Consider the following 57,671-nt stretch of genomic DNA (forward strand, 5'->3'; position numbering starts at 1 on the left):
CGTCTTTCTTCGTATGGCTGGTCATAAACCTTGCATCGCTTACCACATATAGGGCATTTCCATTGCTGCCCTTTGCGAGGATGAATCCTGGCTATAAGAACCTTTTCATCATAGTGGTTCTTTGAGACTTTGATATCATCAATAATCGTATCATTGACATTTAAGAGTTCCTTGAATAAAGTAGTAGCTGAAGTCATCTGGATCCTTTCCTTTTGTGTTTCTTAGTCAGCTACACTTTAAGGAAAGCCAGATGGCTTTTCAAGTATATATTGTTATGTTGTTAAGGTGCGTAGGCTTCCACACATATGCCAGAGGCCTCTAATTTCTATTTATACAAAAATACAAAAAATGATTTAGGAGATGAGAAGATGAACTATTCAGAAGAGTCACTGCGTCTGCACGGAGAGTGGAAGGGTAAGATTGAAGTTGTTTCCAGGGTAAAAGTTGAGAATAAAGAAGATCTTTCACTTGCTTATACTCCCGGAGTTGCCCAGCCCTGTCTTGAAATTCAGAAGGATTACGAAAAATCTTACACTCTTACAAGACGTCATAATCTTGTAGCTGTAATTACAGATGGTACAGCTGTTCTTGGTCTAGGCGATATCGGTCCTGAAGCAGGAATGCCTGTTATGGAGGGTAAATGTGCTCTTTTTAAGGAGTTTGCGGATGTTGATGCTTTTCCTATCTGTATCAGAAGCAAGGATGTCGATGAAATAGTTCGTACTGTTTATCTTATTTCAGGTTCTTTTGGCGGTATTAATCTCGAGGATATCGCAGCACCAAGATGTTTCGAAATTGAGAAGAAATTAAAGGAGCTCTGTGACATTCCCGTATTCCATGATGACCAGCATGGAACAGCAGTGGTTGTTGGTGCAGCGCTTATCAATGCACTGCGAGTCGTAGGTAAAGAAATCTCTGATGCAAAAGTGGTAATCAACGGCGCGGGTTCCGCAGGTATTGCTATTGGTAAGCACCTTCTTAATCTTGGCATAAAACACCTGAAAATGGTTGACAGAAACGGAATTCTCTGTGCAGGTGTCGAGATGAATTCAGCCCAGGCAGAGATGGCAGATATTACAAATCCCGAGAAATTCAGTGGAAAGCTTGCAGACGCAATGGAAGGTGCTGATGTATTTATCGGCGTCAGTGCTCCTCATATAGTCTCAAAGGATATGATTATGTCCATGAATGAAAAAGCTATTGTTTTTCCTATGGCAAATCCTGTTCCTGAGATTGAGCCTGTGGAAGCGCTTGAAGCCGGTGCAGCAGTTGTCGGCACAGGCAGAAGTGATCATCCCAATCAGATTAACAACGTTCTTTGTTTCCCCGGTCTTTTCCGCGGAGCACTGGATGTACGGGCAAAGGACATAACCGAAGAGATGAAACAGGCTGCATCCTATGCACTTGCTAATCTTGTATCATCTGATGAATTAAACGAAAAATACATTCTTCCGCTTGCTTTTGATAAGAGAGTGGGACCTGCTGTTGCTGAGGCTGTAGCAAAAGCTGCAAGAGAATGCGGAGTAGCAAGAATATAAAACCAAAAAATACAAAACGGCCCGAAGTATAATAAAACTTCGGGCCGTTTTTTTCTTAAAGTAAAAAATTATAAGTTATATAATTCTGTGTATTTTTCTTCCAGGTAATCCAGGAAATCATCAGCTGTAAGAGTTCTTCCTGTGATTTCTTTTATCCACTCAGAAGGTGAAAGACGATCTGCTTTCTTAAAGACATTTTCAGCCATCCAATTATTCAGTGTCCTAAAATCGCCTTTAGCAACAAGATTGCTTATGTCAATTTCATTTTTCATACGGTTGAAATACATAGCATTATACATATTACCGATTGCATAAGCAGGGAAATAACCAAAGCCAAAGGTCCAGTGAACATCCTGAAGTACGCCTTCCCTGTCGTTTTCAGGCTCAATTCCAAGATACCCTTTATATTTTTCATTCCATACCTTTGGAACATCATCTATAACAAGAGTACCTTCAAAGAGCGCCTTTTCAATTTCATAGCGAATTATTACATGAAATGTATAGGTGAGTTCATCTGCTTCGGTTCTGATAAGGGATGGCTCAACAATATTTAATGCTTCATATAATTCGTTTTCGGAAACATCCTTCATAACCTGAGGAAATACTTCACACACTTTAGGATAAATGAGACTTACAAATTCCTTTGAGCGACCGATTCTGTTCTCATATAGCCTGGATACAGACTCATGCATCCCCATTGTCTTACCATCATTTATAAAGTGTTCGTGATTTTCTTCCGGAACCAGCATCTCAAAAAGAGCATGACCACCCTCATGTATTATTGAATACATGCTTCCTATAAAGTAATTGGGGTAGTAGTGAGTAGTAACACGCACATCATCTTTGCCAAGGCCATTTGTGAAGGGATGCTCAGAAGTCGTAAATGCACCCCTTTCAAGATCAAAATCAATTGTTTCAAGGAGCCATTTAGCAATTTTCGCCTGTTGTTCGTCAGTAACCTCTATTTCAAGAAAATCTCTTCTGATATTCTTTTTGCTGTTCTTGATTTTATCAAGAAGAGGAAGCAGCCTTTCCTTGCACTTTCCAAAGCACTCATCCAAAACATCTGTTGTAATATCACGCTCATAATCATCAAGAAGCTGGTTATATACTGATCCGCCGGCATTGATATCCCTTAATTTGATTATTTCCTTATTCATCTCAAAGACATTTTTAAATGATTCTCTGAACATGGAAAAATCGGATGCTTCCCTTGCTTTTGACCAGTCGACAAAAGCTTTATTGTAAACCAATGAAATCTCCATATTCTTTTCGGGTGTTATGTTTTTTTCTTTAATATATGCTCTGTGAAGCTGATCAGCCAAAACAGTATCCCATTCATTAAGTTCATCCTTGTGCTCATAGAGATATTCCGCAGCTTCCGTGAATTTTGCATCTTTAGCTATTTTGAAAGCCTGGTTGCTGAGAAAAGCTGATACCTCCCCCTGAGTCTCCATCCCCTTAACAGGACAAATTGTCTCCTGATCATAGGACAAAATTCTGCATGCATGATTATACGTCTCAATTTCTTTAGACGCCTTAAGAATATAATTTAATTTTTCCTGTGTTTCCTTTGTCATATTCATTCTCTCTTTCTGAAAATAATATAATTATTGTATATCACCTTATGTTAACCTTCAATATAGATCACTTTTTCAAAAAGAATGAAAAATATTAGTCAAATCATGAAGGAATTAATCTCCGAATTGATATTTTTTATTGTTTTTTTTGAGTTTTCTCTATATAATTGCATTTATAAAGTTAACGCTTTAAAACTTCAAAGGAGGAAAGTGTATGAGAAAGTTAATTGGCGTTATGACCGCCACCGTTATGCTCTCCACAATGCTTATGGCTTGTGGTAATAGCGGCGCTGCTACTATCGAGACTGTAGAAGAGGATACTGCACAGACAGAGACCGCTGCAGATACTAATGAAGATGCGGCAACTGATGAGACAGCTGATGCTGAAACATCAGAGGAAGCTACAGAGGTGGCTTCAGGAGATTACCATATTGGTATTGTAACAGGATCTGTATCCCAGTCTGAGGATGACAGAAGAGGTGCTGAGGCATTTCAGGCAAAGTACGGAGAGGACAGAGTTATTCTTGCAACCTATCCCGACAACTTTACCGAAGAGCTTGAGACAACTATCCAGACAATCGTTAATCTTTCAGATGATGCCGATATGAAGGCTATCATCGTAAACCAGGCTATTCCCGGAACAACAGAAGCATTCCGTCAGATCAAGGAGAGAAGACCTGACATCATCTGTATTGCAGGTGAGTCACATGAGGATCTTCCTGAAATTGGAAGCGCAGCTGATCTTGTATGTAACAACGACTTTGTTGCTCGCGGATATCTTATCATCCGTACAGCGCACGAGCTTGGATGTGACACATTCGTTCACATTTCATTCCCTCGTCATCTGTCCTATGAGACAATGAGCCGTCGTGTTGCAATTATGAAGGCTGCTTGTGAAGAGTTCGGTATGGAATTCGTTATGGAGTCAGCTCCCGATCCGACAACAGACGTAGGTGTTCCCGGAGCACAGGCTTACATCGCTGAGCATGTTCCGGAGTGGGTTGAAAAGTATGGTCAGAACTCTGCTTACTTCTGTACAAATGATGCTCACACAGAGCCCCTTCTCAGAGGACTTCTTGAGAACGGTGGTTACTTCATCGAAGCAGACCTTCCTTCACCTCTTATGGGATATCCCGGAGCACTTGGTCTTGACCTCACAGAAGAGGCAGGTGACTTTGAGAAGATCCTTGCTAAGGTTGAGAGCGCAGTTGTAGAAAAAGGCGGCGCAGGAAGATTCGGAACATGGGCATACTCTTATGGCTACACTGTTTCAGCAGGTCTTGCACAGCATGCTATGAATGTAATCGATGGCAAGAGCGAACTCACAAATATCGATGATATTTCAAAGGCATACGAAGTATTTTCACCCGGTGCAGCATGGAACGGTTCCAACTACACCAACGCAGATACAGGAGTTAAGGCAGACAACACCTTCCTGATCTACCAGGATACATACATCATGGGTGATCCCGGAAAATACATGGGTTCAACCGAGGTTGAGGTTCCTGAAAAGTACTTCACAACAAAATAAGATTTACCTTATGTGGGGAGATGCTTTTTATCTCCCCATATTTTGAGGTATGGAAAGGTTTTAAATAATGGGTAAAGCACCACTACTTGAAATGAAAAGCATAAAAAAGGACTTCTTTGGTAATCAGGTCCTTACCGACATCAACCTTACCTTGAATGAGGGCGAGGTAATAGGTCTTTGCGGAGAAAACGGTGCCGGAAAATCCACGCTAATGAAAATTCTGTTTGGAGCAGATTCCATACGTGAAACAGGCGGATTTGGCGGAGATATTATTCTGAACGGTGAAAAGGTTTCATTTCAGTCCCCGTTTGATGCCATTGCCGCAGGTATCGGGATGGTACATCAGGAATTTTCACTTATTCCCGGATTTACGGCTACAGAAAACATTTTATTAAACAGAGAATCAAAGAAAAAAAGTGTTCTTTCACAGCTTTTCAGTGACCGTATGGATACACTGGATCGTAAGGATATGGATACACGCGCCGATGAAGCTATTCAGAAAATGGGCGTTAATATAGATAAAAACATGCTTACTTCAAACATGCCTGTAGGCCATAAGCAGTTTACAGAGATTGCAAGAGAGCTTTCAAAGGAGCAGTTAAAGCTTCTTATTCTTGACGAACCCACTGCGGTTTTGACAGAAAAAGAGGCAGAGGCTCTTCTTGATTCTATCCGAGGCATGTCTAAAAGAGGTATAGCTGTTATTTTCATAACACACAGACTTGGAGAAATTCTCTCGGTATGTGACAGAGTCATTACCATGCGTGATGGCTATGTAGTTAACGAATCCGCAACAAAGGATACAAGTGTTGCTGATATCACTAAATGGATGGTCGGCCGTGACGTAGCGGGTTCCGATGCCAATCATGTTACCGAAGATCTCGGAGCTGACAAAAAGATCGTTATGTCTATCAGAAAGCTTTGGGTTGATATGCCTGGTGAAACCGTGCGAAATGTCAATCTTGACGTCAGAGAGGGCGAAATTTTAGGTATCGGCGGTCTTGCAGGTCAGGGTAAGCTTGGTATTCCGAACGGAGTTATGGGACTATATCAGGCCGGAGGAACCGTTACTTTCGAAGGCAATGATATTCCCTTAAATAATCCGAGAAAATGTCTTGATTCATCATTTGCTTTTGTATCAGAGGATAGAAGAGGAGTCGGTCTTCTTTTAGACGAATCCCTAGAGTGGAATATTTCTTTCCCTGCAATGCAGATTCAGGACAAGTTTTTGAAAAAATATCTCGGAGGCATGATTAAATGGAGAGATGACTCCGCAATTAAAGCAGTCACCGACAAATATATTGATGAACTTAAAATTAAGTGCACAAGCTCAACTCAGAAAGCAAAAGAGCTTTCAGGTGGTAATCAACAGAAGGTATGTCTTGCAAAAGCCTTTGCTCTTGAACCTAAGCTGCTTTTTGTAAGCGAACCTACAAGAGGTATCGATGTAGGTGCTAAATCACTGGTGCTTGATGCTTTGAAAAAGTTCAATAAAGAAAAAGGCGTAACAATTGTCATGGTATCCTCCGAGTTGGAAGAGCTTAGAAGAACCTGTGACAGGATAGCGATCGTTTCAGGCGGAAAGGTTGCAGGTATACTCCCTGCAGGTGAACAGCTTGAAAAATTCGGCGAACTTATGCTGCAAAACTGTTAAGGAGTAATACGTGATGAGTGAACAGACAACTACGATCACATTTAAAGATAGGGCAAGAAGCATAGCCAAGGATTTCGGCCTTCCGAGACTTATTATTACCGGTTTCCTTGTACTTTTACTTGTTGTTTCGCCCTTTGTGGGAGCTGATCTACCCACACAGATTTCAAATATTATTAACCGCTTTAGCTGGAACGGAATTCTTGTACTGGCAATGGTACCTATGGTTCATTCCGGTTGCGGACTGAATTTCGGCCTTCCTCTTGGAATTATTTCCGGTCTTTTAGGTGCAACTCTTTCAATAGAGCTTGGTTTTACAGGAACTATGTCATTCTTCATGGCAATTCTTCTTGCAACACCCTTTGCTCTGGTATTCGGAAGTGTTTACGGTTGGCTACTTAACAAAATTAAGGGTGGAGAGATGATGATTGCAACATATGTTGGATTTTCATCAGTTTCTCTTATGTGTATGATGTGGCTTCTTCTTCCTTACCACAGTCCCAACATGGTATGGGGTATGGCAGGCAAAGGTCTCAGAACTACAATTTCCCTTGAAGGTTACTATACTCAGGCTCTTGCAAAGATTCTTCAGATCAATATAGGTAATCTTTCAATACCTACAGGAGCCCTTATTTTCTTTGCGCTTCTTGCTTTCCTTATGTGGGCTTTCCTTCATACAAAGACAGGAACCGCTATGACTGCAGTTGGTTCAAATCCTGAATTTGCCAGATCTGCAGGAATTAATGTAAACAAAATAAGACTTATTTCCGTTGTAATGTCCACATGGCTTGCAGCTATAGGCATTCTTGTTTATGAGCAGGGATTTGGCTTTATTCAGCTCTATATGGCACCTTTTTACATGGCGCTTCCTGCTGTATCCGCAATCCTTATAGGTGGAGCATCCGTTAATAAAGCTTCAATCATGAATGTTATTATAGGAACAATCCTTTTCCAGGGTATTGTAACAATGACACCTACAGTAATGAACAATATGATTCATCTTGATATGAGTGAGGTTATCAGAATAATTGTTTCCAACGGTATGATTCTGTATGCACTTACAAGAAAAACGGAGGGAGCAAAATGAGTAAAAATAGTTTAGGCGATTACCTCAGAAGGTTTTCAGTACCTCTTATGTTTCTTCTTATATGTGCGGTATGTGCGCCGATTTCAGGACTTTCTCCGAGCTATCTGGCAAATGAGATTGTTACAAGAATGGGAAGAAATGCATTTTTGATCCTTAGCCTTCTTATTCCGATTATGGCCGGAATGGGTCTTAACTTTTCAATGACTCTTGGAGCTATGGCAGGAGAGATTGGTCTTATACTTGTATGTGATTGGCAGATTGTCGGAATCCCCGGTATGGTACTTGCCATGATCATTTCAATACCGATTTCTGCACTGCTTGGTCTTTTCTGCGGAAAAGTGCTCAATATGGCTAAAGGGCGTGAGATGATCACGAGTTATATTATAAGTTTCTTTATCAACGGTATTTACCAGCTTGTTGTACTTTACCTTATGGGACCTGTTATTCCAATTAAGCACGGTACAATCAAGCTTCCCAGAGGCTATGGTGTCAGAAACACAGTATCACTTTTATCCATGAGACAAAAGCTTGATAACCTTATTCCTCTTACCATTGCAGGAGTAAAGATACCTGTCGCAACTTTCATTATCGTGTTCTTATTATGCCTTGTTATCATCTGGTTCAGAAAGACTAAGCTTGGTCAGGATATGAGAGCAGTCGGACAGGATATGGAAGTAGCTAGAGATGCCGGAATAGATGTTGAGCGTACCAGAATTATATCAATGGTTCTTTCTACAGTATTTGCAGGCATTGGTATGATCATCTATCTCCAGAATATGGGTAATATTGCAACCTACAGCTCACATTCACAGATTGGTATGTTCTGTATTGCAGCACTCCTTGTCGGAGGTGCTTCTGTAGATAAAGCATCTATCGGAAATGTGTTCCTTGGAATAATACTTTTCCACACAATGTTTATCGTTGCTCCTAAGGCTGGAACTGTTATTACCGGCGATTCCATGATAGGAGAGTATTTCCGCGTATTTGTTTCCTATGCGGTTATTACAGTTGCACTTATAATGTATGAGACAAATAAGAGAAAGAATAAATCAAAAGAGAGCCAGCAGCTTGCTTTGTCTCAGGAGGAGGAAGTAAATGGATAAATCAAAGAAAAAAGTCCTGATATATCGCATTATAGCTCTTGTAGTCCTCGTCCTGATTGCAACAGCCATGTTTATAATCGGCAGAGGACATACAGTATATTTTGATAATAAACCACTTGAATACGGTGGAAAAACAATAGACGAAGTTCCTTATAAGATAGATGTCCTCGTAAACGGCGAAAAGGTAGCATCTATTAAAGAGGGCGAACGTGGTATGGTTGATACCATGGGTCAGAACTTCAATATGCAGCTTCTTGTAACCAAAGAAAAAGATGGTAAAACCTCTAAAATTCAGGTAGGACTTCCGTTGCCATATAATATGGACGGAATTATATTAAACCTTCCGGCAATGCTTGCAGGATTACCGCAGGATGCATATATTTCAGAATTTATTCCGACACCATCAGCTGCAGAACTTGAAGATGAAGAAGTTGTAACTGATGAAACCGAAGGACTTATGGATTTCGGTGAATAAATCCCAATAACATAATTAAATCAAAAGAGACAAGATCAAAATGATTTTGTCTCTTTTATAATGCATGTGTTTTTCACGATAGTAGTTGTAATATGTGCATTTTTTAGTGTGTAGATATAAAATAATATCATTGCAGAAAATTCCGGTTTAATGTAATCCCTTATCCCCAAATTCGCTTTGGAGCTGCATTAGTTCGTTTATTATAGGATTCTCATTATCAAAGTATTTTACATATCCATGCAAGGATTTTGCCTTTTGCTTTAATGTTTTGGAATGGCTCCAAATAAATATTACGGATTTACCTTTCCCGTTTTTAGCTTCCTGAATCAAATTGGCGGCAGCGCTGTTTCCGTCAAAGGCAACTACCATGGAGGGTCTTCGTTCAAATATCTCGTAATTGAAGCTTTTATATATCCCCATTCCTTCAGCTTCAGGGGAAACACGTACATACACACCAGCATCCTTTAATTTATCACGTTCACTCTTTGTGATTAGCATAGGAACTACGGCATAAATTCTAAATCCTTTTGAATTGTGATCAATTAAATATTTTTCATATCCTGAAAGCTTATGGCCTATTATAAAACAAACTTCATCGGGATTCATGAATCTTAGTAAAGCATCAAGTTGTTTTTTTCCGTCCGGGGTGATATTTGTCGCACGTTTTTCGGTATTAAAACTGCCACCCAAAAGAACAACAGGAAAACGATCCCAGGTAATTTCACTAATTTCATCCATAAGCTCTTTATTTGCATCAAATCTTTTTACTTTTCTTGAAGAAGACTTTGTTATTCTTACAGTCTTCATCTTTTCAAGCAAAAATTCCTCCATATCACGATTTTTCAGCATTGAAATAAAAGCAGCCTTTTTATCGGAATAAGCTATCTGCCCCTCTTCTATTATGCCTGTTTCCGCGTCTTTCATGAGTTTTAGCTCATCATCCGTGAGTTCAAGCATTTTCTTTAAAGAAAGCTGTTCATCAATCGAACTGGTACCGTACAGAGCCGCCCCGTCTGTACCCTGTACGCATCTGATTCCCTGTTTTAAATAATACTTAAGCGGATGATCTTTGAGCGAGTTCAGATTATTTAGACGAACATTACTTGTAAGCTGGAATTCCAGAACTATATTATTCTCTTTTAGCTGTTTTATTACTTCACGTCCTTTTTTAGACCGTGGTGAGTAGGTATAAAGGCCGTGTCCAAGCCTCATTCTGGGCATAGACTGCCCCGGAAGAAGGCAATCCTTAACACAATTAATGCTATGTGAAATATTATCCTTCAAGCTGTCATTTTCTCCTGCATGAACCCTTATAACAAAAGACGGATCGATAGCGGCAAATTTTACAAGCTCTCTAAATACAGGCTTAAGGGTGATAATATCGTTTATTTCTTCCCCGACAAAGTCGCAGCCTGCAACATAGGGATCAAGGAATGTGCCTCTGAGGACCTCCAGATTTTGTTCAAGATAATCGGCAGGAGTTATCGCGTCTTTTACAATTGTAAGCGGAATTCTTCTCATAGCAGCAAGAAATCTTATCATTACGCCTGTTTCCTGATAAATCTTAGGCATCACATCATGGACTTCCTTGAGCATTTCCACGGATTCATATTTCTTAACAAGTGTCGTATCGCTTATTTCAGCATAACAAACACCTTGTTTTTTATAGTTTCTTGCAATCCAAAGCAGCTTATCCTGAAAAATAGTATTTGATGCATAATCAGGATTTTCCTTGTCCTTTAGCATCTGCTTCACATGAACCTTTACATCCTCATCAGGAATCTGGTCTATATTGCCCAATCTGATCTTATCTTCACTTTCTTTTGCTTTACAAAAAACATATCTGTAAAGATAAACCTTCTCAAGATTAGTAAAAACGGCCTGTCCATCCTTTATAACCGCAAGAGAACCGCGTATCTTTACTATATTCATTTCTGCATTATCAAGGTTATTTAAAATAAGATCAGCAAAATTAATAAAAGTATTATCATTAATTCTTCTGTCCAAGTACTTTCCTTCAAGTCCCGAAGATATAAACTGCCTTGCAACCTTACTTCTTTGTGCATTTAACTTATCCCATTGTTCATTGGTAAGTTTTAAATCAAGCTTTTTTACATAATACAAAGGGTATCTTATCTGATGGTAAATTCCCAGTGCAATTAAGATATCCCCGGGCAGATTGCCATTCATATGTGTGTGAAGATCAGCCCTGAATTTAAGTTCTTTATTTACATAGGTTTTGAAAATTGTTTTAGAAAGATCAATCTGGTAGTTTTTTGTCTGACTCATGAGAGTCTTGGCTATAGCCGGAATTGTAGCCTTTAGATCAACACGGCCATCAGGGAAAATATCGGCAATTTCAATGTCTCCAAGGCTGAAAATATAAGACTCACAGTTATCTGCATCTACAAAGCACGGAACTTCACCCTCAATGACAAATAAACCTTCCTCATTTTGAGTAAGAGGCAATTTGCATATTGATGCAAGATTCCTGATCAGGTTCCCTGTATGATGATTCGGAGTGGACAATACATAATAAAGTCTGTCCAAGTCCTTATAGAGACTTACAATTATATCCTTTTCCGCATCAAGAAAAAAACAGGTGAAATAAGTCATTAAACATCCCTCATATTAAGATAAGACAAGTATATTGATGAATATTATACAATTATGAAAGCTCATCAAGCGTTTTACCATAAGGCTCGAGGAAATCATCCATGAAGTCCAAGACCTCCGGTAATTCTCTTTTTAATTTATTCAGAGATTTCAGTGTGCTCTTTTCAGCCGTCCTAAATTCACTGTTACCCGCATTCTTTTCCTCAATACATTTAATAAATGCAGATAGTTTATCTGCGGCTTTTACAAGCTTTCTCATATAAAGCTCATCTTCGCCTTCCTGAGTTTTAAATATCTTCTCAAATGATGGCTGGAGGTCTTCAGGAAGCTTATGTAAGAGCTGCACATCAGCAATTGCTTCTACCTGTTTATATGCGGTCTTAAGCTCTTCATTGTAATATTTTACCGGAGTCGGCATATCACCGGTAATAATCTCCGAAGCATCATGATAAAGCCCTATCAGAGCCGCCTTCTCCGCATTTAGATTTCTTCCATATCTTACATTTCCAATAACGCAAAGAGCATGCGCAATCATAGCAACTTCAAGGGAGTGTTCGCATAGATTCTCCTGCCTTGAGTTACGCATAAGCGCCCATCTTTCGATATATTTCATCCTAGAGATAATAGCGAAAAAATTGTAAGCCATATTTTGATATCAAAAAGGAGCAAACAGCAAAAAGTCTGCTCCTTTAATCCTTTCTTAAGTCTGTAAAATAAGATTAAACCGGTTAGTCTCTGTTTTCAAAATCCTCAACAAACTGACAAATGAGATCAACTGTGCCATCTATACCCAGAACGCTGCTGTTTATTGTAAGATCATAAGTATCGGATCTTCCCCATTTCTTTGAGGAATAATAATTATAGTAACTCTGTCTCTGTTTATCTTTTTTAAGCATCATCTCGAGTGCTTTATCTTTATTGGTAACATCCGGATATCGCTCCATCAGACGGGCAATCTTATCATCCTCATCACCGTGTATAAAGATATTTAAAACGTTTTTATACTCCGAAAGCGCATAATCGGCACATCTTCCAACAATTACGCAAGGACCTTCGTCAGCAATTTTCTTGATGGTATCAAATTGTGCAAGAAAAATCTTATGGCTGATAGGCATGTCAACAAAACTGGAAGAATTATATCCAAATGAATACGTATCCATGACAAGATTATATAGGAATGATGTGGTCGGCCTCTCATCGTGATCCTGAATCATTTCCTGCGCAAAGCCACTCTCAGATGCCGCTCTGGTCAAAAGTTCTTTATCATAACACTTAATACCGAAGCGTTCAGCTACCTTTATACCAATTTCACGTCCGCCTGAACCAAATTGTCTGCCTATTGTTATGATTGTATTCATAATAAAACCTCCATTTAAAAGATTTCATATATTTGAATACATTATACCATAATTGTATGCCGGTAATTAAGAAAAAAGTGGGAAATTCAGCTTAATATTTCAAGCAGATGCTGAAAATAATCCGGCAATGGCGCATCGGTTTCAATATAATCTCCGGACACAGGATGCTTGAATCCAAGTGTTTTAGCATGAAGACATTGTCCCTGAAGCTTGAATTTGCTTTTAAAGGATGGCCCATATACAGTATCTCCCAATAAAGGGTGTCCTATATGCGCCATATGAACCCTTATCTGATGAGTTCTTCCTGTTTCAAGATGACATTCAACATATGTCATTTTGTCCTTTTCAAAACGCTTTAAAACTTTATAATGAGTAACTGCTGTTTTTCCCTGTCCCTCATGTACTATACTCATCTTTTTTCGGTCAGATACAGATCTTCCTATATTACCTGTGATTGTCCCCTCATCATCTTTAATAATCCCGTGACACAAAGCATGATATACACGATTGATACTGTGTTCTTTTAATTGATCAGCAATAGCCCTGTGCGCAATATCATTTTTGCATATTATTACAGATCCCGTAGTATCCTTATCTATTCTGTGAACAATACCGGGTCTCATCACGCCGTTAATTCCGGAAAGATCATCTCCAAGGTAATACATAAGTGCATTAACAAGAGTCCCTGTATAGTGTCCGGCCGCAGGATGAACAACCATATCTTTCGGTTTATTTACAACAAGAACATCCTTGTCCTCATATATTATTTCAAGCGGTATATTTTCCGGCTCAATATCGGGAATAATAGACTTTGGAATCTCCATTTCAAGTATATCGCCCTCAGATACAGAAAAACTTGCTTTCACAGGTTTTCCGTTGACAAAAACTTTCTGATCCTTTATGAGTTTTTGGATATAACTTCTGGACATAGAATCAGAGAGAGAGCTCATAACCTTATCAACTCTCTCTCCGTCATTATCATCTCCGGCCATGTATTTTACTCTGTTTTCTTTATCAAAAGTATCCGTCATTTTAACTCCCTGTACTTTTTCTGCTGTTTAAAGCTAAGAAAATCAAAGTCCTTCTCCTTATAATAAAACAGGAAAAGAATAATAAATAAAATAGTGGAAACAGTGACATATATATCAGCCACATTAAAAATAGGGAAATTAATGATCACAAACGAAATAAAATCAACAACATACTCATTTCTAATTCTGTCAATCATATTCCCGGCAGCGCCACTTGCAATCATTACCAGTATTATCTGTAGTATAGTATATTTCTTTTCAAGGGGAAGCTGAAAAAGAACATATCCTATAACCAAAATTATCATTACCGCAATCATAACAAAAAATATTTTTTGGTTCTGAAGAATTCCGAAAGCGGCACCATGATTCTTCAAAAATGTAAGTTCAAGTATCCCCTTTATAATTACAAAAGATTCCTTCCCTTGCAACTTTTCGACCGCAAGAAATTTCGTAAACTGGTCAAGTGCAACAAGAAGAATCATTGATATCAAATCAACAATAAGGTATATTTTTTTTCTTGTAGTAATCTTATTCATAAAATGCTCCAAATATTATTCAAAGTCGTCCGTCCAGGTAATTTCCTTTAATGCTTCTCTAACCTCATCATCTGTAACAGATGAATCAATGACAGCTTTTCCAACTTTTTTCAAAAGGATAAATTTAATTGTATTTCCATCTGCTTTTTTGTCAGAATGCATGAGTTCAATAACTTTTTCAGCATCAATATCCGTTACTGAAATGGGGAGACCAAACGGAACAAACATGTCTCTTATCTCATAATACTCTTCCATCGAAAGCATCTGCCTCTTCCAGGAAATAAAAGCTGCAGCCACACAGCCTAGTGCTACGCATTCTCCATGAAAAAATGTAAAGTTCTTATATTTTTCTATAGCATGGCCAATTGTATGTCCAAAATTAAGAAGTGCTCTATCACCTTTTTCAGTAGGGTCTTTTTCAACCACAGCTCTCTTAATTGAACAGCTCTTTTTGATCATAGACATGAGCGTTTCAGGATCTTTTTCCTCTATCTCATACATGTTATCTATTAACCACATGTAGAAATCGGCGTCTTTTATCAGACCATGCTTCATGACCTCTGCAAATCCCGAAGCAAACTGCTCACCGGGTAAAGAATTAAGAACACTGACGTTCATATATACAAGTTTTGGCATATAGAAAGCGCCCACCATATTTTTATAGCCTTTAAAATCAACTCCTGTCTTACCGCCTATGCTACTGTCCGTCTGAGCAAGAAGTGTTGTAGGAATCTGGATAAACGCAATACCCCTGAGATACGTTGCAGCAGTGTATCCGGCCATATCGCCTACAACACCGCCTCCAAGGGCAACTATAAGATCATGCCTGTCAAAATGGTTATCAATAAGTACCTGATATATTTTTTCAATCTCTGAAAGATTTTTGTTCTCTTCACCTGCCGGAATGGCATATACAATTGTTGCCAAAGAAACTGTCTCCAGGCACTCCTTTATCTGTTCTGCATATAGCTTCTCAACATTTGTATCCGTTAATATAGCAATCTTTCTTCCGGAAAAACCAAGCCCTGATATACGTTCAGCCAATCCTTCAAAGCTGTCATCCAAAACTATGTCATAACATGGTTCATTATTATATTGTACATTCAAAACTTCTGACATACTTAAGTCCTCACAAAAAGGCAGAAGCAAAAAGCTTCTGCCTCAAAAAACATTTATAAAATTACATCTGCTGAGGTCCGATGCTACCAAGTGAGCCCTCATAAGCTCCACCTAATATATCCTGAAAATCACCTGATATATCTACACTTGCAGGTGTAACAATAAATATATATCTGGAAATCTTCTGAAGATTACCGTTTATTGCAAAACAGGAACCTGAAGTAAAATCAATAATTCTCTGCGCAAGTTCAACATCTATTCCCTCAAGGTTAAGTACAACAGTACGATTATTAAGGAGGGTCTCTGTAATCTCACGTGCATCCTCTATAGAGGTGGGTTTAACAACACATACCTCCATGCCGCCAACACCTCTGCTTCTTGATGGAACAGGTCTTGGTGCAGCAACAGGTTTCTTTGTAAGTCTCTCCTCATTTATCTCGATTGAAGGATCATCTTTACCTAAAGAGCTTGCTTTATGTATAGGCTCTATCGGGCTATCATAATAAGCATCATCATCCTGATCGTAGTAACCACTTTCATCATCCCCATTCAGCTTCATAGCTGACAAAAACTTATCCATTACACTCATGTGATATACTCCTAATCCCCAAATAATTCTATGTAACTAATTTGGTATAATTATCACCTATTAATAGATACATATATACAACTATTATATTATGCTAGTTTTCGCTCGAAGTGTCAAGGTTCTTAACGTCTCCTTTAACTGTCGAGGCATCCAGAACAATATAATCATAAACGTTTAATCCATAATTTGTATTTGATTTTACGATAGCATATTCCTCATTTTGATAAAGTATACTTATCTGTCTGAAATCAGCATAACCTTTATTGATATTATATACACCGACAAGCGTGTCCTTTGTACTGATAGTAAACTTCTCCTGAGAATCCGACTTAATGAGTAAATCTCCGGCTCTAAGTACATCGTCATCAACATAATAAGCTTCATCATTCTCATTATAGAGTTCAATCTCTATAACTTCAGGCGATTCCTTACCGTTTTCATCATACTTATCTCTCAGTACAGTCGAAGTATTATTAACACCTTTGGATACATATTCCTTCGGTATAACAAAAAAGCTTTTTTCTGCTATTGATGAATTTGGAATTTTAAGTCCTTTTTCCTCTTCCGTAATGAGCTCAACATTAAGGAATCTGTCTTTTGAAAAAGTAATCATCGAGTTTGTGAATGAAAGTCCGACAAAAGTGTCACCTGCATCATTTGTTACATAGGATACCTTCCCCCACACTTCATCCTGATTTTTTAAAAATCTGACCTTAACATATTCTCTTTCCGCGAGAGCCTTTACCTTATCCAGGTCATTCTCATTGATAGCTATCATCCAGTCTTCATTTGTCGAAAGCTTAAAAGCAGGATCCCCAACACCGACAAGAGAATTACTTATTAGCTGCTTTCTCTCATATTTCGTGCTATCCATAAGGTCCTTACTTAGATCTGCAAGCCCAATATTTTCATAGCCATCAATATAATACTGAACTATTCCGGTATCCGATGAATAGCAGTAATTAATACTATTCAAGGCCGATGCATTTCCGCTAAGTGATTCAATACTTTGAAGAACACTGGCACTAGCCAGCTTTTGAACGGTACCATCAAGGCTACTCTTAAAATCATACACAGTGGAAAACGATCTTGGATCAAAGTCCTCACTATAGCTGACTATCTGAGAACGAAGTTCACTTAAATCATCATCGGAAAGTGCTGCCTGCTCAGTACCCTGAGTTTTAAGGTACTCAAGAAGGTCGCCCGATTCATCAACTGTGTATACAAGATTTCCAACTGCAACCCTTTGACCCTCTGTAGCAAAATAATTTACATAACCTGCATTCGATGCTTCAACAACCTTTTCCTGCCGAAGTGCTACAGCTTCGTAGATATTATTTGAGGAAAGAGAGCCTTCTCTTACTTCATATCCGACAATATGCTTTTTACTGAAATAACTGAAAACACAGATAACAACATATACCATCATAAATGCAAAGAATATAATCCCGACATTTATATGCAGAAAAGAAGGATATCGTGTTATCTTGTTCTTCTTCTTTTTTACCATATTTTAAACTAAAGATAAGTCGCGACAATGCCGCGACTTATCGATATCCTATTCTAAATTTATAATCAGAGCGCCATTGCAACCTTTGATTTTACACTTTCAGGAAGCTCAGATTCATCCATTGAAACACTGAGTACGAAATCAACATTGAATTTCTCACTCAAACGCTCGAGCTTTTCAATTGTAGGGGTGATATCTTTTCCTTCAAGACAAGCAATGTTGAGGAAACCATCAAAATACATTTGCTGAAGATCGTGATCCTGTGAAATCACGCCGCTGACGAAACCGATAAATTCGTCTGAATTCTCAATCATAAATTCCGGAACTACAATAAGGCGAACTTTGTTGTTAAGTTCAAACATGTGCTTTGTATTTCTGTCAAGAAATACAACATTACCTAAAATGTTCTTAACCTCGGTATTGACCTTGTTCAACAGGCATTTTGTCTTGCCCTTTCCCTTATTCCCAACAATTAATTGAACCATATCCATACCCTCCAGTGTGTGTTATTTTTTTTGAGATAAGGCTCGGAAATGTTCGATTTTACCGCTTTAGGTATTATCTAAAACGCTTATCTCTTTTAATAATAATATTATAATTTACGCACCCGTTATCTGCAATAACAAATCAGACATTTCACGATAAAGTGTTTCGGTGTCCTCTGCACGCATAATTACAGCAATATAATTATTTCCGGAGGTATCCGAAGCAAGCTGAATCAGGCAGTGACCCGCGGCATTTGTAGTTCCTGTCTTTCCCCCAAGAACAGTAATTCCGGCAGGCATCTCATAATTACCGTTTATATAGCCGTTCGTGTTTTTTACCTCAATATCCCTGAGATCACCGGAAGCCTGATTGTACTGCGTAGAATATGCCGACATTCTGATAATTTCATTAAATTTGTCGTACTTTAATGCTTCATTGAACATAAGATACATGTCATATACACATGTATAATGATCATCGGCAGTTAATCCGTTGGGATTCATAAAATGAGTATGAGTTGCACCGATTGCCTTAGCCTCGGCATTCATCTGTTCAACAAAAGCATCCACGCTGCCGGAGATATTCTTTGCAATGAGCATCGCTATATCATTTGCCGAATAAATAAGAAGTAAATGAAGAGCCTGCTCCAAAGTCATGGAATCACCTTCTTTAAGGTTAACCTTTTGAGCGCCATCCTCAGTTACATATACATCAGAATCAGCAATTAAAAGCTGATCAAGAGAACCGTTTTTAAGAGCAACTATCGCAGTCATCACCTTTGTCAGTGATGCAGGATCAATCTGAAGCTGTGCATTTTTGCAATACAAAGTCTTTTTATTGTTCAAATCAAAAAGACCGCAGCAGGTATTATCGCTTAATGTAAGCGAATCACCAATATCTCCGTTTGCGACACAGAGATCAGCGGCAAAGCTCTTCATGACAACAACTCCGAATTCATTATACTCAGTTGATGCAATTTTATATGGAAAAGCATACTCTTTGTCAGCACAACCGCATAAAAAAACAGAAAAAACAAGCGCAAGACAAAGCATGCTAAAATGTCTCTTCAATTTATTTATACATCTCACGCCACTCAAGATCTCCTCTATCCAAAGATTTGATTAATAATTCAGCTGTAGCAAGGTTTGTTGCAATCGGAATATTATGCATATCACATAATCTCATTACATTATTTACATCAGGCTCATGAACCTTCTGTGTAAGAGGATCACGAAGGAAAACAACAAGATCTATCTCGTTTGCTTCAATTGCAGCGCCAATCTGCTGAGATCCGCCAAGATGGCCTGCCAGATATTTGTGTATATTCAGATTTGTAACCTCTTCAATAAGTCTTCCCGTAGTTCCAGTCGCATAAAGATCATGCTTGGATAAAATACCTCTGTAAGCAATACAGAAGTTCTGCATTAATTTCTTTTTTGCATCATGAGCTATAAAAGCAATATTCATTGGTAATCCCCTTCCCCAACTTAAAAGTATTTTTTGCCTTGCAGTCGTACATTAAGTACAAACCCCATACCCACAAAGCAGCTGACAATAGATGTTAGTCCTGCGCTGACAAAGGGCAGTGGAATTCCTGTATTCGGTAGTGCTCCTGTAGCAACACCAATATTAAGAAATCCCTGAAATCCTATCCAGGCCCCCATACCTGTAGCTATAAGCTGCCCTGTTAGATCCTTTGCTCTACCGGCTATAACCATGCATTCAAGAGCAATAAGAAGAATCAAAACAATAACCGCACATCCACCTATAAACCCGAATTCTTCTCCAACTACAGTAAAAATAAAGTCCGTCTGAGACTCGGAAACGAAGCCGCCGTTCAAAACAGAACTAATCTCGTTTGTGTTGTAACCTTTTCCTAATAGCTGACCGGAGCCTATAGCCATAATAGAATTAAGGGTCTGATAAGCGTCCGATGAAGCAAAATCTTCCGGATGAAGCCACGCCAAAACACGCCTTTGCTGATAATCACGCAAAATCACACTCTTATCCGCAAGCGCATCAAAAATAACAAGTAAGGCTGTCGGTATTGAAATAGCAAGAACCGTTATCACAAATTTTATATTTATGCCGGCTGAGAACAATATGCAACAAATAATAACTGTTAACATAATTGTCGTGGAAAGATCAGGCTGTAGTACAATCATGATAAGCGGCGGTGCCAAAAGCCCAAGACAAATAAAAATAAAGTATATCTTTTTGATTTTATCCTTATGTTTCATTATGAACGCTGAAAAAAATAAAATCAATAATATTTTTGATGCTTCAGAGGGCTGAAACTGTACTCCTAGTACAGTAATCCATCTTGTAGCACCTTTTACTGAATGGCTCAAAGGTGTAAACACCAGTGATAAAACAACCAGATTCAGGATATAGTAAATTGCATAAAACTTACAAATAAAAATATAATCAAGCAGGGATACGAAAATCATCATAAATACCCCCAAAACTATACCCACAATCTGCTTCTTTTTATAAGATGGATCCGCACTTCCCACAGCCATTACGCCTATGCAGGAAAGTGCTATAAGCATCATAACAAGCTTAAAATCATAATCAAATATATGATAGCTTTTTAGTTTTTCCAAAAATGTCTCAGTCCGCATTTGCTTCTCCACCTTGCAATTCTTGCGCTGTTCCGCTCTGCACCTCTTCCGGCTGTGCAAGCCCGAAGTAATATGCAAGAGCCTTCTTGGTTATCTGAGCGGCATAACTTGAAGAATATCCGAAAGCTATTCTGGTAGCTATGGATATTTCAGGCTTCTCATAAGGAGCATAGCATACAAAAAGTGCATGGTTTGCTCGTTTCTTTGATTCCTCGGCAGTACCCGTCTTACCTGCAACATTTACTGCCAGATCATCAAAATAAGGCTTGTCCTCTACAACCTGACGCATACCCATGTGTATGGCATTCCAGAAAGAAGAATCCATATCTATATGATTTCTTACAGTCGCTCCATGCTCTTCAAGAAGATTTCCGTTTGAATCAGAAGTCTTCTTAACCAGAGTAAGGTTATAACATGTACCGCTATTGGCAACAGCGGTTATATATCTTGCAAGACCTACTGTTGTAAATGAGTTGGTACCCTGACCGATTGCGGAACGAGTCGAGTCAATGTCGGAAACAATCGGATCATATTCAGTAATCTCAATGCCGGTAGTCTCACTTAAACCATAGAGATCTGCATATTTAGCAAGCTTTTCAAGACCCACTTCGGATTTATAGTTTTCGCCCACAAGACTAAGTCTGTAGCCGACCTCAAAAAAGAAAGCGTTACAGGAATTTCTTATTCCGCCAGTAACATCGAGTGACCCGTGTGATGCAGGATAAATCCAGCAGTGTGCGGGATTTGTATTATCAAGCTTATCAAATACACCGGTACAGGTGATTGTGGAGCCTAAATCTATGACTCCCTCCATCAGACCTGCCGTTGCCGATACCATCTTAAAGGTAGAACCGGGCGCGGTTCTTTGCATCGTTGCATAATTAAGAAGCGGTGAAGACTGATCGCTTCTAAGCTTTGCGTAATACTCTGAATCAACGCCGTTAGCCATTTTATTATTATCATATCCGGGATATGACACAAGAGCCAAAACATCTCCGTTATTAACATCCGTAACAACCATTGATCCGGTACAGGGATCAAGTGCCAGCTGTGCGGGAGTAATATCCAGGTTTGATATTCTGTTTACCATAAAAGTATACGGAGATTCTGAGCCCGCAAGCCACTGCGAAAGCTCTTCTTCAGGTAGCTCTACTACTCCCTGCTCAAGCAGTATATTGCAAACAGCATTTCCGCTTATCAGATCATCCTGAAGAAGATACTTGTAAAGCTTTTTATTAAACTCATCATCCTCAGAAATATCATTGAAAATATATTCTACAATAGTGTTAAATATCTCCTGCGAATCCACATACTGGCTCTCAAGATCAAGAACCGTTACATCGATCCAGTTTGCTGAAATGCAGTATCTGATATAATCCGAAAGCGAAATTGTTTCTTCTGTAGTCCATGCTACATAAGTTTTATCTTCCTTATCGACCTTTTCGGAATCAATAACCCCATTATTATATAGCTTATTTGCTATATAACTCATGTAAACCTGATACTCCTTCGTAAGCTGATTATACGGAGTGTTCAGTTCCGTAAACTCACTTCTTAGGCCTTCGTTTACCTGCTTTTTTTTGGTCAAAAAGCTCTCATGAACTAACATCTCTGAAGGCCCTGCTTCAGAGCTTTCCATATGCTTTAAATTTATTACATGGTTATCAAAAAGCGCAAAATATACATCATATATCGGTATCTGTATTTCACTGGCCTTTTGATTTTCACCCATAGTAAAGAATTTGATATTTTGAATCTTGGAAATCAAAATGCCGGCAAGCGATTGCTCGATTATGTTGTAGCATGCTTCCTGCAGATCTTTATCAATGGTCAGATATACATCACTTCCTGCAGTCGAATCTATATAACTACTGGTTTCTATAACCTTACCTGTGTTATCTACATATACTGTCTCACTACCCTTTGTACCCTGCAGTACATGTTCCATTGACTGCTCAATTCCTGATTTACCGACTGTGTCATTTGAATTATAAGACGGATTTACAGCCTGTAATTCAGCAAGTTCGGTGTCGGAAACCTTTCCGGTATAACCGATAATCTGAGAAAAATACTCGGAATCAACATATACACGGGCTGTATTTTCTTCAATGGATACACCCTCAAGGATATTTGCATTCTCCATGATATCCGCAACTGTCTTATCGCTGACACTCGTTGCAATGGTCGTATTAATATACTTCTGATAGCTATTAGAGTACATCTTATATCTTACGACTATAACCTTGAGCATCCTGTCTTTGGTATAACCCATTCCGGGAACAAAACTCTTCTTATTTCCAGGTTCAGAATAATCACCTATACCGAATTTAGTACAAAGATCGTCCACTACCTCACTTGCTGTCTTGGACCTTTCTTCGTATTTTAAATCATTTGTGCTTGTTCTGCCGTACACATCAGCAAGAAAACGTAGCAGAGCCTTATCTTCTACAGTAAACTCAAAATTATTTGAACTGCTCAGTTGAATATTGAAATCAGTATCAACGGTATCACCGTCTTTTTCGACGATATCGATTGTCTTATTTATCGTCTCATTGATTGCAGCGTTTTTACCTGAACCCGATTCATATACATCCTCGATCATAACAGAATTTGAAAGCTGATTATATGCAAGAAGATTGCCGTTTCGGTCGTAGATATTACCTCTGGCCGCAGAAATAGACTTTTCTTTCATAATCTTTAACTGAAATGAATCCTGGTAGGTTTCACCTTTTACGATCTGCAAAAAGAAAAGTCTGTAAATAAGCCCTGCAGACGCAAGTATCATCAGGGCCGATATCATGACAAGACGTGACGTTATGAAATTGACAAAAACTTCCTTTATCTTACTAAACAAATTTCTTTGCGCTCCTTTGTTCAATATCTTCCAGATAGGAATTTATCTTGATAAGAACAGGATAAATAAATACTGCCACCAAAGCTGTATATACAACCTCGGGCAAAATCACGTTTATTGTGTAATATGTAATATTGAATTTGTTTCTGAACATAAACAGAAGCACATAACAGATAAATCCGAACAAAAAGTCCGAAGAAACTATTAGTGCCAAAGGAAGGAGAATATTTTCGGGGAAAAATATCTTATTGAACTTCCCGATAATAAAACCTATATACATATAGATAAGAGCATAAAAGCCCAGATAGGTACCAAAGAAAATATCCACCAACAATCCACAGAACATACCAACAACCATTCCACTCTTATCCCCACGCATGAAAGCATAAGAGGAAGTCAGGATGATCATCAGATTAGGTACAATTCCGCTGAAATCCAACACCCTGAATACGGTTGTCTGCATTATGAAGCTTATTAAAATAGATAAAAAAATAAATAATAATCTTCGCATAAAAACAATATTATTCCCCGGTATTTTTCAGTTCCATGACAACAAGAACTTCATTCATGTATTCAAATTGAACTACCGGCGTAATCTTACCGGATTTTGTCAGATTATTTGAATCTTCTTCTATTGTAGAGATATATCCGACCAAAACTCCGGGCAGGTATTTATCACTGATATTTGAAGTAACTACCTTATCACCGACACTGACTTTGTCAGCCTCGTCAACAAGCTTGGAAAAAGCAATCTGACCTTCGTTATATAACTCAAGGTCTCCTGTAGCGATAAGATTTTCAGATGCCGAAAGAACCGTACAACTGACAGAAGAATTATCAGCGATAATGGTCTGAACCTTAGCCCAGTCAGGACCAACATCGGTAACTCTACCGACTAGACCGCCGCCGGCAATTACATTCATGTCAACTTCAACGCCTACATCAGATCCCTTATCAATAACAAAGGAATGATACCAGTTGCCGGCATCCTTAGCTATTATTCTTGCTCCGATTTTTTTATAATCGGAATACTGTGCATCAAGTTCATACAATTCGCGCAGCTTTATCAGTTCATATTTATCCTGCTCAAGATGGGTATTCTCAATTGTAAGCTGCTCGATCTGGGATTTCAGATCCTGGTTTTCCTTCTGAAGAGCTCGTATACTTTCAAGATTGTCAGCAGTACTCTTCATCCAGACGCCTACAGTAGTAATACCTTTTTGAAAAGGAATAACAGCTGTTCCGGCAAAGGAGTTAACTGAACGATTAAAAACATTGGTATTGAACGTAATTATGATAAGTCCAACACATAAAATTGTTAAAATAAAGAGGAGATATTTACTTGGAAGTGTAAATTTATCTCCCCCTCTTTTAATGATAGGACTCATTTATACATCCTCTTCAACTGAGTAAGCAAGAGCCTTATACTGATCATCCTTAATAATCTTACCGAGACCTATGGCAACGGAACTGAGCGGATTCTCCGCAAGGTTTACATTAAGTCCGACACCGTTTGACAGTCTCTGTGCAAGGTGGCATACCTGTGAAGCACCACCTGTAAGATATAAGCCGTTCTTGAAGATATCTGCGGCAAGCTCCGGAGGAGTGCGCTCAAGTGTAGCCTTAATATTGTCAAGAATCTGATCAAAGCTCTCAATCAGTGACTGATCTATAAGATCTGTAGGAATTGATCTCTCAACCGGAAGGCCTGTTACGATATCTCTTCCGTAAACTACTGCATCTTCACCTGCCTTCTCAAGATCCTTAAGTGACATCTTTATATTTTCTGAAGTCTTCTCACCAATAATAAGTGAGAACTCCTTACGGATTACATTTCTGATGGCATCGTCAAATTTCTTACCGCCAACCTTGATCAGCTTACTGATAACAATGCCCTTAAGTGAAAGGATGGAAATCTCGGTTGTATCATAGCCTACATTAACTACAAGTACACCCTGTGAATTCATGACATCAACACCCATTCCGAGTCCGTCTGCCACAGGCTTTTTAACCATCATGATCTTCTTGGCTTTTACACCTGACTCTCTTATAAGGTCATGAAAAGCACGTCTTTCTACTTCTGTTACATCCTTAGGAACAGCTATATAAACATCTACAGGCTTAAGTGCACCCTTCATCTGATCAGTGATAAAGAGCTTTACAAGAGTCTTCATGTGTTCAATGTCAGCAATAACACCGTTACTTAAAGGATAAGAAATCTTAATATTGCTCGGTGCCTTCTCATACATATCATATGCAGAATCACCGTAAGCAAGAAGTGATGTCTTATTCTCAACTGCAATAAGATTCTTCTCTACAGTTACAGCATCTGTTGCCTTATTGTAGATTTTGATATTGCTTGTTCCAAGATCGATACCAAAAGTATTGTTGCCCAAAATATAAGCCTCCTAAATTACATAACATTATTTTCTGTAAAACTGAAATACGTGTGATCACCGATAATAATATGATCCAAAAGCTTAATATCCAAAAGGATACCTGCTTCTTTTAACTCTTCCGTAAGCTTAATATCCGAATATGAAGGAGTCGGATCCCCTCCCGGATGATTATGCAAAAGAATAATCTTAACCGCATTATTTTTGATTGCGTATATAAAGACTTCTCTTGGTGACAGCGGCGCGGAATTAACCGTACCAACCGAGAGTTCAAACTCACAAATGAGTTCATTCTGGTTATTGAGACAGGCTACTACTGAATGTTCACGTCTGAAGTTACACATTTTTTCCATGTAGTAACCGGCCACGGTTCCCGGATCATTAAAATCAAGGCGCATCTTCGCCTTGCTCCTGGCAATTCTGTTTGAAATTTCAGCAATACACATCAGCTTTACAGCTTTAACATGACCTATTCCCGGTATCTGCAAGAGATCCTTCATAGTCAGATATCTTATTCCCGAAATCCCTTTTCCGTACTTCTCACACATTGAGAGCACATAATTGCCAAGTTCCATGGGTGTTCGCTGAGAAGTGCCGGTTCTGATAATAATCGCCAAAAGCTCCGCATCCGTAAGTGATTCCGGACCTTTTTCCAGAAATCTCTCATAGGGAAGCATACTTTTGATACCGTCATCTTCATTCAGCATTTTACTTATTGATTTTTTATTATCCATTATTTCATACCAATGCTTCTTCGGGCACATTAATATGAAAAATAATCAGACCTCAAATGATTATACCACAATTTGAGAAGTGAGCAACAACGTTGCTTCTATAAAATGTGGCATTTTTCAGATTTTGACAAGTCCCTTCTCATACATGACCGCCAAAGTCTTCATAATGCCGTATTTGACATGCTGCCAGGTAAGGCCACCCTGAAAATATACACTGTAGGGATCGCGAAGCGGTCCATCAGCCGATAACTCAATTGAACTGCCGGAAACAAAAGCTCCTGCAGCCATTATTACCTGTGAATCATAACCGGGCATATCCCAGGGTTCCGGTGTAACATATGAATCTACCGGTGCTGCAGCCTGTATTCCCTCACAGAAAGAGGTAAGCAGTTCGGGTTTTCCAAATGTAATTGCCTGAATAATGTCATAACGTTCTTCAGTACTGTCAGGGAGAACTGAAAAACCAAGCTTTTCATAAATGTTTGCCGCAAAAATAGCACCCATAAGAGCATTTGCAGTAACATTCGGTGCAAGGAACAATCCCTGGTAGAACTGTGGAAGTATGCCAAGAGAAGCTCCAACCTCCTTGCCAAGGCCCGGAGAAGTAAGTCTGTATGCGGCATTTTCAACGCATTCGCTCTTTCCTGCTATATAGCCTCCTATCGGAGCAAGTCCGCCGCCCGGATTCTTAATAAGTGATCCGACAATCATATCTGCACCTACATCCGTTGGCTCAATCGTTTCCACAAATTCACCATAGCAATTATCAACCATGCATATAACATCTTTTTTTATGTCTTTTATGAAGCTAATAAGCTCACCGATTCTTTCAACAGAAAGTGTCGGTCTTGTCTGATATCCCTTACTTCTCTGAATAGTTACAAGCTTAGTTTTTTCATTAATGGCTTTTTTTATCCCATCAAAATCGAATGATCCATCAGGCAAAAGGTCAACCTGGCTGTAACTTACTCCATATTCTGCAAGAGATCCTTTTGACGGTCGTATGCCTATAACCTCTTCCAGAGTATCATAGGGCTTTCCGACAGGTGACAAAAGCTCATCACCGGGACGAAGATTGCTCATTAGTGCAAGTGCAAGCGCATGGGTTCCGCACGTAATCTGCGGTCTTACCAGCGCATCCTCTGTATGGAAAACCGATGCATATACAGCTTCAAGCTTATCTCTTCCAATGTCATTATAGCCGTAACCTGTCGTTCCGAGGAGACAGGCTTCCGAAACCTTATTATCCTGCATGGCTTTCAAAACCTTTGCTTGATTATAATCAGATACTTCTCTGATTTTAGCAAAGCGAGGTTTTAAATCATTCCAGATCTTATCGCAAAAATCATAGACATCCGAAGGGATGCCCATGCTCTCATACATACTTTTTAAATTTATTTGTTCCATCTTTCTTTAATCCTTCTAACTAATTCACTGGCAATTTCCATATCATCGCGCCTAAACTCGGATTTGTCAACCCAGGTTACATCCTTTTCACGTCTGAACCAGGTCAACTGTCTCTTTGCAAAATGTCTAGTATTTCGCTTTAATAGTTCAACCGCACGTTCTTTAATAACCTCATTGTCAAGATAAGAAAGAATTTCTCTATAACCAAGTGCCTGCATAGATGTGGCTTTTCTGTCTATATTTCTCTCCTTAAGCGCTCTTACCTCATCTATAAGACCTTCTTCCATCATCTTATCGATTCTCTTTTCAATTCTGTCATAGAGAATCTCCCTATCGTCAGTAAGAACAAAGTAGAAAAAATCATAAGGTGATGATTTGGCTCTTTGATCTTCGTTATGTTCGGAGATTTTCATACCTGTTTCCTTATTAAAACAGAGAGCTCTCATTACGCGTTTCACATTGTTCTCATGAAGATCTTTGGCGTATTCAGGATCTGTTTCCTTTAACATTTCGTAGAGTTTATGAACTCCTTCCGGAGTCCCGGCCAATTGGGACAACTCCTGCTTAAACGCCTTTAACTCATCACTCTCATGATTATCTGAAAAATCGATATCATAAAGAACAGACTGAATATAAAACCCCGTACCACCGACAATTATCGGAAGCTTTCCTCTGTTTGTGATATCCTCTATAGCTTCTTTTGCAAGCTTCTGGAATTCAAAAACATTGAAATCCTCTGCAGGATCAAGAAAATCTATAAGATGATGAGGAATACCCTGCATTGCCTCTTTTGATATCTTATCCGTACCGATGTTCATATCCTTATAAACCTGCATGGAATCCGCGGATATGATCTCGCCACCCAGCTGTTTGGCAAGCTCTAAAGATATTTTTGTTTTGCCGACAGCTGTCGGACCTGTCAGTATTACAAGTCTTTTCATCAATCAACTACTCTCTTAAACTTCTTTTCAATCTCATACTTGCTCATAGAAATAATCGTCGGTCTTCCATGCGGACAGTTATAAGGGTTATCAAGTGTTAAAAGCTCATCAATAAGCTTTTCCATCTCCATACGGGAGATTTTCATATTTCCTTTTACAGAAGCTTTACATGCCATACTCGCAATCTTGTAATTAATTACGTCCGGTGTTCTGTCAAGGTTATTATCCGTTGCCAGCTCATCAAGAATCTCGGTAAACATCTCCTTTTCGTTCTCGCAGCCATATATATCCACAGGCACCTCACGGATCGCATAATCATGCCCACCAAAGGGCTCTATATTAAATCCGAGTTTTTCAAAAGAAGAATGATACTTTTCAAAAACATCTATCTCCTGCGTTGTGAGTGATACTATGATAGGCGGCTGTACAAGCTGAGAAACTGTCTCTTTCTTCTCATATCTCTTGATCATGCGCTCATAGTTAACCTTCTCATGAGCTGCATGCTGATCGACAATAAACATTTTATCCTTGAATGCAATTATCCAGTATGTATCAAAAATCTGACCGAGTATCGTATACTCATTCCTGTTGTCTTTGGTCAGTATCTTCTCATCAAAAAGATCAAGCTGTATGCCTTTTTCAACAATTACTGCATCCGAGCTCTTTATAATGGGGCCTGCTGCTTTTGAGTCTTCTTCAGATTTGGGCGGAGTATGATCGCCAAAAACCCTGGTCCATACAGGCGATTTCATATTATCTTCGATAACAACGGGTTCGGGAGATATCCCCTCTGCAAAAACGGGCTCATCCTCCTTGAGCTTTTTATCCTCAGACAACCTGCTTTGTTCAAACGGCTCCGGAACTTTTTCTTCAACAGCTTTCTTTTCGGAAATATTTTTATCCGGAACCGGTGCTGCTGCAGCTTTTGCTTCAGAAGCTTTTTCTTCCCTTTCATCACGTAAAACTTCGGGAATCATCTCATGCTCATGAAGAGTTACCGCCACGCTTTTTCTTATAAACTCATATACTGCCGGCTGATTGCTGAATCTCACTTCCATTTTTGAAGGATGGACATTCACATCAACAAGTTCAGAGCGCATACGAATATGAACCACGCAGAAAGGAAACTTATGCTGCATAAGATATTCCTTATAGCCCTCCTCAAGAGCTTTGGAAATAATCTTATCCTTAATATATCTACCGTTTACAAAAAAGTTTTCAAAATTTCTGTTGGATCTGTTAAGAGCCGGCTCCCCCAGATACCCTTCAATGGTATAATCACCTTCTGTTACGGAAATAGGCACCAGACACATTGCCACATCACGTCCGAATATTCTGTAAATAATTTCCTTGAGGTCGCCGTTTCCCGAGGTGGTAAATCTATCATCTCTGTTATTTATAAAATGAAATGAAATCGAGGGATTGTCCATAGCGAGATGTTCCATTAGATCTCCCACATAGGATCCTTCGGTCTGATTGGTTTTAAGGAATTTTTTTCTGGCAGGCGTATTAAAAAACAAATCCCTTACAATAATAGTAGTACCTGTCGGAGCTCCGATCTCTTCAATAGATTCTTCATTGCCCCCGCTGACGCAATACCTTGTACCTATCAACTCATTTTCAGTTTTTGTGATGAGCTCTGTCTGTGAAACAGCAGCTATACTTGAGAGAGCTTCACCACGAAATCCCAATGATTTCAGCCTGTAAATATCATCAATGCTCATGAGTTTACTGGTTGCATGTCTCTTAAAAGCATTTCTTATTTCACTTTTGTCTATACCACAGCCGTTGTCAGTAACCCTTATCATCTTGGTTCCGCCGTCATGTATTTCAACTGTAATAGACGTAGCACCTGAATCGATAGCATTTTCAACAAGCTCTTTTACTACGCTTGAAGGTCTCTCAACAACTTCTCCTGCTGCAATCTGGTCTATGGTATTCTGATCCAGCTCAAAAATTTTAGCCATTTGTCACGTCACCTGCAAAGCCTTTCCATCTGTTTTTAAGTTCGTTTTGAAGCTTATATAACGTATTTAAGGCATCCATAGGCGTAAGATTTGAAATATCAATCTCCTGTAATTCTTTTATAACATCTTCATCTTTAACAGTATCAAAAAGTGACATCTGAGAAAGGTCAACAGAATCATAATGTTTTACCGTATTTCTTCTGTCATTTTTTTGATTAATTTCAATCCCCTGAACCTTATCCGTTATATCATTGTCGGAAAGTTCTTCTGCAATAGCCTTTGCCCTGTCTATTACCATATCGGGGATGCCTGCCAGGCGGGCAACCTGAATACCATAGCTCTTATCAGCGCCACCTTTTATAATCTTGTGAAGGAAAACAATGTCATCGCCCTTTTCTTTTACTGCGATGCAGTAATTGTTTACATTGCCGATTTTTCCTTCAAGTTCTGTGAGCTCGTGATAATGTGTTGCAAATAAGGTTCTGGCTCCAAGCAATTTCCTGTTACTTATGTGCTCTATGACAGCCCAGGCAATGGACAAGCCATCATAGGTCGAAGTACCTCTTCCTATCTCATCCAGGATAAGAAGTGACTTTGAAGTGGCATTTCTAAGTATATTAGCAACTTCATTCATCTCTACCATGAAGGTACTCTGACCGCTTCCAAGATCATCGGATGCACCGACTCTTGTAAAAATACGATCCACGACACCTATCTGCGCAGACTCAGCAGGAACGAAGCTTCCAATCTGAGCCATCAGTACGATGAGAGCAGTCTGTCTCATAAATGTTGATTTACCTGCCATATTGGGGCCGGTAATTATCGCAACAGCGTGCTTTTTATCATCGAGAAATGTATCGTTTGAAATAAACAGATCGCTTCTGTCAAGCATCTGCTCGATTACAGGATGTCTTCCTCCCGTAATCTTCAATGTTCCTTTATCATTTAGCTCCGGCTTGACATAATGATTTCTTTCAGCCACATAAGCCAGGGAACAATATACATCAAGAAGAGCTATTCCCTTTGCTGTACTTTGTATTCTCTCTATTTCAAGCGATATTGAATCTCTTATCTTACAAAACATCTCATACTCAAGATTATTGAGTTTATCCTGAGCATTTAAAATTGTGTCCTCAAGCTCTTTCAGCTCAGGCGTTGTATATCTCTCACAATTTGTAAGTGTCTGCTTTCTTATAAAATAATCCGGTACCTTGTCTTTAAAGGAATTAGTGACCTCAAAGGAATACCCGAAAACATTGCTGTATTTTATTCTGAGATTTTTAATATCAAGTTTTTCGCGTTCTTTTGCCTCAAGATCAGAAAGCCACTGCTTACCTTCTGTACTTGCTTTTCTGAAATGATCAATATCGCTGTCAAAACCGTCTTTTATTATGCCACCTTCTTTTATTGCAAGAGGTGGTTCTTCAATTATTGCTTTATCTATAAGCTCATATATGTCCTGCAGATCATCTATCTGATCGTAAACTTCGGCAAGAGAAGCCGTGTCTTTCAATTCCTCAAGAACAATCCTGATCGCGGGTAGCATTTTAAGAGAATTTCTAAACGCCAAAAGATCTCTGGGATTTGCGGTATGGTAATTAATCTTCGCCATCAGACGTTCCATATCATATATAGGGCCCAGATATTCTCTAAGCTCATCCCTTGAAATCGTATTTTTAAGCAGAGCATCGACTGCATTCTGTCTTCCGATAATATCTTCAACATCTATCAGAGGCTGCTCTATAAAGCTGCGCAGCATTCTGGCACCCATAGCAGTCTTGGTCTTATCAAGAACCCAAAGGAGCGTTCCTCTCTTCTGCTTATCTCTCATTGTTTCAATAAGCTCAAGATTTCTTCTTGTAGAAGAATCAAGAAGCATGTATTTACTCGTAAGATAAGGATAAATATGAATTATATTTGAAAGATCATCCTTTTGAAGCTCTGTCAGATATTTCAAAATTGCCCCTGCGGATAATATGCCGCTGGGAAAGTCCGTAATTCCGAGTCCTGAAAGAGAACCCACCTTAAAGTGCTTCATAAGGACCTGCTTATCCGTTTCCTCATCAAAATATCTGGGATCTAGAGGATTGATTACCAGATTACTTCTGTCCTTCAGGTTCTCTATATCAACCCCGCTTACAAGAAAGGCATCATTACAGATAAGCTCTGAGGGTTGATACTTCTGAATTTCATCAAGGATGTCCTTAAGCTGATCCACTTCGGTAAGATAAAAATCTCCTGTAGTAACATCGGCAAAAGCAATACCACTTTTATCATCCGAATAAAAAACACACATCAGATAGTTATTCTTTGATTCGTCAAGAGCCTGCATATTAAGATTGGTACCGGGAGTAACAACCCTTGTTACATCTCTTTTCACGATACCCTTTGCTTCCTTCGGATCCTCGAGCTGCTCGCATATCGCAACCTTATATCCTCTGTTTACAAGCTTACTCAAATAGCTGTCTACAGCATGATGAGGAACTCCGCACATGGGAGCTCTCTCCTCAAGTCCGCAGGCTTTTCCCGTAAGTGTGAGTTCAAGCTCTTTGGAGGCAACTTTTGCATCCTCAAAGAACATCTCATAAAAATCCCCAAGTCTGTAAAATAAGATACAGTCTTTATATTCATCCTTGGTGCGAATATAATTCTGCATCATAGGACTCAATTTCTCAAAATCAATTTTCAACTTTCTCTCCCGTATACTTCAAAGCTCGCTTTATGCATGAACTTTTCCTGTGTAATAAAAGCCATGGCATTCTTCAAGATCCACATCCAGAAATTCACCTATCATTGATTCATCTCCGGGGAAATGAACCAGCGTATTATTTGACATTCGTCCTGTGACAAGAGAAGAATCCTGTTCGTTGATCTCTTCAACAAGAACCCTATGCGTCTGACCTGTAAAACGTGATGCTCGCTCTTTGGCAGTCTCCTGAACCACCTTGAGCAGTCTGTCAAAATTGGGCTTGCTTACCGATTCCGGTACCTGCTCCCATCCAGCAGCGGGAGTACCAGTTCTTTTTGAATAAATAAATGTAAAAGCATTATCAAAAGCCGCTTTTTTTACTACATCAATAGTTTCATCCACATCCTTGTCAGTTTCTCCGGGAAAACCGACAATAATATCTGTTGTGATTGAAACATCGGGTATAGCTGCCTTGATCTTATCAACAAGAGAAAGGAAGCTCTCCTTTGTATAGTGCCTGTTCATCTTTTTTAATATTTCATCCGATCCGGATTGAAGCGGCAGATGTATATGTCTTGCCACCTTCTCATTTTCAGCAATAACCTTGATAAGATCATCGGAAAGGTCCTTTGGATGTGATGTCATAAAGCGAACTCTCTCTATACCGTCAACCTTACATACCTCCGAAAGAAGCTCTGCAAAGCTGATCTGCTCACCTTCGGGAAGGCCTTTTCCGTAAGAATTTACATTTTGTCCAAGAAGCATTATCTCCTTTACGCCGTCAGAAGCAAGATATTCGATCTCCCTTATAATATCTCTGGGATTTCTTGATCTCTCCCTGCCGCGAACATAAGGAACTATGCAGTATGTACAAAAATTATTGCAGCCAAACATGATATTGATTCCGGATTTGAATTTGTACTTACGTACAATGGGAAGATCCTCAACTATCTGATCTGTATCCTTCCAGATATCGATTACCATTCTGTCGGACTCAAACATAGTATTGAGGAGCTCTGCAAACTTAAAAATATTATGAGTACCGAAAATCAGATCAACATGTCTGTAGCTCTTTTGAATCTTCTCAATCGCTCCCTGCTCCTGCATCATACAGCCACAAAGCGCAATCTTCATCCAGGGCTTTTTCTTCTTTATTCCGCCGACATATCCAAGTCTTCCGAACACTCTCTGGTCTGCATTATCACGAACGGTACAGGTGTTATAGATAACAAAATCAGCGTCTTCTGATTCCACCTGTTCGTAGCCGATTTTGGTGAGCACTCCGATAAGCTTCTCGGAATCTCTTGCGTTCATCTGACATCCAAAGGTCACAACACAAGCCGTAGGCTTTCTCCCAAGTTCCTTTGAAAGCTCTTCAACCTTCTGCTTTACCTTTTCCATAAATTCAAACTGTCTTTTTGTTTCTTCACCGGCATTTTCGGCAGCTTCTGAATGAAGTAATGTATTATCGTTTTTCAAATCTTAAAATCTCCATATATTCCGCATATCTCAAGGATTATATCCACGGTTTTTCTCATTTCACTTACTACTGCAAACTCATAACGGCCATGGTAATTATACCCACCTGTACAAAGATTAGGACACGGCAAACCTTTATAAGAAAGCATTGCGCCGTCGGTACCTCCTCTTATAGGCACCTCTACCGGAACAACTCCCAGAGCTTCCATAGCTGCCTTGGCATTTTTCACCAAATGCATATGAGGCTTAATCTTCTCAATCATATTATAATATGAATCTTCCATGGTAAGCTCTACAGTGCCTTCTCCATATTTATTATTGAGAAAATCCACAATACTTTTTACAAGTTCCTTCTTTTTTGTGAATTTCTCCATGTCATGGTCACGTACAATGTAATAAACAACTGCTTTTTCGCAGGTTCCTTTCATCATTGTCAGATGGAAAAAGCCTTCCCTTCCCTCTGTGTACATGGGATTTTGTGATACCGGAAGCATCGACTGGAATTCATATGCAATTAATGTAGCATTGAGCATACGATTCTTGGCATCACCGGGGTGTACACTTCTTCCGTTTATAATTAGTTCAACCTCTGCCGCATTAAAATTCTCATACTCCAAAGTTCCAAGGTCGCCCCCGTCTACCGTATAAGCAAACTGAGCCCCAAACCTGTCAAGATCAAAATTGTCGGTTCCTTCACCTATTTCCTCATCCGGAGTAAATGCTACTTTTATTTCTCCGTGAGGTATCTCGGGATTTTTAAGAAGAGTCTCGACCATTGTCATAATTTCGGCAATGCCGGCCTTATCGTCAGCTCCAAGAAGTGTACTTCCATCAGTTACAATCAGATCCTCACCTTTTTTTGATGTCAATACCGGGAAATCCTTCGGAGAAAGAATATATTTTCCATCATCGGAAAGCTTTATGTCATCACCATCATATCCTTTTACAATTTGAGCCTTTACATCTTTGCCGCTTACAGCATCAGAAGTATCCATATGAGCAATAAATCCGATAATCGGAGATTCATCCTTTTTACCGTTTGTAGCAGGAATTGTTGCATAAACATAGCAATACTTCTGATCGTAATAAACGTCAGAAGCACCTAATTCAGTAAGCTCATTATATAAAAGCTTTGCAAGATCGTGTTGCCCCGGTGTTGATGGATGTACATTTGTATGTTCATCAGACTGGGTATCAATTTTTGTATAACGGATGAATCTTTCTATCAGATCCTCAGGTTTATTTTTTATAAGTTCATATATATTGTTCAATTCAAACTCTCCTCTAATTCTCTTTCCCAGCGGCCTTTGTCCTTTCCGGTAAGGAATATTTCCTTTATGTATTTAAAAGTCGCTGCTTCTCCCTGATTTCCCAACATATCCAGGAAGAATTCAAGCTTATTGAGCGTATCCGGATGTACAAGCTTTTTCAGTACCGGTTTCTCTTTTTTATAATATTTCCAAGCATCCCACGAATCATACTCTGCGCCTCTGTATGTCATGCATGCCGCAACTCTGTCGGCAATCATCTCAGCAACATACTTATTGGGCATGGGACACGGAACTATTCCGTCGCTATCCGGACCGCCCATTTTAAAAAAATCGATCCAGTACTCAAAATGATGCTTATTCCTGCCCTTGTGATGAAGCCAGGTTCTTGAGTATCCAAACAGTTCGCGCTCTCTAGTATTTGGAGAACGAGTTCCCTGATAATATCTTGCACCATTCCAGAACTCAGAGGGAGAATACTTCGATAAATCATGAGTAAGTCCCTGAAAATAAAGCCCCATTTTAAAACAGTTACGCCTAACGATATGTCTGTGTTTAGTTATGGTTTTAAAGTGCATTAATGCACCGCGAAATGTAATTCTATCGTTATTTTCCATTTTTATTTTGTTTTACCGGCCTTTTTTACTGTCTTTTTAATCGGTTTTCCAACACCAATAAGAATTTTTACTGATCTTTCGGCGCATGCAATCTTAGTTTGATCCTTAACAGAATGCATTTTCAGATTGTCAGCAGCTGCATCGGTATCACCAAGCACATGCCAGGTCATGCCGTCCGGAAGCTTTGGAAGAGCAAATGTTACCGGGTTCCAATGCATATTGTAAGCAACATAAAAGAAATCCTGCTCTTTATCGGCTTTTTCATAAAGTCCGCAATAAAGCATTCCTATACTGTGGCTGTAATTGGAAAGATCAGGTCTCCAGGCTTCTATCCCATGATATGAAAGATCAGGATATCCGCAGGCTTTATAATCCATAAGCTTAAATGCTTTGGATTCATGCAATATCTTATATTTGAATCTAAGTTTTACAAGAGCTTTCAGATATTCTGTAATCCCCGGGTTGAAACCCTTTTCTGCCTGACTCCAGTCAACCCAGCCTGTAGCATTATCCTGGCAATAAGGATTATTATTACCATCCTGGGAGTTTCCGAATTCATCACCACCGAAAATCATCGGGGTACCTTGTGAAAACATGAGCATTGTAAGAGCGTTCCGTATCTGCTTTGCTCTTAGCTCCAATATTGCCGTTTTTCTGGTTTTGCCTTCTATACCGCAGTTCCAGCTGAGATTATTATCAGTTCCGTCACCATTGTTTTCTCCGTTGGTCTCATTTCGTTTATGTTCATAAGACACAAGATCTGCAAGACGAAGTCCTTCATAGTCACAAATATAATTAATGCAGCCGGATTCTGCGTTATTATTAAGCATTGCTTTTATGAAGTCGCCCAGTGAATTATCATCACCCTTTAGAAATCTTCGGGATGCATACATGAAATCCGGTTTAAACTCACCAAGTATACGAACAGCCGGTGCTTTACCGCCATACATTCTGCCGTAATCAAAACCGTAGTACCATATTTTTATATCAGATAAAGCGGGATCTGCACATACCATTCCGGGAGCCGTATAACTTCCCTTCAGATGAACACCATCGATATGATAATTAAATACCCAGTGTCTTATCGCTCCGCATACAAGATCTTCCGATGCATTGTCATTAAAATAAAACTGCATAATAACTTCTATGCCGTTTTTATGCATCATCCTGACCATATCCTTGAATTCAAGATCTGCATTCTGTGAATCCATGGCATAGGCAGTTCTCGGAGCAAAATAATAGCCTTCTTTGTATCCCCAGAAATTAATCTTCTGACGAACAGAATTGCCTTTTTGTATTAAACCGTTATCTGAAACAACAATCTTTCCGCTGGTTCTGTTATCGTTAAGAAATGATCCCTCCGGCATATTGCCGCTGTTTGAGCCGTTACCGAGCTTTGGAATATCAAGAACATTCATCTCGTAAGTCGGCATAAGTTCAACTGCCGTTACCCCAAGACTCTTAATATACGGAATCTTCTCAATAAGCCCCTTGTATGTTCCGCGCTTCTTAAGCTCAAGACCACTTGAAGGCGCTTTGGTATAACCTCTTACATGGAGCGTATAAACAAAGGAATCCTCGTATTTTGTAAGTGGCGGTTTATCCTGGCCCCAATCATACTCAGTCTCATCCAACCTGCAGCGAAGATTTTCAGGCTCTACATTTTTCCCCCATCTATCGAGTCCGTCAATATAAAAAGCATACGGATCAACAAATAGATCTCCGTTCTCATAGAGCATATATCCAGTAAACTCATCCGTTTCGCCTACTATTTCAGAGCAAAAGACCTTACCGTATCTGCTGTTTTCCGAAAAAAGAATTCTGGTACCCTTTTTATCACTATTTCTGAAAAGGACAATACCGCAATCCTTTTTCCCCTTATATGCTGCGCAAACACGTATTCCTTTTGAAGTTCTGCTTACTCCCATTGGATAAGGCCGGGAGGCTGCCTGTTTCAGATTGTTTTTCATCATTCTTCCTTTTCAACTATACGACTCTATATTGTACCACAATTTGTGCCTGTTATGTAGGAAAGTAAATTGTATTACGTCTCAATATCAAAAAAGAGGCAGTATGGATAAACCATACTGCCTCGTATTTTATAACAATCTCGTATTATGATCTTCTCAGTCCTCAGGATCAGCCTCTATAAGCTCATCAAACTCTACATCATCGAGGTACTCGTCAAATGCGTCAGCCACAGCTTCGTACTCATCGTCATCCTCAATATAACCAAGCTCAGGCTCAGCATCCTTCGATGCTTGTTTAAATTCATAAAACCATACATTACCGTCATTATTCTGTCCGTGTTCATCAAGCGGAAGAAGAACTATATAATCCTTTTTATTTACGGTAAGTACGATCAGAACCGCGCAGGTAACTGTTTTGCCCTCATCAAGTTCAAGGTCAACCGTAATCTGCTCATCATTCTGAATTTTAGTGTTCATTTCTGTAGCGATCTCTGAAAAGATCATGTGCACCTCCGTTTAGACCGTAAAGTCAATCTTGTTGCCAAAGCCCTTGATGGGTGTAGCTTCAATCTGGCTCCAGTCTACATTTTTAATTTTCTCAAGAAGCTCGTCTACAGAGTCAGCATATATTGTAGTAACCTTCTCATAAGGAGCTTCCTTCTTTCCGTAAGTTTTGGTCCCTTGTCCCTCACGAAGCTTGTCCATCGCTTCATCCCGTTCCTTACGTTTTGCTTCCTTTGCTTCCTCAGCCTTTGCTGCTTCCTTGTCTGCGGCAACCTGCTTCTGATACTTCTCATTCTGCTCTCTGATCTTCGCAAAGAACTTTACTGTACCTTCAGCATCGATCTTCATACCAATGGAATCAATTTCCTGGCCGGACTCCTTAAGCTGCTCCTTCATCTCATCGAGCTTACCTGTCGACTCATCTATGATGCCCATATATTTATTCTTGACATCCTCATCTGCCGCCATCTGCTCTAAGATTTCAGGCTCAATCAGTACGCTGTACTCTTTTGTTCCGCGAGACATAATACTCTCGGCTTCCTCATCTGAAGAATAGTTTGACACAAAAAAGTCCATATTGCCATACTTTTCTTTGAGTTCGTCCAAAAGTTTTTTGGCGCCTTCGGATAATTCAACCCCTTCCTGGATATGTGTCTCCGAAGCAGCCTTATTTTTTTGCACGCCAATTTGAGAATCCGGTTTTTTTGCATTTTCCGTCTTCTCTGTCCCATGTTTTTTAGGCTGATAAGCACTTAGCTGGTTCACAATATTGGAACCAAGGCCATTAACCATACTCATATGAAACCCTCCTTTGCTCTTTGAATCCGTGACTTCCGTGTCACCTAGATGGATATTCTACTCCAATATTTTTATCGGAAGATTTACTTAATAACTTAACAGGTAAATATAAATTTTTTTAATTTAATCTGAAATAATTGTCTATCTTTGCATGCAGGGAAACTTTATCAATTGTCTTTAAAATATAATCCGCAGGTTTTAATGCCAGCACACGGACAATACTGGCCTTATCTCCCTTTGCCGTAAGGAACATTACCGGAATATCCTTAATGCTCATATCGCTTTTAAACATCTCCAGAACCTTAGGTCCGGGTGTAACAGGCATCTCATAATCGAGCAGAATAAGATCGGCTTTGTTCTTTGCAAGCCATGTTATTGCCTGAATTCCGGAGTTCGCCATTGAAACACGGTAGGAGTCCTTAAGCCAGTCTCTTATGGTTCTCATATAAGTTACATCATCATCAACAATCAATATGCTCTTCTTATGAGATTCCATCATCTCATCCATAAAGAACTTATTCATGGTCTCTATGAATTCATCCATCTGAAGCGGTCTTTCGAAAAAGTTCTGAACATGAGACTCCGGCAGATACTGTAAAGCTTCTTCATATTCCAATGGATTGCTGATGAAAATCACCTGCCTATGCGTTTCAAGGCATAAATCCTTCAAATAAATAAGGGATTTAGGCACAATCTCATCAAGATAATATATAAAAATATTAGCTGATTCCTCATTTTTTTTAAGATCCTCAACCTTATCAGAAGAAAAAGTAGCTTCAATACCTACATCTTTAAGCTTCATGATAAGCCCTTTTACCATAAATGTTTCATTTGAACTTATGATAGTCACGTTCTTTGCCATAGCATTCTCCGAATCTCAAAAACTTATTTTTCGTTTAAAAGCTTCTTCATATCTTCCCAGTTAAGACCAGTTAGTAATTTTTCCATCTCAGCAAATATCTTCTCATCTTTATCCGGTAATTTAAAATCTTTCATAGATTTTATAACCATGTCAGCAAGATCAAAATCCATTGCATCAATAAATTCTGCCAGAGCTGCATAAGCATCATTTAAAGCAGACTCGTCAACCGGAGGCTTTTCTTCATCAGTGTCTGTTGACAGAAATGCCAATTTATCTTTAAACGATCTGTAGTCAGAAAGAAGTTTTTCAGTATCATTTTTAATCTTTTCAATGTTATTGTTATTTCCCGCTTCTTCAAGATCCTTCGCATCCGACCACAGCGCAAGTGCACCGACTATATTTGCTGAACTTTTTAGAGCATGAACCTTTATAGTGTAGTTTTTATAATCTTCATTTTTGTAATAGTTCTCAATTTCTTCGGATTTGACATCAATAGAATTATAAAAAATCCCAACTGCGGTAAAATATCCCTCCTCTGAACCACAAAGTGATATTCCCTTTTTATAATCTATTTCAGGAATCTGTGATATTGCCTTTATAAAGTCGCTTGTACCTGAATTATCTTCCTTCTTGGGGGCAGCTTCCGGCTTTTCATCTTTCTTGGAGTTCGCCGGAAGTTTCAAATCATTTCTTATTGCATCAGGCAAATACATTATTAGCACTGCCATAAGCTGTTTAAAATCAACAGGCTTATCAAGATAATTTGAAAATCCTGCTTCCAGGCACATTTTTCCTTCTTCTGGATCATCCGGTGAGACAAGCGCTACTGTTGGTGTCGATTCATTTCTGTTGTCAATACCGCCATGAATCTGAGAAAGCGTCTGTATTCCGTTCATCGTAGGCATAAGGTAATCCATCAGAATGAGGGCATACTCATTGTTTCGAACAGCTTTTAGGCATTCTCGCCCGCCATCGGCTTCTTCCGAATCAACGCCCAGATATTCAAGGAGTTTTCGTATAAAAAATCTATCAAGTTCAGAATCATCAACTATTAAAACTTTCGCGTCCACCAGAACCTCCAAACTCTACTTTTGTATGTTTGCACGCTCCATCATAATACCGATCGCCTCATAGAGCTCTTTATCATCAAAATAATCTTCTCGCAGTTCTTCGATATTTGTTATCTTTGACTCGCCTCTTTCTCCGGTCTTCGAGTATTTTTGAGGTTTCTTCTTTTTCTTTAAATCGTTGTCATTCTTATAAACCTTGTCTTCCGGCAGGTAATTTATCAGCATTTTTTCAAGAGCATCTCCGATAATCGGTTTTGAAAGATAATCCTGGAATCCTGATTTCCTATAAACATCCCTGGCTCCGGAAAAAGCATTTGCAGTAAGTGCTATGCTGGGAGTGTCTCTGTTGATATTCTTCTCATCACTCTTTAGCCTCCACAGCATCTCCATTCCGTCCATTTCGGGCATTCTATGATCAATTAGCATAAGATCATATTTCTTTTTTGCTGTCATCAAAAGTGCTTCCTTACCGCTTGAAGCAGTTTCTATATTGATCATCGTGTCTTTCAGAAGGTTTCTCGTAACCACGAGATTGATCTCATTATCATCTACAACAAGAATATCCGCATCGGGAGCAGTAAATAATTCTCTGTAATTACTGTCATCCTCAATGATCTTATCGTATGCTACCTTGAAATCCCCTATTGGCTCAAAGCTTCTTATTTGCTGTTCTACTACAAAGGAAAAGGTTGACCCTTTTCCATATTCACTTTTTACATATAGTTCCGAATTCATAAGTTTAAGGAATTTCTGAACTATACTCATTCCAAGACCTGATCCTTCAATATTTCTGTTTCTTGTTTCTTCAAGTCTTTCAAAAGGGTCATAAAGCCTTTGCATATCCTCTTCCCTAATACCAATACCGGTATCGGAAACAGATATTTTCAGTCCTATTGAACTGTCTTTATCCAAATGCCCGCCATCAATATAGTCGACAGCGAATTCAATTGACCCATGCTCGGTGTACTTTACTGCATTAGTCAGTATATTCAAAATAACCTGTTTAAGTCTGACATTATCTCCATACAAAAGATGCGGAATCTGACTGTTTACAATAGTGTTAAATTCCAGCCCTTTATTCTTTGCTCTTTCTTCAACCATATTTACAAGTTCCGAAATCATGTCAGCCAGATCATATTCCACATTATAAAGCTCCATTTTACCGGCTTCGATTTTGGAAAAATCAAGAACATCATTTATAAGTGTAAGCAGTGTATTACTGGCTGATTTAATATTATGAGCATACTTTTTCAGCTGATTATCATCATATTCTCGTAAAATTAGCTCATCCATACCGATTATGGCATTTATGGGTGTTCTGATTTCATGAGACATCTGCGATAAAAACTGAGTTTTCGCTCCATTGGCAGCAATCGCATTAGCTTCAGCTTCCGCTGCCTTGAATCTGAGTTCCTCAAGCCTTGCGTTATTCAAAGCTTCTTTCATACGCAGATTTACCAATATAAGCGTACATATAGCCGTAACAAACAAAGAGGCTATTATCGCAAATATATCTCTGGAAAAGTACAATCTGCTCTTCCAGAAATAGCAAAAAACAGCAAAGCCAATGCACAAACTCAGATCAAAAGCAAAGTAAACTCTTAGCTTGTCTATATATATAGTTGAAAACATTATCAGAAAAAAAGGGAAAAGTCCTGCCGGCTGCTCCTTATAGGGAAGAATGTCAATTACTATAAGCATCACATATAAAAGCCCATAAAAAAATATCGATTCAAGCCTGCACAACCTTAGACTTAATGCCCTGTTTTTTAGTTGCTGGTTTGATACAAAAAACAAAAAGAGAATAATGAATAAAATATAATAGGTTACATGTAGTCTGAAACCCTGCAGAAGCGCTTTTGCTACTATAAGCATGATTAAATAGATGCCTACAAGTGCGATAGACATCTTTCTTTGCACCGTCATGTTTATTTTCACTATATTTTTTTCGCAGATTTCAAAATATTTTTCTTCATCATTTCTGAAATCCGCTATGGTCTCTCTGAGCATTTGAAAGACATCTCCGTATTATGCGCAGGTTACATACTACCACCAATAACTACTTTTTTTCATCATAACATTAGCGTTATTCAATAACAATAATATGAGTTATTAAAAAAGTATAAGAAAAAAATGCCCTTGGAATTTATAATTTCCAAGGGCATTTCATAAATATTAATTCATTTCTTTATTTATTTGTCAGATTCATTATTGTCTGTATTTTCAGAAGTTTTATCTGTTTTGTCGGTAGTATTATTATCTGCCTGCTCGGGCTTTGGTCCGTAGGTATATGCTCCCATACCCGGTAGCGCAGTCCTCTCTGCCGGCGTCATCTTTGAAAGTCTTTCTTTTCTCTTCTTTTCAGACTTTCTGATAAGAATGATAATTATCACTATTATAATAGCCAAAATTATTATAGTGATCAGATGCGTAATAATAAGCAGGGCCAGTTCCTTAAAGAAATCAGCAACATCATAGCAGTTTTCGATAAATCCGTCCCTTGCTCTCTCAAAGAAAGTAGGATTTTTAACGGGTTCAGGAGTATAGTCAATAACCTCTCTGACTGTCACCCTTAGAGTACTGTAGCTAATCTGATTATCATAGGTTCTGAGCTGTGATTCCATAGACTCAAGCTGATAACGAACATCCGTAAGCTTATCCTGGATAGACATTATATCTTCTATTGTATCAGCTCTCTCCATTAATGTTAAAAGCTGTTCCTCTTCAGCTCTGAGCGCATTTCTGTGGCTTTCAAGATCTGCGTAGGTCAGCGTAACATCCGTTACGTTCATATCCTGAGAGACTATATTACTCTCCTTTGCAACCTCATTAACAAATCCGGAGAGCTTTTCTTCAGGAATACGAAGCGTCATATTGGCTGTTCTTTCGTCCGAATAATTGCTCTTTGAAGTGCTGAAGCTTTCAACATAACCACCAAGCTCATCGGTTCTGTTCTTCAGAAAATCGATGGTTTTATCAAATTCCTTGGTCTCTGTTGTCATACTCATATTTGTTATGAGTTTTCTGTTGCTCTTCTTTGAAGCCTTCTCCTCCGTAACGGTTTCGGCATTGCTACTTCCCGATTCTTCCATAGCTTCCGCGACTTCCATATCGTAATCAGCCTCATAAAGAGCTCCGTCTGCAGCTTCTTCCATAGCATAATTGCCTGCAGATTCTGAGGATTTTGAAGCATAATTTGATGAAGAACCGCAACCGGTAACAGCAAAGCTCAAAATGACAGCACCTGTAAGAAATCTGATTTTATAAAAGGATTTTCTTTTCATGATAAATGTCCCCCTCTTAGTCTAAATTTCACTTTATTTTATCAAAATATCGTCAATATTGCCATCCCGGAATAAATCTCTTATAGGCCTTAAAAACCCGGACATTCTCATGGGATTTTCTTTTGAACCTTTTACATAGCTAAGATGCAACTCTTCTTTTGCCCTAGTCATTGCAACATAAAGCATTCTTCGTTCCTCTTCTATTTCACTGCTTGTAATACTTTTTCGTGATGGAACAATTCCCTCATTTAGGTCAGGAAGATATACTCTTTTAAATTCAAGCCCCTTTGAAGCATGCATAGTCATAACCCTTACGCCCTTTTTATCACAAACCTTAACATTCCTCATAACTTCCAAAGTTTTGTCAAGTTCTTCAATATATTCTTTTAAATCCTGATAATCTCTGAAATTTTCACATAGCTTTTCAAACTCATCAAGATCAGACATATGTCCCTCCAATACCTTTGCACTTGCGCAGAATTTATCCTTGAGATATTTATCATATCCCATAAATCCTCTTATGAAATGGACAGCGCCTTTAGGACTAAGCTTAGACATAAGCTTAAGATCTCTAAAAAGCTTTTGAACCGTAGTTGTCATATTGATTTTTGACTGCCTTGCATAAAATAGAAGCAAGTCCTTTTCCTCTATCTTTTCTTTTCCTTCGAGAGCCGCTCTTGAAATATATCTGACAGGCTTATTCATTATTCTTAAAAAATCACTTCTTTTTTGACCGTCATGAATAAATGACAGATAGGAAATCATATCCTTTACAGCTGCCTTCTCGTGAAACGCTACAACTTTTTCTTTGTAAGAGCATGGTATTCCTGCTTCACCAAGCATACCTGCAAAAGCTGTCGCCTCAACATTTGTTCTGACAATGATAGAAAAATCTGACAGCGTTACATCCTCTTTGGATGCCATTTTTGCATTAGCTTCAAAGGACTTTATTTCTTTAATAATACTTTTATATTGCTCTTTTTTATCGGAAAAACTTTTTCCTGTTATTATCCCTAAATCTCCTTTTTTACCTGCCTTAATATCCTTTTTGAATCTTATCTTATTTTCATCTATGATGCTTTTCGATGCTTCAAGTATTTTCGGCGCACACCTGTAATTTGTATCAAGTATAATCTCCTTGGCATCCTCAAAATGATCCTTAAAACCCAGCATAAGTTCAGGATCAGATCCTCTGAATCCATATATTGACTGGTCATCATCTCCAACCACAAAAAGATTCCGGTCTTTTCCAAGTAAAAGCTTTATAACCTCAAACTGCATCATATTTATGTCCTGATATTCATCTATCTGGATATATGCGAGTCTCTCCTGCCACTTTTTTCTCACATCATCTCTTCGAAGGAGATAATCCCTACATAAAAGAACCATGTCGTCAAAATCTATCAAACCTTGTTCTTTCAGAATAATCAAATATTCCTCATATATTTTCGGAAAATCCTCATAAAAAGGGACAGCTTTATCCCGTTCTTCCGGGCAAAGTCCAGAATTTTTAAGTCTTGATATTTCTGAAAGCATAAGTCTTATCATCTCACTATCATAATCACGCCCATGCAAAATATGACTAAGCACTTTATACTTGTCTGTTTCTTTGATAATAGTGAGTTTATCGCTATTTAGTATATGGTAAAAAATGGAATGGAATGTTCCGAAGAGAACCTCCGGATACACGGAATTTGTTTCTTTAATAAATCTTTGCTGCATCTCTATTGCAGCAGCTTTGGTAAATGTAATCGTAAGTATCGATCCGGGGTTAACTCCCATCCGGGTAAGACTTATTATTCTTTGAATTATTACAAAGGTTTTACCGCTCCCGGGACCTGCTATTACACAAGCAGGTCCCTTATCATGCATAATTGCACGCTTTTGAGCGGGATTACAATGTAAATTCATATCAGGCTTCAAGTTTTGCAATTGAATCCTTTAATCTTTTAAGAGTCTCATCTTTTCCGATGACCTCCATAGCTTCCGTAGCGCCGCAGGGAGTCATGGCTTTTCCGGAAACAGCTATACGAATCGGCCAAAGTACATAGCCGTTCTTATATTCCTTCTCCTTGATATACTCCTGAAGTCTCGCATAGAGGGCATCATTGCTGTAATCCTCCTGAGCTTCAAGTATGGGAAGAAGATCTTTTAAAACAGAAAGCGAAGAAGCTTCATCAGTCTTCATCTTCTTATGCTTATAAATTGAAACGTCATAATCAGGCATTTCCTCGAAGAAATCGATCATCTCGGCAATATCGGGCCATATCTCGATTCTGGTCTTTATCATAGACGCAATCTTATGAAGGTCAAGATCCTTCTTTATGATCTCTTTCATATAAGGCTCTGCAAGCTCATAGAACTTGTCATCATCCATGGCTTTCAGATACTCACCGTTCATCCACTTAAGCTTTGTATAATCGAAAACCGCAGGTGATTTGTTTATTCGTCTGTAATCAAACTTTTCAACAAGCTCCTTGAGACTCATGATCTCGGTATTATCATCCGGTGACCAACCAAGAAGTGCTACAAAGTTAACAACAGTCTCGGCAAGGAAGCCCTGTTCAACAAGATCCTCGAAAGAAGAATGTCCGCTTCTCTTACTGAGCTTATGATGCTCCTCATCAGTAATAAGAGGACAATGAATATACTTCGGAACTTCCCAGCCAAAGGCATCATAGAGTCTGTTGTATTTGGGAGATGAAGAGATATATTCATTTCCTCTGACAACATGAGTTATACCCATAAGGTGGTCATCTACAACATTCGCAAAGTTATAGGTCGGATATCCGTCAGATTTGATAAGAACCATATCATCAAGTTCCTTATTCTCAACGGAAACATCACCATAAAGCTCATCGTGGAAAGTTGTTGTACCTTCTGTGGGATTGTTCTGTCTTATAACGAACGGCTTACCCTCAGCGAGGTTCTTCTCAACTTCCTCTTTTGAAAGGTGAAGACAGTGCTTATCGTATACACTTATTTCCTTTTTGCCGCCATTACCGTCATCTATTTCCTGTACAAGAGTTGCAAGTCTTGCCTCATCGCAGAAGCAATAGTATGCTTCACCCTTATCAATAAGCTGCTTTGCATACTCCATATAAATTCCGGCTTTCTGTCTCTCACTCTGAACATAAGGACCTACACCTCCATCCTTATCAGGACCTTCATCATGAATAAGTCCTGTCTTCTCCAGAGTTCTGTAGATAATCTCTGTTGCGCCTTCAACATAGCGCTCCTGATCAGTATCCTCAATTCTGAGTATGAAATCACCGCCATCATGCTTTGCAATAAGATAAGCATATAATGCGGTTCTCAAATTTCCTACATGCATTCTTCCTGTAGGACTCGGTGCATAACGCGTTCTTATTTTCTGTGCCATAGTACTCCTCAAATCCTGCTGTTATATCAGCTTTTTTACATTACCTCCGGATATTCCTTTTTCTCAAATTCAACAATAATACCGGAAGCAACATTGCGACAAAGAGCTATCTGCTTCTTTTCAACCTGAATGATTACTCCGCCGCGTTCTTTTTTATTAATTACTTTAATGTGAGACCCACCAGTGACGCCAATGGATTTAAGTCTCTTAGAATAGATAGACTGTTCGACATTTAACTCTTTTACAAGGTAAATGCCGTTCTTCTCCCCATCAGTAAGTGTCATAAATTACCTCAAAAACCTTTTCTACATATAGTATTTCGTGCCAAATGCAAATGCCGTGACGCATTTAGTTTTACACTATCAGGCACAAAAGATTTTAAAATTATATAACACCTTTTTCCAAATGAAAAGAGCACCACTTTAATGTGCTAAAGTCATTCAACAATCTCCCTGTAGCACTCAGGCCTTCTGTCGCGGAATAATCCCCATGACAAACGATTTTGCCTGATCTCATTGAAATCATATACCGCCATGATGATTTCTTCCGAAGAATCACCTGCCTGCCTTAAAATATCGCCGGTTTCATCAGTCATAAAACTGTGTCCATAGAACTTAAGAGATGAAAGCTGTCCTCCGTTTTCTTCTGAAGGAACAACATTCTCCGTACCGATACGATTAGCAGCTACAACAGGGATTATATTGGCAGCTGCATGCCCCTGCATGGTTCTCTGCCAGTGCCCTGAACTGTCTACATTAAGAATAGGCTCGGATCCGATAGCAGTCGGATACAGAATTATATCTGCCCCCTGCAAAGCAAGACATCTTGCAGTTTCAGGGAACCACTGATCCCAACAAATTCCTACACCTACTCGTCCATACGCCGTTTCAAATACGGAAAATCCGGTATCACCTGGTGTAAAATAGAACTTTTCCTGGTAGAAATGATCATCCGGAATATGCGTTTTTCTGTACACACCGAGAATATCGCCATCGGAATCGATCATAGCTACGGAATTGTACATCACATTGCCTTCACGCTCATAAAAACTTATTGGCATTACTATCGAAAGCTCTCTGCATATCTGCCTGAAATGAGCAACAGCCCGGTTTTGATCTACGGGAGTAGCAAAATCATAATAATCATATCTTCTTTCCTGGCAAAAATACTGTCTTTCAAAGAGCTCTGAAAGAAGAATTATCTGCGCTCCCTGCGAGGCTGCTTTTCTAACAAGTTTTTCTGCCTTTTTTATATTCAGTCTAACCAGTTCTTCATCTGATATTTCTGTATTGTTATAGCTTTCTCTGCCACATGCAAACTGTATTGCGGCAACTGTAGTAGAGGTGCTGTTTTTATAGGTCATCTTCTGACTCCTTATTCAAAATTTATTACCTTTCTTTTCATATTGGTTATGCTTGCCGGAATCTGCTGAGTAATACAGTGAATATTACCACCGCCAAGCAGAATATCTCTTGCCGGTATTGAAACCACATTTCGATTTCTGCAGATTTTACGCATTATTTCTACTGCTCTCATATCGCTTTGTTTATTTTCGCCTCCAAAGCTGGGAATAAGCACTTCTGTATTTGTAAAATAGAAATTAACGTAACTTGCAGCCATTCTCTCGCCTACTTCCCTTTCGGCTTCACCTTCTTCGAATTCGTAATTGTAAATGTCATGTCTGCTTAAAGTAATCGGAACATCGGGAATCGGAAGCTTGTGAATCTTAAGTTTTCTTCCCCGTGCATCAGTCTCAGTCTGAAGATACTCATAATCAGACAATGAATTTGAATATTGAGGATCAAGAAAATCATCAGTCCACGCAAGCACAACTTCACCGGGCGCTGTAAACGCGCAGACATTATCTACATGTTCATTAGTTTCGTCATTATATATACCGGAAGGCAGCCATAAAACTTTTTCAGCTCCGAGATAATTCCTTAGCATTTTTTCTATCTCATATTGAGACATATCGGGATTTCTACCCTTGCTCAAAAGGCAGTTCGAGGTAACCATAACTGTTCCCTCTCCATCAGAATGAATCGCACCTCCTTCAAGGACAAAAGGATGAGCATCATAAACATCTTTTCCCAGATAATTACAAAACTCTGAAGCAACATTATCATCCTTATCCCAGTGCGCATAAAGGCCGTCAACATTACCGCCCCAGGCATTAAAGGCCCAGTCAATACCTCTGATTTCTCCCTCTTCGTTTCTTACAAAGGTAGGTCCGACATCCCTTGCCCAGGCATCATCGGAATCCATTTCAATCAGGATTATCGTTCCGATATCTCTTTCGCCTACGGAAACAGGATGCATATTATCACTTGTAATATTGAAGATTCGTTTTATATTTGTCGTATTCTTTTTAATAAAATAATGAGCTTCGTTATAGTTCCTGTGATCGCAAAGAACATATAGTTTTTCTGATTTGAGAATGTGTGAAAAAATTCTGCAAAATGCCTTTTTGGCTTCAGTTGAATCCTTCCCCCAGCTTCCTGGTCTTGTCGGCCATATCATCACTGTCGCATCGTGAATATCATATTCAGCCGGCATATAAAAACCGTCTTCTCTTGGAGTAGATTTAATAATTGTAGACATAATCATTCACCCTCATCATTTTTGAAAATAAGACATAAACAATTTGCTTTATTGTTTCGTAAATAGAACGGTTAAAAATGCTTTTATTAGAAAATTATATAAAAAAATAGACCGTGTGCAAAGTATATATTCTTTGACACACGATCATATTTTAATGAATTATTTTGTACCGAAAATTCTGTCTCCGGCATCGCCAAGGCCGGGTACAATATATTTGTTATCGTTAAGCTGGTCATCAATATGTGCACAGATGATCGGAACGTCCGGATGCTCTGATGTAACCTTCTCAAGTCCTTCGGGAGCAGCGATCAGACATATAAATCTCATCTTTTTTACACCCTTTTCTTTGAAGAGTTCAATGGCATCACATGCGGAACCACCTGTTGCAAGCATGGGATCAAGAATAATAACTTCTCTGTCTCCGATATCCTCTGGAGCTTTAAAGAAATAGTTTACAGGCTCAAAGGTTGTCTCATCTCTATACATACCGACATGAGCAATTTTCGCATTAGGAATAACCTTAAGGACACCGTCAAGCATTCCCATTCCGGCTCTCATAATAGGGGCAAATGCATAATTATCTTCATTTAGTCTGCCCATTTTTATAGTCTTTATAGGTGTTTCAACTACAGTCTCCACAAGCGGAACGTCGCGCATAGCCTCATAAATAAGGTAGGCTCCTATCTCACTTACAAGCTCTCTGAAAAGCTTTGTTCCTGTATGCTTATCTCTTAAAATTGAAAGTTTATGCTCGATGAGCGGATGTTCCAACGCTGTAACATTTTTCATATCATTCTACCTCCGAAAAATTAACTGTAAGAATAATAACACAATATCATTTATAATAATACCCCAAGACTTAGGAATCTTGAGGTATTACTTCTTACAATTTACAAACTGTACATTTTACAGGCGCATCTTAAAATCGTCATATCCAAAATGTTTTACAACCTCGGTGCTTCCATCCTCATGGAGTATGGCTATATCTGGCAGTGGCATACCGTTGAAGGTATTGTTCTTAACCATACTGTAAATAGCCATATCTTCAAAAGTAAGACGGTCACCGATTTTCATTTCATGATCAAAGCTGTAATCCCCGATAACATCACCGGCGAGGCAGGTTCGTGACGAAAGCCGATACCCGAAAGATTTATCCCCGATTTCTCCACTATCTCTAAGCGGTGGTCTATAGGGCATCTCAAGGACATCAGGCATATGACAAGCAGCGGATGTATCAAGGATTAGCACCGGAAGTTTTTCTGTTTCTACAATGTCCATAACTGTGGTAACAAGGTATCCTGCATTCAATGCAATGGCTTCACCCGGTTCCAGATATACATCAATTTTGTAAGTATCCTTTATGTATTTGAGGAGTTTTACCAGTCCCTCTCTGTTATAGTCATCTCTGGTGATATGATGACCGCCTCCAAGATTGAGCCATTTTATTTGACTTAGATACTTTCCGAATTTGCTTTCAAACTCCTCAAAGGTATCTTTAAGAGGCTCAAAGCCCTGCTCACATAATGTATGAAAATGCAGGCCTTCCACACCGGTTGGCAGTTCTGACGGCAAATCACATAGTCTGATTCCAAGTCTTGAGCCCGGAGCACAGGGATCATATATCTCATGATCTTCCTGAGTAGAAAACTCAGGGTTGATGCGTAGTCCCGCAGATAAGCCTCTGTCATTACATGCTTTCTCCCAGGTTTTTCTGTGATGCTCAAGCTGATTTAAGGAATTAAATACAATATGATCAGCGAAGCTGCAGATCTCTTCCATCTCATCATCATGAAAAGCCGGTTCAAAGACGTGAATCTCAGGAAAATCGCCGTCTTTTTTAGTATATCCATCAGCTATTTTTTGTTTCTGCGCTTTGGTATAAAATTCCTCATTTGCGAGCTTTGCTTCGAAAAGTCCCGAAGATGTTGTCCCTGAGAGATATTCCGCTATAAGAGGATATGTAGAATATGCAGAAAAAGCTTTTTGAGCAAGCAATATTTTTGCTCCGGACTTATCCTGTACATCCCTTAGAATTTTGCAATTTTCTTTGAGTTTCTTCTCATCTATCACATAGACAGGAGTCTTTAAATTGTTCATTTATCTTAATCCTTTAAAATTATTTTGAGATAATATCCTTCACAACCTCGCTCGCAATAACAAGTCCGCAGGCAGCAGGTGTAAACGCAGTGCTACCCGGTGTACTTCTTCTTGAAGAGCCCGAAGCCTTAAGACCTTCCATATCAGTTTCTCTAACCTCTGGTTTTAGCGGTTCTTCCTCGGAATATACCACCTTGAGGTTCTTTACGTTTCTCTTTTTGAGTTCTTTTCTCATCACCTTGCAAAGAGGACAAACCTTTGTTTTGTAAATATCTGCTACTTTAAACGCAGAAGGATCAAGCTTATTTCCTGCTCCCATGGCACTGATAACAGGAACTCCGACCTCTTTTGCGCGTAAAATAATGTCAACTTTCGCAGTAACAGTATCAACCGCGTCAACAACATAATCATAAGAGCTAAAATCGAAATCCCCTGCATTTTCAGGAAGATAAAAGCATTTATAAACATTCACCTTCACATCGGGATTTATATCAAGCATCCTGTCCTTCATAACATCTACCTTATACTTGTCTACAGTGCTATGAAGTGCAATAATCTGGCGGTTCAAATTGCTTGCATCAACGGTATCACTGTCTATCAAGTCAAATTCTCCGATTCCGCTCCTTACAAGAGCCTCGCAGACATAGCCTCCGACACCTCCGACACCAAATATCGCTACACGAGAGCCCTTCAGTTTTTCAACGTTGTTCTCACCTATGAGAAGCTCTGTTCTTGAAAATTGTTCATCCATAAGTATGCATTCTTTCCTGATTAATTGATTTTATTTTTTATTTATAGAATTGTAAGTCTTTTTTATTGGATATTGCTGAAAATAATTGTCATAATAATTATGGGTAAGATATTTTAAAAAATCAAATCCAAATTAGCAAAGCATTTTTATGCGGGGGTTAATATGCGTAAAAGAATCCTAATAGCAGATGACACAACTTTCATGAGAGAAATGTTGAAATCAGCACTGGACAAAGAACAATATGAAATTGTCGGTGAAGCGACAACCGGACAGCAGGCCGTAGACCAGTTTAAGCAAAAAAAGCCCGATCTTTTAATTCTGGACATTAATATGCCTGTAATGAATGGAATAGATGCCCTTACCGAGGTAATGGAATTTGACCCCAAGGCCAATGTAATCATGTGCTCAGACCAAAAGCAGGAGCCAATGATCGTCCTTGCCCTGAAAAAGGGAGCAAAAGATTTTGTCGTTAAGCCCTTCATGGCCAGCGATGTTGTTCGCGCATTAAACAAAGTTTTTAAAGAATAATTTGTTAAACACCATAATTATAGACAATCTTGAGGGGACGACTTCAATTCTGAAGCCGCCCCCTCTTTCTTTATTTTTATATTCTTTTTTATTTATCAGTCGATAAGTGTGGGATTTTCCTCAACCACCCAAGGAAGACCATACTCGTTAAGCATCTCCATGTACGGATCGGGATCAAACTCGTCTGTAGTAAATACTCCTGGTTTCTTCCACTGTCCGGTAACTACGAGAGCTGTTCCGATCATTGCAGGTACACCGGTTGTATAACTTATTGCCTGGCTTCCGAGTTCCTTGTAGCACTCCTGATGATCACACACATTATAAATATAAATTGTGCGTTCCTTTCCATCCTTGATACCTCTGAAGATACAGCCGATATTTGTTTTTCCGACTGTTCTGGGGCCAAGACTTGCAGGATCGGGAAGCAGTGCTTTCAAAAATTGAATAGGAACAATTTCTCTGCCCTCGAACATAACAGGACTTGTAGAAAGCATTCCAACATCCTCAAGACATCTCATATGGTCGAGATAGCTCTGTCCAAAGGTCATGAAGAATCTGATTCTCTTTACCTCAGGGAAATTTCTTCCGAGCGCTTCGATCTCCTCGTGGTGAAGAAGATACATATCTTTCTTACCTACCTGGGCGAAATCATATTCTCTTTTTATCTCCATGGGCTTTGTCTCAACCCAATGGCCATCCTCCCAATAGCTTCCATTTGCGGAAACCTCTCGAAGATTTATCTCCGGATTAAAATTTGTAGCAAATGCATAACCGTGGTCACCGCCATTGCAATCCATGATATCAATGTAATGGATTTCATCAAAATAATGCTTTTTAGCATAAGCTGTGAAGACCGAAGTTACACCGGGATCAAAGCCTGTTCCAAGCAGAGCTGTAAGACCTGCTTCCTTAAATCTGTCGAAATAAGCCCACTGCCAACTGTAGTCGAAATAAGCTGTAAAGCCCTTCTCCTTGCAGCGTTTTTCATAGATTTTTCTCCACTCAGGATCATCGGTATCTTCCGGCTCATAGTTAGCTGTATCGATATAATCTACTTTACATTCAAGGCAGGCATCCATTATTGTGAGATCCTGATAAGGAAGGGCAACATTAAGCACAGCGTCGGGCTTGTAGTTGTTTATGACCCTCTTAATATCCTCTACATCGTCTGCATTAACAGTTTCTGTTGTGATTTTTACGGGTGTTCCTGCCTTCTCGAGTTTTTCCTTCAGAGCATCACATTTGCTTACTGTTCTTGATGCTATACACATTTCAGTAAATACCTTGCTGTTCTGGGCGCACTTCTGAATTGCTACCTGAGCTACGCCACCGCAACCAATAACCAATAATCTACTCATATTTTCCTCCTTATGGCAGTTTACCTTGACATTGCCTCTTCTTCCTGCAAAAGATCCTCTACATACTTTGGAAGCATGAAGGCTCCCTTATGAAGATGCGTTGTGTAGTACCATGTTTTTATATTTCTTTCATCCCATCTGTCAGGATTAAAATCCTTAAGCGGATGATATTTCTTGCTGGCAAATCCAAAAAGCCAGTAGCCAGCAGGGCATGTGGGAATGTGCGCCTGATAGACCCTGTTTATAGGGAAAACTCTGTAGGCTTTTCTGTGCATAGCTCTACAGCTCTCCTCATCCTCATCATAGAAAGGACTTCCATGCTGATAAACCATTATTCCGTCATCATGAAGAGCCTTGTAGCAGCTACCGTAAAACTCTTTTGTAAAAAGTCCGGCCTCATGTCCCAAAGGTTCCGTAACATCATTTATTATTAGGTCATACATATCCTCACATTTTCGAAGATATTTAAGGCCGTCCTGATAATAGATATGAACTCTGTCATCATCAAGTCCGCAGGCATTATCGGGAAAATACTGCTTGCATACTTCAACAAACATGTTATCAGGCTCAACTACATCAATAACCTTTATTTCATCATAGTGGCTCAGCTCTCTGGCAACACCGCCATCGCCTCCGCCAAGTACAAGAACTCTCTGAACCTTAGGATGAACAGCCATAGGAACATGTACGATCATCTCGTCATAAGTGAATTCATCCTTTTCGGAAAAAATAATATTACCGTCGGAAGTAAGAAATTTTCCGAATTCCGGTGAATCAAACACATCAATTCTCTGAAACTCGCTCGATCCCGAAAATAATTGTTTTGCAAGACGAATGCTTATTTTTACATTCTTCGTATGCATGTCACTAAACCAATAATCCATTTGCGGCATCTTTTTTCTCCTGTCAAATATAATCAGATATCTTATTTTAAAACCTGAAGCTCAGAAATATCCTCACTCTCAGGTCCCTGCATGGAGCATCCCTTTTCCTTCGCAGTCTGAATATAATCAAGTATCTCTTCTGTCACTACCTCTCCGGGTGAAATGATCGGAATTCCAGGAGGATAACACATAACAGATTCTGCTGAAATCCGCCCAACCGTCTCTTTTATCGGAAGCGATTCCTTTTCAGCATAGAATGCTTCCTGCGGCGTAGCCTTCACAATAGGAGTAACATACTCTGCCGAGAAAAAGCTCTGTTCCGGCTTAGCGTATAGTCTTCTGATATCCGCCAAAGCTCCCGCCAGTCTCTCAATATCCTGCAGTCTGTCTCCAATA

At 39.1% G+C, this 57,671-nt stretch carries 51 protein-coding genes (1 of these 51 running past the window's edge); 7 read left to right on the plus strand and 44 right to left on the minus strand.

What is annotated here, in order from left to right; all coding sequences use genetic code 11:
* Window positions 1-197 (minus strand): hypothetical protein (locus BLR42_RS07090; protein ID WP_207648521.1); only part of this gene is annotated, 197 nt, incomplete at its 3' end.
* Between the two features lie 171 nt (window positions 198-368).
* Between BLR42_RS07090 and BLR42_RS07095 the strand changes: the two genes are divergently transcribed.
* On the plus strand, window positions 369-1,538 hold the full coding sequence (locus BLR42_RS07095) for an NAD(P)-dependent malic enzyme (RefSeq protein WP_091867819.1): 1,170 nt from the start codon (window positions 369-371) through the stop codon (window positions 1,536-1,538).
* 68 nt (window positions 1,539-1,606) lie between these two features.
* Here BLR42_RS07095 and BLR42_RS07100 read toward each other — a convergent pair whose 3' ends face one another.
* Window positions 1,607-3,118, minus strand: coding sequence for a carboxypeptidase M32 (locus BLR42_RS07100; RefSeq protein WP_170832670.1), 1,512 nt, complete (start codon window positions 3,116-3,118; stop codon window positions 1,607-1,609).
* A gap of 214 nt (window positions 3,119-3,332) precedes the next feature.
* Between BLR42_RS07100 and BLR42_RS07105 the strand changes: the two genes are divergently transcribed.
* The 5 genes from BLR42_RS07105 (at window position 3,333) to BLR42_RS07125 (ending at window position 8,965) form a co-directional block, all read left to right on the plus strand.
* Window positions 3,333-4,649, plus strand: coding sequence for a DUF3798 domain-containing protein (locus tag BLR42_RS07105; RefSeq protein ID WP_207648522.1), 1,317 nt, complete (start codon window positions 3,333-3,335; stop codon window positions 4,647-4,649).
* 67 nt (window positions 4,650-4,716) lie between these two features.
* A complete protein-coding gene (locus BLR42_RS07110; RefSeq protein WP_091867823.1) occupies window positions 4,717-6,303 on the plus strand; it encodes a sugar ABC transporter ATP-binding protein in 1,587 nt (528 codons plus the stop codon).
* Between the two features lie 13 nt (window positions 6,304-6,316).
* Window positions 6,317-7,387 (plus strand): ABC transporter permease, encoded by a 1,071-nt coding sequence (locus BLR42_RS07115; protein WP_022759982.1) that lies wholly within the window; start codon window positions 6,317-6,319, stop codon window positions 7,385-7,387.
* On the plus strand, window positions 7,384-8,490 hold the full coding sequence (locus BLR42_RS07120; RefSeq protein WP_022759983.1) for an ABC transporter permease: 1,107 nt from the start codon (window positions 7,384-7,386) through the stop codon (window positions 8,488-8,490). Before BLR42_RS07115 ends, BLR42_RS07120 begins: the two co-directional genes overlap by 4 nt.
* Window positions 8,483-8,965, plus strand: a complete 483-nt coding sequence (locus BLR42_RS07125) for a DUF6672 family protein (protein WP_091867825.1) — start codon at window positions 8,483-8,485, stop codon at window positions 8,963-8,965. Before BLR42_RS07120 ends, BLR42_RS07125 begins: the two co-directional genes overlap by 8 nt.
* A gap of 147 nt (window positions 8,966-9,112) precedes the next feature.
* Here the strand turns inward: BLR42_RS07125 and BLR42_RS07130 are convergent, their stop codons facing one another.
* The 39 genes from BLR42_RS07130 to BLR42_RS07320 all read right to left on the minus strand — a co-directional run bounded on the left by BLR42_RS07130 (window position 9,113) and on the right by BLR42_RS07320 (window position 54,505).
* Window positions 9,113-11,581 (minus strand): amidohydrolase family protein, encoded by a 2,469-nt coding sequence (locus BLR42_RS07130; protein ID WP_091867827.1) that lies wholly within the window; start codon window positions 11,579-11,581, stop codon window positions 9,113-9,115.
* A gap of 52 nt (window positions 11,582-11,633) precedes the next feature.
* Complete coding sequence (yfbR, locus tag BLR42_RS07135; RefSeq protein ID WP_022759986.1) at window positions 11,634-12,227, minus strand: 5'-deoxynucleotidase; 594 nt, start codon at window positions 12,225-12,227, stop codon at window positions 11,634-11,636.
* An 82-nt stretch (window positions 12,228-12,309) separates the two neighbouring features.
* A complete protein-coding gene (locus BLR42_RS07140) occupies window positions 12,310-12,939 on the minus strand; it encodes a cytidylate kinase-like family protein (protein ID WP_091819454.1) in 630 nt (209 codons plus the stop codon).
* Window positions 12,940-13,025: 86 nt separating this feature from the next.
* Window positions 13,026-13,970, minus strand: coding sequence for an RluA family pseudouridine synthase (locus tag BLR42_RS07145; RefSeq protein ID WP_091867829.1), 945 nt, complete (start codon window positions 13,968-13,970; stop codon window positions 13,026-13,028).
* Window positions 13,967-14,506, minus strand: a complete 540-nt coding sequence (lspA, locus tag BLR42_RS07150; protein WP_091867831.1) for a signal peptidase II — start codon at window positions 14,504-14,506, stop codon at window positions 13,967-13,969. Before lspA ends, BLR42_RS07145 begins: the two co-directional genes overlap by 4 nt.
* 15 nt (window positions 14,507-14,521) lie before the next feature.
* Complete coding sequence (aroB, locus tag BLR42_RS07155; protein WP_091867833.1) at window positions 14,522-15,625, minus strand: 3-dehydroquinate synthase; 1,104 nt, start codon at window positions 15,623-15,625, stop codon at window positions 14,522-14,524.
* A 61-nt stretch (window positions 15,626-15,686) separates the two neighbouring features.
* Window positions 15,687-16,214: a cell division protein SepF gene (locus BLR42_RS07160; protein WP_091867836.1), complete on the minus strand. Its 528-nt coding sequence runs from the start codon at window positions 16,212-16,214 to the stop codon at window positions 15,687-15,689.
* A 94-nt stretch (window positions 16,215-16,308) separates the two neighbouring features.
* A complete protein-coding gene (locus BLR42_RS07165; protein ID WP_022759992.1) occupies window positions 16,309-17,724 on the minus strand; it encodes a biotin/lipoyl attachment domain-containing protein in 1,416 nt (471 codons plus the stop codon).
* Between the two features lie 65 nt (window positions 17,725-17,789).
* Entirely contained in the window at window positions 17,790-18,209 is a 420-nt protein-coding gene (locus tag BLR42_RS07170; RefSeq protein WP_022759993.1) for a hypothetical protein, read from the minus strand.
* Window positions 18,210-18,323: 114 nt separating this feature from the next.
* Complete coding sequence (locus BLR42_RS07175; RefSeq protein ID WP_091867838.1) at window positions 18,324-19,262, minus strand: D-alanyl-D-alanine carboxypeptidase family protein; 939 nt, start codon at window positions 19,260-19,262, stop codon at window positions 18,324-18,326.
* 19 nt (window positions 19,263-19,281) lie between these two features.
* A complete protein-coding gene (mgsA, locus tag BLR42_RS07180; RefSeq protein ID WP_022759995.1) occupies window positions 19,282-19,677 on the minus strand; it encodes a methylglyoxal synthase in 396 nt (131 codons plus the stop codon).
* A gap of 20 nt (window positions 19,678-19,697) precedes the next feature.
* Window positions 19,698-20,834 carry an FtsW/RodA/SpoVE family cell cycle protein gene (locus BLR42_RS07185; protein ID WP_091867840.1) on the minus strand — a complete coding sequence of 379 codons (1,137 nt, stop codon included), beginning with the start codon at window positions 20,832-20,834 and terminating at the stop codon, window positions 19,698-19,700.
* Window positions 20,824-23,688, minus strand: coding sequence for a penicillin-binding transpeptidase domain-containing protein (locus BLR42_RS07190; protein WP_026497492.1), 2,865 nt, complete (start codon window positions 23,686-23,688; stop codon window positions 20,824-20,826). The genes BLR42_RS07185 and BLR42_RS07190 overlap by 11 nt, the downstream gene beginning before the upstream one ends.
* Window positions 23,681-24,199 carry a rod shape-determining protein MreD gene (gene mreD, locus BLR42_RS07195; RefSeq protein ID WP_022759998.1) on the minus strand — a complete coding sequence of 173 codons (519 nt, stop codon included), beginning with the start codon at window positions 24,197-24,199 and terminating at the stop codon, window positions 23,681-23,683. The genes BLR42_RS07190 and mreD overlap by 8 nt, the downstream gene beginning before the upstream one ends.
* Window positions 24,200-24,209: 10 nt before the next feature.
* A complete protein-coding gene (gene mreC / locus BLR42_RS07200; protein ID WP_170832671.1) occupies window positions 24,210-25,076 on the minus strand; it encodes a rod shape-determining protein MreC in 867 nt (288 codons plus the stop codon).
* Window positions 25,077-26,084 (minus strand): rod shape-determining protein, encoded by a 1,008-nt coding sequence (gene mreB, locus BLR42_RS07205; protein WP_091867842.1) that lies wholly within the window; start codon window positions 26,082-26,084, stop codon window positions 25,077-25,079.
* A 17-nt stretch (window positions 26,085-26,101) separates the two neighbouring features.
* The gene (radC, locus tag BLR42_RS07210) at window positions 26,102-26,818 is read right to left on the minus strand and encodes a RadC family protein (RefSeq protein WP_242879245.1); all 717 of its coding nucleotides are present in this window, start codon (window positions 26,816-26,818) and stop codon (window positions 26,102-26,104) included.
* Between the two features lie 117 nt (window positions 26,819-26,935).
* Complete coding sequence (locus BLR42_RS07215) at window positions 26,936-28,225, minus strand: methionine gamma-lyase family protein (protein WP_170832672.1); 1,290 nt, start codon at window positions 28,223-28,225, stop codon at window positions 26,936-26,938.
* Window positions 28,213-29,166 (minus strand): tRNA (adenosine(37)-N6)-dimethylallyltransferase MiaA, encoded by a 954-nt coding sequence (miaA, locus tag BLR42_RS07220; RefSeq protein WP_091867844.1) that lies wholly within the window; start codon window positions 29,164-29,166, stop codon window positions 28,213-28,215. The genes BLR42_RS07215 and miaA overlap by 13 nt, the downstream gene beginning before the upstream one ends.
* A complete protein-coding gene (mutL, locus tag BLR42_RS07225) occupies window positions 29,166-31,133 on the minus strand; it encodes a DNA mismatch repair endonuclease MutL (RefSeq protein ID WP_091867846.1) in 1,968 nt (655 codons plus the stop codon). Before mutL ends, miaA begins: the two co-directional genes overlap by 1 nt.
* The gene (gene mutS, locus BLR42_RS07230) at window positions 31,126-33,792 is read right to left on the minus strand and encodes a DNA mismatch repair protein MutS (RefSeq protein WP_091867934.1); all 2,667 of its coding nucleotides are present in this window, start codon (window positions 33,790-33,792) and stop codon (window positions 31,126-31,128) included. The genes mutL and mutS overlap by 8 nt, the downstream gene beginning before the upstream one ends.
* Window positions 33,793-33,852: 60 nt before the next feature.
* Window positions 33,853-35,301 carry a tRNA (N6-isopentenyl adenosine(37)-C2)-methylthiotransferase MiaB gene (gene miaB / locus BLR42_RS07235; protein WP_242879247.1) on the minus strand — a complete coding sequence of 483 codons (1,449 nt, stop codon included), beginning with the start codon at window positions 35,299-35,301 and terminating at the stop codon, window positions 33,853-33,855.
* A complete protein-coding gene (gene pepT / locus BLR42_RS07240; RefSeq protein WP_242879249.1) occupies window positions 35,298-36,572 on the minus strand; it encodes a peptidase T in 1,275 nt (424 codons plus the stop codon). Before pepT ends, miaB begins: the two co-directional genes overlap by 4 nt.
* Window positions 36,569-37,147 carry a DUF5662 family protein gene (locus BLR42_RS07245; protein ID WP_091867941.1) on the minus strand — a complete coding sequence of 193 codons (579 nt, stop codon included), beginning with the start codon at window positions 37,145-37,147 and terminating at the stop codon, window positions 36,569-36,571. The genes pepT and BLR42_RS07245 overlap by 4 nt, the downstream gene beginning before the upstream one ends.
* A 41-nt stretch (window positions 37,148-37,188) precedes the next feature.
* A complete protein-coding gene (locus tag BLR42_RS07250; RefSeq protein WP_139165122.1) occupies window positions 37,189-39,159 on the minus strand; it encodes a hypothetical protein in 1,971 nt (656 codons plus the stop codon).
* Between the two features lie 153 nt (window positions 39,160-39,312).
* Complete coding sequence (locus tag BLR42_RS07255; RefSeq protein ID WP_022760010.1) at window positions 39,313-39,660, minus strand: DUF1292 domain-containing protein; 348 nt, start codon at window positions 39,658-39,660, stop codon at window positions 39,313-39,315.
* Between the two features lie 12 nt (window positions 39,661-39,672).
* The gene (locus BLR42_RS07260) at window positions 39,673-40,458 is read right to left on the minus strand and encodes a DUF6033 family protein (protein ID WP_091867850.1); all 786 of its coding nucleotides are present in this window, start codon (window positions 40,456-40,458) and stop codon (window positions 39,673-39,675) included.
* Between the two features lie 118 nt (window positions 40,459-40,576).
* Complete coding sequence (locus BLR42_RS07265; protein ID WP_022760012.1) at window positions 40,577-41,320, minus strand: response regulator; 744 nt, start codon at window positions 41,318-41,320, stop codon at window positions 40,577-40,579.
* Window positions 41,321-41,343: 23 nt separating this feature from the next.
* Window positions 41,344-42,390 carry a response regulator gene (locus BLR42_RS07270; protein ID WP_022760013.1) on the minus strand — a complete coding sequence of 349 codons (1,047 nt, stop codon included), beginning with the start codon at window positions 42,388-42,390 and terminating at the stop codon, window positions 41,344-41,346.
* Window positions 42,391-42,405: 15 nt separating this feature from the next.
* Window positions 42,406-44,400 (minus strand): ATP-binding protein, encoded by a 1,995-nt coding sequence (locus BLR42_RS07275; protein ID WP_091867852.1) that lies wholly within the window; start codon window positions 44,398-44,400, stop codon window positions 42,406-42,408.
* Between the two features lie 182 nt (window positions 44,401-44,582).
* The gene (locus BLR42_RS07280) at window positions 44,583-45,674 is read right to left on the minus strand and encodes a DUF4349 domain-containing protein (protein ID WP_091867854.1); all 1,092 of its coding nucleotides are present in this window, start codon (window positions 45,672-45,674) and stop codon (window positions 44,583-44,585) included.
* A 33-nt stretch (window positions 45,675-45,707) separates the two neighbouring features.
* On the minus strand, window positions 45,708-47,585 hold the full coding sequence (locus BLR42_RS07285) for an ATP-dependent helicase (RefSeq protein ID WP_091867856.1): 1,878 nt from the start codon (window positions 47,583-47,585) through the stop codon (window positions 45,708-45,710).
* Between the two features lies 1 nt (window position 47,586).
* Window positions 47,587-49,056: a glutamate--tRNA ligase gene (gltX, locus tag BLR42_RS07290; protein ID WP_091867858.1), complete on the minus strand. Its 1,470-nt coding sequence runs from the start codon at window positions 49,054-49,056 to the stop codon at window positions 47,587-47,589.
* Window positions 49,057-49,091: 35 nt separating this feature from the next.
* The gene (locus tag BLR42_RS07295) at window positions 49,092-49,340 is read right to left on the minus strand and encodes a ferrous iron transport protein A (RefSeq protein ID WP_022760018.1); all 249 of its coding nucleotides are present in this window, start codon (window positions 49,338-49,340) and stop codon (window positions 49,092-49,094) included.
* A gap of 152 nt (window positions 49,341-49,492) precedes the next feature.
* Window positions 49,493-50,419, minus strand: a complete 927-nt coding sequence (gene aguB, locus BLR42_RS07300) for an N-carbamoylputrescine amidase (protein WP_022760019.1) — start codon at window positions 50,417-50,419, stop codon at window positions 49,493-49,495.
* Window positions 50,420-50,430: 11 nt separating this feature from the next.
* Window positions 50,431-51,657 carry an agmatine deiminase gene (gene aguA, locus BLR42_RS07305; RefSeq protein WP_044927674.1) on the minus strand — a complete coding sequence of 409 codons (1,227 nt, stop codon included), beginning with the start codon at window positions 51,655-51,657 and terminating at the stop codon, window positions 50,431-50,433.
* Between the two features lie 159 nt (window positions 51,658-51,816).
* Window positions 51,817-52,446 carry a uracil phosphoribosyltransferase gene (upp, locus tag BLR42_RS07310; protein WP_091867860.1) on the minus strand — a complete coding sequence of 210 codons (630 nt, stop codon included), beginning with the start codon at window positions 52,444-52,446 and terminating at the stop codon, window positions 51,817-51,819.
* A gap of 117 nt (window positions 52,447-52,563) precedes the next feature.
* Window positions 52,564-53,754, minus strand: a complete 1,191-nt coding sequence (gene nspC / locus BLR42_RS07315; protein WP_091819473.1) for a carboxynorspermidine decarboxylase — start codon at window positions 53,752-53,754, stop codon at window positions 52,564-52,566.
* 19 nt (window positions 53,755-53,773) lie between these two features.
* Window positions 53,774-54,505 (minus strand): tRNA threonylcarbamoyladenosine dehydratase, encoded by a 732-nt coding sequence (locus BLR42_RS07320; RefSeq protein ID WP_091867862.1) that lies wholly within the window; start codon window positions 54,503-54,505, stop codon window positions 53,774-53,776.
* A 162-nt stretch (window positions 54,506-54,667) separates the two neighbouring features.
* Here BLR42_RS07320 and BLR42_RS07325 point away from each other — a divergent pair, with 162 nt between their 5' ends.
* Window positions 54,668-55,033, plus strand: coding sequence for a response regulator (locus BLR42_RS07325; RefSeq protein ID WP_022760024.1), 366 nt, complete (start codon window positions 54,668-54,670; stop codon window positions 55,031-55,033).
* 95 nt (window positions 55,034-55,128) lie between these two features.
* Here the strand turns inward: BLR42_RS07325 and BLR42_RS07330 are convergent, their stop codons facing one another.
* The 3 genes in view from BLR42_RS07330 to BLR42_RS07340 are tightly spaced (at most 41 nt apart) and all read right to left on the minus strand, a layout consistent with a single transcriptional unit that may run on beyond the window.
* Window positions 55,129-56,391 carry a saccharopine dehydrogenase family protein gene (locus tag BLR42_RS07330; RefSeq protein ID WP_026497478.1) on the minus strand — a complete coding sequence of 421 codons (1,263 nt, stop codon included), beginning with the start codon at window positions 56,389-56,391 and terminating at the stop codon, window positions 55,129-55,131.
* 20 nt (window positions 56,392-56,411) lie between these two features.
* A complete protein-coding gene (gene speE, locus BLR42_RS07335) occupies window positions 56,412-57,275 on the minus strand; it encodes a polyamine aminopropyltransferase (RefSeq protein ID WP_026497477.1) in 864 nt (287 codons plus the stop codon).
* Between the two features lie 41 nt (window positions 57,276-57,316).
* Window positions 57,317-57,671, minus strand: partial view of an aminotransferase class I/II-fold pyridoxal phosphate-dependent enzyme gene (locus BLR42_RS07340; protein WP_091867864.1) — the end only. It continues 1,094 nt past the right edge of the window; only the last 355 of its 1,449 coding nucleotides appear in the window; its start codon lies beyond the right edge, outside the window; its stop codon occupies window positions 57,317-57,319.

It is taken from the genome of Butyrivibrio sp. INlla16 (assembly GCF_900104155.1).
GTDB lineage: Bacteria > Bacillota > Clostridia > Lachnospirales > Lachnospiraceae > Butyrivibrio.

What these genes read in the sequence shown, in the direction of transcription:
- lspA (WP_091867831.1), bottom strand. Translation starts at nt 14,506, where the DNA reads ATGAATAAGATTACTACAAGAAAAAAAATATACCTTATTGTTGATTTG.
- gltX (WP_091867858.1), bottom strand. Translation starts at nt 49,056, where the DNA reads ATGGCACAGAAAATAAGAACGCGTTATGCACCGAGTCCTACAGGAAGA.
- radC (WP_242879245.1), bottom strand. Translation starts at nt 26,818, where the DNA reads ATGGATAATAAAAAATCAATAAGTAAAATGCTGAATGAAGATGACGGT.
- BLR42_RS07145 (WP_091867829.1), bottom strand. Translation starts at nt 13,970, where the DNA reads ATGACGGATACTTTTGATAAAGAAAACAGAGTAAAATACATGGCCGGA.
- BLR42_RS07110 (WP_091867823.1), top strand. Translation starts at nt 4,717, where the DNA reads ATGGGTAAAGCACCACTACTTGAAATGAAAAGCATAAAAAAGGACTTC.
- BLR42_RS07265 (WP_022760012.1), bottom strand. Translation starts at nt 41,320, where the DNA reads ATGGCAAAGAACGTGACTATCATAAGTTCAAATGAAACATTTATGGTA.
- BLR42_RS07140 (WP_091819454.1), bottom strand. Translation starts at nt 12,939, where the DNA reads ATGAATACAATCATAACAATAGGCAGACAATTTGGTTCAGGCGGACGT.
- BLR42_RS07100 (WP_170832670.1), bottom strand. Translation starts at nt 3,118, where the DNA reads ATGACAAAGGAAACACAGGAAAAATTAAATTATATTCTTAAGGCGTCT.
- BLR42_RS07285 (WP_091867856.1), bottom strand. Translation starts at nt 47,585, where the DNA reads ATGAATTTACATTGTAATCCCGCTCAAAAGCGTGCAATTATGCATGAT.
- miaA (WP_091867844.1), bottom strand. Translation starts at nt 29,166, where the DNA reads ATGAAAAGACTTGTAATACTGACAGGTCCGACAGCTGTCGGCAAAACA.
- aguB (WP_022760019.1), bottom strand. Translation starts at nt 50,419, where the DNA reads ATGACCTATAAAAACAGCACCTCTACTACAGTTGCCGCAATACAGTTT.
- nspC (WP_091819473.1), bottom strand. Translation starts at nt 53,754, where the DNA reads ATGAACAATTTAAAGACTCCTGTCTATGTGATAGATGAGAAGAAACTC.
- yfbR (WP_022759986.1), bottom strand. Translation starts at nt 12,227, where the DNA reads ATGGCTTACAATTTTTTCGCTATTATCTCTAGGATGAAATATATCGAA.
- aroB (WP_091867833.1), bottom strand. Translation starts at nt 15,625, where the DNA reads ATGTCAGAAGTTTTGAATGTACAATATAATAATGAACCATGTTATGAC.
- aguA (WP_044927674.1), bottom strand. Translation starts at nt 51,657, where the DNA reads ATGTCTACAATTATTAAATCTACTCCAAGAGAAGACGGTTTTTATATG.
- BLR42_RS07275 (WP_091867852.1), bottom strand. Translation starts at nt 44,400, where the DNA reads ATGCTCAGAGAGACCATAGCGGATTTCAGAAATGATGAAGAAAAATAT.
- BLR42_RS07105 (WP_207648522.1), top strand. Translation starts at nt 3,333, where the DNA reads ATGAGAAAGTTAATTGGCGTTATGACCGCCACCGTTATGCTCTCCACA.
- BLR42_RS07175 (WP_091867838.1), bottom strand. Translation starts at nt 19,262, where the DNA reads ATGCTTTGTCTTGCGCTTGTTTTTTCTGTTTTTTTATGCGGTTGTGCT.
- BLR42_RS07325 (WP_022760024.1), top strand. Translation starts at nt 54,668, where the DNA reads ATGCGTAAAAGAATCCTAATAGCAGATGACACAACTTTCATGAGAGAA.
- BLR42_RS07095 (WP_091867819.1), top strand. Translation starts at nt 369, where the DNA reads ATGAACTATTCAGAAGAGTCACTGCGTCTGCACGGAGAGTGGAAGGGT.
- BLR42_RS07250 (WP_139165122.1), bottom strand. Translation starts at nt 39,159, where the DNA reads ATGATGAAAAACAATCTGAAACAGGCAGCCTCCCGGCCTTATCCAATG.
- mutL (WP_091867846.1), bottom strand. Translation starts at nt 31,133, where the DNA reads ATGGCTAAAATTTTTGAGCTGGATCAGAATACCATAGACCAGATTGCA.
- BLR42_RS07260 (WP_091867850.1), bottom strand. Translation starts at nt 40,458, where the DNA reads ATGAGTATGGTTAATGGCCTTGGTTCCAATATTGTGAACCAGCTAAGT.
- BLR42_RS07120 (WP_022759983.1), top strand. Translation starts at nt 7,384, where the DNA reads ATGAGTAAAAATAGTTTAGGCGATTACCTCAGAAGGTTTTCAGTACCT.
- BLR42_RS07170 (WP_022759993.1), bottom strand. Translation starts at nt 18,209, where the DNA reads ATGGTTCAATTAATTGTTGGGAATAAGGGAAAGGGCAAGACAAAATGC.
- BLR42_RS07130 (WP_091867827.1), bottom strand. Translation starts at nt 11,581, where the DNA reads ATGACTTATTTCACCTGTTTTTTTCTTGATGCGGAAAAGGATATAATT.
- BLR42_RS07115 (WP_022759982.1), top strand. Translation starts at nt 6,317, where the DNA reads ATGAGTGAACAGACAACTACGATCACATTTAAAGATAGGGCAAGAAGC.
- speE (WP_026497477.1), bottom strand. Translation starts at nt 57,275, where the DNA reads ATGGATTATTGGTTTAGTGACATGCATACGAAGAATGTAAAAATAAGC.
- BLR42_RS07320 (WP_091867862.1), bottom strand. Translation starts at nt 54,505, where the DNA reads ATGGATGAACAATTTTCAAGAACAGAGCTTCTCATAGGTGAGAACAAC.
- BLR42_RS07125 (WP_091867825.1), top strand. Translation starts at nt 8,483, where the DNA reads ATGGATAAATCAAAGAAAAAAGTCCTGATATATCGCATTATAGCTCTT.
- BLR42_RS07330 (WP_026497478.1), bottom strand. Translation starts at nt 56,391, where the DNA reads ATGAGTAGATTATTGGTTATTGGTTGCGGTGGCGTAGCTCAGGTAGCA.
- BLR42_RS07215 (WP_170832672.1), bottom strand. Translation starts at nt 28,225, where the DNA reads ATGGAACAAATAAATTTAAAAAGTATGTATGAGAGCATGGGCATCCCT.
- upp (WP_091867860.1), bottom strand. Translation starts at nt 52,446, where the DNA reads ATGAAAAATGTTACAGCGTTGGAACATCCGCTCATCGAGCATAAACTT.
- BLR42_RS07185 (WP_091867840.1), bottom strand. Translation starts at nt 20,834, where the DNA reads ATGCGGACTGAGACATTTTTGGAAAAACTAAAAAGCTATCATATATTT.
- mreC (WP_170832671.1), bottom strand. Translation starts at nt 25,076, where the DNA reads ATGAGTCCTATCATTAAAAGAGGGGGAGATAAATTTACACTTCCAAGT.
- mgsA (WP_022759995.1), bottom strand. Translation starts at nt 19,677, where the DNA reads ATGAATATTGCTTTTATAGCTCATGATGCAAAAAAGAAATTAATGCAG.
- BLR42_RS07255 (WP_022760010.1), bottom strand. Translation starts at nt 39,660, where the DNA reads ATGATCTTTTCAGAGATCGCTACAGAAATGAACACTAAAATTCAGAAT.
- BLR42_RS07245 (WP_091867941.1), bottom strand. Translation starts at nt 37,147, where the DNA reads ATGCACTTTAAAACCATAACTAAACACAGACATATCGTTAGGCGTAAC.
- mutS (WP_091867934.1), bottom strand. Translation starts at nt 33,792, where the DNA reads ATGATGCAGAATTATATTCGCACCAAGGATGAATATAAAGACTGTATC.
- mreD (WP_022759998.1), bottom strand. Translation starts at nt 24,199, where the DNA reads ATGCGAAGATTATTATTTATTTTTTTATCTATTTTAATAAGCTTCATA.
- BLR42_RS07165 (WP_022759992.1), bottom strand. Translation starts at nt 17,724, where the DNA reads ATGGTAAAAAAGAAGAAGAACAAGATAACACGATATCCTTCTTTTCTG.
- BLR42_RS07280 (WP_091867854.1), bottom strand. Translation starts at nt 45,674, where the DNA reads ATGAAAAGAAAATCCTTTTATAAAATCAGATTTCTTACAGGTGCTGTC.
- BLR42_RS07295 (WP_022760018.1), bottom strand. Translation starts at nt 49,340, where the DNA reads ATGACACTTACTGATGGGGAGAAGAACGGCATTTACCTTGTAAAAGAG.
- BLR42_RS07160 (WP_091867836.1), bottom strand. Translation starts at nt 16,214, where the DNA reads ATGAGTGTAATGGATAAGTTTTTGTCAGCTATGAAGCTGAATGGGGAT.